This window comes from Castellaniella sp. MT123, from assembly GCF_039614765.1.
Taxonomy (GTDB): Bacteria; Pseudomonadota; Gammaproteobacteria; order Burkholderiales; family Burkholderiaceae_B; genus Castellaniella.
In genome coordinates, this window is record NZ_CP154879.1 from 3076295 (window position 1) to 3133965 (window position 57671).

Sequence of the window (57671 nt, forward strand, 5' to 3'; positions counted from 1 at the left end):
CCTGGTGCTCATCAAGGCGTCGGGGACGGCGGGCAAACCGGCGATCTATGTCCAGACGCTGCCAGCCGATGCGCCAGTCAGATCCGCAGGGGCCTCGTCATCCGCCAACCAAGAGTCCTGACATGAGGTATCGGTCACGGTGCCTGGCCCTCGCGATGGCCATCGGCCCGGCGGCGGTGCTCGCCGCGCCTGCCGAGCCGCCACGCGTCATGGCGTGCGACACGATGTTGGCGCCTCAACCCCTTTTGCGCGTGCAGGATGAGGCCAGCGCGCACGGAGCCATTGTCGAAGATGTGCGGCTGATCACGCTGCCCAATGGCATGCCGTCGGTGCAGTTTTCCATTCGCCATGCGCGCGAGCCTGATCCGTTCGGCACGATCCTGAAGGTCCGTTACACGGTGCAATGGACGGATGACTGCGGGCGTCAGATCACGAACGGTGGTCAAACCGTCGACGGTCTGGCCCTGGATCCGCACCGCCAGCGGATCCTCCAGTCCACCGCGATGGACCCTTATGCCACGCACGCCATCTTGCGTGTGTATGTTGAAAATTGACTCTCTTGGAAATCTCGATGAAGAAGATCTCACTGGCCGTGATCACGGCACTGGCACTGGCAGGCTGCCAGACGATGCCTGTGACCTCCAGCAATCCAAACGCTGAATCTAGCCGCACGGGCAAGCCCGGGCTCGTGTCTTTCGGGCTGCAGAGTACTGACTTTGAATACGCCGCCAACAAAGCCGTCCAGGAATTTCTGGAATCCCCCTATGCGAAGAAGCCGGGCGGAGGGCGCTGGGTGGTGCAATTGGGAGAGGTCGTCAATGACACGACATTTCGCATCGATACAGCCAGCATGACTTCGCGCATGAAAATCGTCATGACCAAGACGGGGCAGTTCATGTTTACTGGCGCGACTGGCGCCGAGCGGACCCGTTTCGTGAAGGATTCGCGGCAGCTGGCCAAGTCGAAAATGTTCAACCAGAAGACGGTGGCGCGCAATGGAACGGTCGTGGCGTCCGATCTGGAAATGTCCGGTGGGATCCGCCAGCGTACGCTGGTCGATGGGGCGCAAAAGCAGCAGCAGCTGGAATATGAATTCGACTTCCGCGTGGTCGAGCGGGATACCGGCCTGGAGATCTTCCAGTCCCTCATCCCCATCGAAAAGCTGGGGTCCAATCAGAAGTTTGCGTGGTAAGGGGTGAGGCTCATGTTCAGGTTCACACCGTTGGCCATGGCCCTGTGTCTGATGATGGCAGGTGCGGCACACGCACAGGATGCGGCGGTCCAGGCGCAGCCGGTCGCGCTGGCGCAGGCGGGGAACGTCGCCGTGCCACCCGTGCAGGCAACCGAGGGGCTGATCGAAAAAGCGACCACGGCGGATGCCATGGCGGGTGGGGCGGCACAAAGCTATGAAGACTGGGTGGCCAGCTTCGAGGAGCAGTTTGGCCAGACCATCGGTACCGCCCAGGGTGGTCGTGTCTATTATTCCGGCATGGCGACGATATCGGGCGATAGTGCGGCCGATCCGCATTACGGCAGCCAACTGGCGCTGGCCTACGAGCGTGCGATGTTCGACATGCAGGCCGACTATATCCTGCAAAACTATGGTCGCCTGAAGGCCAAGACCGTCCGCACCCTGTTCGAGGACCAGTCCAGCAACAAGGACGCCTTTGATCCGGTGGAAATCCAGAAGGCGGCCGAAGCCGGCGGAGGGCGACTGGAAGCCTTGCTGGACAAGGCGTTGGTGCTCGTGGATAAAAAGCTGGATAACGCGCTGGTCGAAGAAGGTGTCCCCGCCGAGGACATCCAGAAAATGTCCGTCGAACAGAAGAAGAACCTGTTCAAGGATAACCTCAACAAGCAGATCCTGAAGTCCGCCTATCAGAACATGCAAGGGCTGGTGCCTGTTCGGACACGCATCTTCCCGGTGGAAGAAAATGGCAAGAAGAGCATGGCTGTGGCGGTCATTGCCGTGCAGTCGGAAAAGACGCGCCAATTTGCCAGGGACATTGCCCGCAAGCGGCCGACCCTGGTCAAGGGCAATCCCAAGTCTCCGAAGGAAATCCTGCCTGCGGATCAGAAGGGTTATCTGAACGAAGTCGGCCTGCGCTTCACCTATGACCAGGCCGGCCGGCCGATGTTGCTGGCCTACGGCCGCACATCCGTCCCGATGGAGCCCGACTGGAGCGCATCGCGCGCAATCCGGGCCAAACAGAACGCGCAGGGCATCGCGCAGTCCATGGCGGAAGCCAATATCGTCGAATTCATGAACACCAACGTGCAGGTATCCAGCTCGGCGGATGTGGGGGTCGTCAGTGAAGACTGGGCCAAGCAGATCACCCAGATCGAGAACGGCAAGCCGGGCGAGGTCCAGCAGATCAAGGAACAGATCCGCGAAACCACGCAGAAATTCTTCAAGTCGGGGACGGCAAACGCCGCAGGGGATCTACGCGGCACCACCATTCTGAAGCGGTGGGATGTGAAGGATGACAACGGCGTCGTACACGTCGGCACCGTGGTGGGCTGGACTTATGGGCAGCTGGAAAATGCCAACGCCATCGATGCCCAGGCACGCGGTGCCAGTGCCCAATCGGGCGCGGTCAAGGGGTCGGCCAGTGATCAGGCGCGAACCTCAAAGGCCATCAACAGCAAGGATGACTTCTAGTCGCCCTGTTCATGTCAGTCGTATCGGATCTGTCCGCCTGTGACCTATGCGGATGGATCCGGGCCCGCTGGCCCCGGCACCCCTTCGGGGGTGACTCCCTACAGGATGTTTTCATGAGAGCATTTTTTTCCTCGTTGGTCTTTGCCTTGGTTCTGGGGCTGGGGTTGCCAACGCTGGTCGCCGCACAGGTTGCCGAGGCCACCGTCACAGCCGACGGCCAGGGCGTGAGTCGTGATGAGGCAATCCAGTCCGCCCTGGTCAATGCGGCCAGCCAGGTTTTTGGCGTGCGCCTGGCTGCGCAGTCCGTGGTGCAGGGCGTGTCGGTTGACAGCTCGGTGGATCATGAGGACCATTCGGTGCTCGTCAGTGCCTTGAACAAGAATATCCAGCAGACGCTCAATACCCCGCGGAATGCCCCGATTCTTGGGTATGACGTGAACCAGGCTTCCGAGACGCCGGGCAATGGCTGGGAAGCGACCGTCACGATGCGTTACGCCAAATTCGAACGTCTGGGCGCCGACAGCAATCGCCGCAGCGTGGTCGTGGTCAGTAACAACAAGCAGTACCGGTCGCTGTTGGTTCAGACCGTGGGCGAATCGCTGGTGGGTTCGCGCCGTTTTGACGTACTCAATCGCGAAAACGATGCGCTCTTCCAGAATGAAAAGGCATTCATTGCCGGTGGCGATGCGGCCGGTGCCGAAATCGCCCGGCTGTCGCAGGCCAGCGGCGCCGATTATCTGATTGTCGCGCAACTGCAGAGCCTGGGAGTCAGCAACAATCAGCGTGAAACGATCGCCATGACCGGGGAAGTCCTGGTCAAGAGCGCAGCCAGCGGGGCGCTCCAGCTGCAGGTGATTGAATTCGCCTCCCGCAAGGTCAAATGGTCCGGATCGCAGAAATTCGGCGGTGTGTATTCCGGTGCCACCAGTGTCGGTGCGGGAACTTTAGGCAAACTGATCAGCGGCGCGGCCGACACGCTGATCGACCGGATGGTGGCCGCTATTTATCCGGTCCGTGTGGTCAAGGTCACGGGCGACACCGCCATCATCAATCGTGGCGAGGGTGGCGTTGCCGTGGGCGAGGTGTATTCGGTATTCCAGATAGGCAAGGACCTGGTCGATCCCCAGAGCGGCGAGTCGCTGGGTTCCATGGAAACCGAGGTCGGATTGGGCCGGATCACCGGCGTCAAACCGAAATTCGCCTTCCTGAAAATGGCCTCGGGGACCCTCACCGAAGGGACGGACTATATCGTGCGCAAGGCGGATAGGAAAAACCCCGCTGCGGCACCAACGGCCAAGGCGAGTACGAAGAAGAAACGGTTGAGCGCAGCAGGCGCGCCAAAGGCGCCGGATCGCGCCGATACGTTTCTGAATCACTGAGACTGTGGCGTGGTGCGTGTCGGATGCCACGGCCTTAATGCTCGGCACGGCTCTCGCGCAGATCCCGGCATATCGCCTCCGCTGCGTCCACCAGCCGCGGTCCTGGTCGGTGCAGCCAGTCCGGGTCGATGGCGTAGATGTGACCGTTGCGGGCGGCCGTCAGGCCGTGCTGTGCCCACCATTGGGTGCGTGCGGCCAGGGTTTCCCGTCCATAGGGCGACATGATCAGCGCCTGGGGGTTCAGATGCAGCACGGATTCCACGCTGACTTGTGGGGCTGCCACCCGCCTGCCGGCATACGGGTTGATGCCGCCGCAGCGAGCCAGCAGGTCGTTGATCAGGGGATCGTGGCCCAGGGTGAACAGGGGATCGGTACTGATTTCGATGAAGACCGTCTGGGGTGGCGGGGGGGCGGGACGCAGCGCTTGGATACGGCGCTTCAGAGCCGTCGCGGTGTCGTCGGCCGTGGATTGCGTGCCCAGGCGTCCGCCCAGTTCCCGGATCAGGGCAGGGATGGCATCCAGGTTTTCGGGATTGGCATAGATCAGCGGGATGCCCAAGGGTAGCAGCCGGCCAGCCAGCGCCCGGGTGGCCTCGGTCGGATACCAGGCGACCACCAGCGTCGGGCGCAGAGCCAGCACGGATTCCTCACTGATCTGGATGCCGTCGCCGATGCGCGGGATGTCGCGGGCGGCGGCGGGGTAATCGCTGTGCAGCACAGTGCCCACGATGTCGGCACCGGCCCCCGCCGCGTAGACCAGTTCGGTGACGCTGGGGGCCAGGGTGATGACGCGCGGACGGGATGCCGGCTGCGAGACAGCGCTGTCAGTTGGTCCGGTTGCCGTGGCTGGCGATGCCCCGAGCAGGCCCACCGTCAGCAGGACTGTCGTGATGCACAGGCGGGCTGCCGTCCAGGCGGCGTGCGCCCAGTGTGCCTGGAGTTGCTTCGCCTTCACCACGATGATGCGCGTCATCATGAGCCCCCGTCCGGCTTACATCCGCCAGGACAGGTTCACGAACACGTTGGAGCCAGGCGTGTTGTAGCCGTCCACCAGCACGTAGTCCTTGTTCAGCACGTTGTTCCAGCGCACCTGCACGCCCAGCGACTTGGTGATGTCGTACGAGGCAGTCAGGTTGAACAGGGAAAAGCCGCCCAGGGTGACCTTGTTGTCCAGGGCGGCATAGCGGTTGCCGGTGTATTGGTATTCCGCGCCCAGCTTCAGGGCCTGGATCCGCTGTTCCACGCCCAGGTGGAAGACCTGGCGGGCACGTAAGGGCAGCTGGGAGCCTTCCTTGGGCTGAGGGTCATCATTGCGCGGGTCCAGAAAGTCTGCGCTGGCGCGCAGGGTGGTATTGCCGAACCGCTGGCTTCCAGTGAGAGTCAGACCGCGCAGGGTGGCCTCAGAGATGTTCTGGGGAGTTGTCATCCAGGTGATCGGGTCGGATACGTTCGCGATCAGGTCGCGGACCCTGTTCTGGTACGCCGTCAGCCTGACCGCGGTACCGCCGTTCTGGTACTGGATATGGGCCTCGACGTTCCTGGACTTCTCCGGTTTCAGATTTGGGTTGCCCTTGTAGAAGGCTGCCGGGTAGTCCTGGTATAAGTCGGCAAAAGTCGGGACACGAAAGCCCGTGCCCCCGGCAACGCCAACCTGCCAGGCATCTGTGATATCCACGTCCAGGCCAAGGCTCCCGGTCACTTGGTTGCCGTGATCTGTGTAGTTGTCGTTACGGATGCTGGCTTGTGTGTGGAACCGATCCAGGCGTCCCTTGTAGATCAGCGCCGCAGTGTTGACGTTGCGTTCGTTCTTGTCGTAAGAAAAATCGCTGTTGACACGTTGTTCCTGGCGTTCAGCCAGGATCGAGATACGGTGATCCGGCAGTATCTGCAGATTGTTCTGCCATGACCAGGATCGCTTCAGGCTCGAGTGCACGAATGAGCCTTCTGTGGGGCGGCGGTAGTCCAATGAGTCGCGCGTCCAGCCGAACTTCAGTACGCTCTCCCAGATCCGGGTGATCTGATCCGTGCTGGTGATGCCATAGGCCTGCTGCCGGACCAGATTACGGACATTATTTTCTGTGGCATAGGGGAAATTATCCGCTGCTCCGTCAGAGTCCGCGTGCAGGTAGCTGTTGTATGCCACCAACCCGATGTGGTGGCCTTGTGCCCATTTGTAGCCTAGCGTGCCCGCCCATCCGTGGCTGTAATAGCCATCCTTGTCGGGAGAATGTCCCCAGCTGTCGGTCGACGTGTTGTTTGCGAAATTACGGCGCATGACGTCGAAGCCCTTGCTATTCGCGGCGCTGGTTGAAAAGCTGTAATCCCAGCCTTCGCTGGCGCCTGACAGACCCATGCTGGATTTGAACGTTTCATAGGTACCGTATCCCACGTTGGCCCAGGCCGACAGGGGGCGATCCTGTTCACCCTTCTTGGTGATGATGTTGATCACACCGCCGATGGCGTCCGAGCCGTACAGGCTGCTGGCGGCGCCGCGCAGGATCTCGATGCGTTCGACCATGGCTGGGTCGATGGCTTCCAGCCGGGTGCCACCGGAGAGCAGCTCTGTAACCCGCATCCCGTCGATCAGCACCAGAGTCTGGCTGGAATTGGCGCCGCGCAGGAACAGGCTGGTCTGGGTCTGGGGCCCGCCTGAGGTCGTGAACTGCACCCCTGGCGCCTGGCCGATGATCTGGGCGATGCTTTCACCGGGTGAATTGGCCAGCTGTGCCGGCCCGATGACTGTGACGTCGCCGACCACGTCGGACAGCGGCTCGGGGCTGCGGCTGGGGGTAACGACGATGTCCTGCAAGGAGGGCACGGCGGCGTTGGAGGAGTGGGATTGGGCCATGACGGCCAGGGGGAACAGAGACAGCGCGGCGGCAAGCGTGCGCCGGGAAAACGGGATAGACATGATTAGCCCTGTGTGGCGTGCGTCCCCGCACGCCGTGACGATCAACACCCGCGGGCGATGCGCTGCCGAACGAAGACGGCAGGCGGACAAACGCAGCGGGCAAGGAAGCAGGAGGTCGAAGCAGGCCGGTATCGGGCTGGCGGCTGTCAGGGCATAAACCTGACAGCCGCGCACCGTTGCGGGGGCAGCACAGCTGGGTTCGAATGCGAACCGACTGTTTCCCGTTTGATGCCCTGGCGTGGATCAAGCCGGGGCATACCTGTTTCGATGAATATTATAAGGACCTCTGGTCAGAGGCCCCTGTCCAACCCCGGTGGGGTTGTGGTCGTGTGGGTGCGGCAGCCGGGTGGGCCGGATCTGGGTCCGGAAGGCCGCCGGTGCCGCCTTACGTGTGCGCGGCGGCGCGGCGGGTCCCGAATACGGCGTTCAGGATGCGTTCCACCAGGGAAATCTTCGGTTGGTTGGCGCGGGCGGCGCGTTCCTCAGCCATCAGGCGTTCGAAGGCTTCATTGACGGGGTAGTTGGAAAATGGCGCCAACATGCTGCTCTCCTTGTCGATGGTTGCTTGTCACGAGCAACTCGTGAAAATACTTATAGGGTTTACCCTAGTATACCGAAGCATTCACGGAATAACCATATTTCTGTTGTAAAACGCAACGTTACACGTGAATTGTTTTGTATCTAAATAACTGTGAAATCACTTGCCGCCCTGCTGTCCGCCACCCTGGCCGGTATGTCCTGCGCCGACGCCTACGAAGTCCACACCATCACCACGCCGTTCGGCCAGCCGATTTTCCAGCTGCGGTACTTCGACCCGGGCGATGGCCCTTACAATCCGAACGATACTCCCCCGCAGATATCGACATGGGCCTGGCAGCCGCACCTGATTACGCAGATCAACCAGGGGGTGCGGTATTGGGCCAGCCTGATTCAGCCGCAAGGCGGGCTGGGGCCTGCCATCATCAATATTGGTACCTCCAACGCGCAGGGCAATGCCTCGGGTGGGTCAGTTCAGGGTGATGGTGGGCAGAATCCGAAGACCTTGCTGCAGATGCAGCTTCAGGGTCTGCCGATCGGTTCCGCTGACATGAAAGCCGGAATGCATGCGGTGTTCGATCTGGGGCCGTCCGACTTTCCGCTTGTCACCCATTTCAGCCAGATTCCCTTGACAGGCAAAGATGACCTCGTTTCGACGGCGATTCACGAGCTGGGGCATGGTTTCGGTATTTCGAGTGCCATTGCGGATGTGGCAGGAGCCTGGACGCCCGCGTTTGAGAGTGTCCTGGGGGGGTGGGCATCGCTGATGGTGGATGATCATGGCCGCCGGGCGCGGCCGGGACAGGCAGTCCTGTGTCAGGGGTGCAGCAATCTCTATGATCCGGACGCCTTCGATGTACGCCAGGACCGGGGCATGCTGGTGGGCACCCATATCAGCGAGGCCCTTGCGGGCGCAATGCCCGGTGTGCCGGTCCGGATGTTGTCGACCGACGTAAACGGCGTGGCATTCGTGGATGACAACTACATGAGCCACATCGAGCTGAAGAACGGCATGATGAGCCATCAGAATTATCGTAATTACACGGGGTTCATGGAAGCGGAACTCGCGGTGCTGCAGGATCTGGGCTACACGATCGACCGGCGCAATTTCTATGGGCGATCGGTTTATGGCAGCGGGCTGGACATCGTCAACACGCAAGGTTATTTTGCCCGGAATTCACAGGGGACAGCCTACGTGCCAGGGCAGTACAACACCGCGCTGCTGGGCTTGGGCCTGCATGTCTACGGCAGTCACAACCGGATCCGCCAGGCGGCAGATCTGCTGACAGCGGGCGAGGGTGGCGCCGGGATCCGGGTGGACGGCGAAGGCAACTCACTGGTGATCGATCCGGGTGTGCGGGTGTATGCCGATGGTTCTACCGGGCAAGGGGTGATGTTCGCCTATGGCCGCAACCATACCTTGGTGCAGCGTGGCGACGTCGAGGCCCTGGGCGAACGGGGCGTCGGCCTACGATTCGACTTTGGCAACAATGCCTTGACGGACGCGGTGGAAGCCAGAGGCTCATACATTCATACCAAAGGAACTGCGGGAGACATCAGTACCCCCCTGCAAGTGCTTCCCCTGTTGCCCGAGCTCGACGGGCCGCTGGTCACCCAAGCGGACATCACGGGCCGGGTGGCGGGGCGTGAGGCGGCCATCTACATGTCTGCCAATGCCTATGTGGGGCGCCTGAACCTGATGCAGGGGGCCCGGATCGAAGGCGACATCGTGTCCCGGTATGACCAGAGGGACGGGTATGGCAACCAGCGCCTGACGACGCTGTCCTTTGGCCAGCGCGCCGATGCGGGCGGGCGTGCGACAGGTCAGGCTGATGCCGGTTTCCGCTTTGTGTACACGGGTAACATCCTGGGCAAGACCAATCTGACCCTGTCTTTTGATGGCGGGCGCACCAGCCTGAACGGGCGCAACGAGGTGCAGGGGGCAGTGATCCGGCCAGGGGCGCGGCTGGGGGGCAACGCGACCTATGACCTTGCGCCCGGTACGCTGTTTCTGAACCAGGGGACGCTTGCGCCGGGCAACTCCATCGGGCGTATCGACATCACCGGCGATTATCAGCAGGCGGCCACCGGCATCTTGCAGGCAGAATTTGACGCCTCGGGCACTTCGGACGTGCTGGCGGTAAGTGGGACGGCGACGTTGGCGGGCACACTGGATCTGGTGCCGGTGCCTGATTGGTACGCCAACAGATGGTTGACCACCGTGGACCCGGTGCGCGCCGGCGTGACGACAGGTGCCTTTGGCGCGGTGACTTCGTCCCGGATCTCGCCCACCTTGCGCTTTACGCCGGTGGTGTTCGGGGGTGGCTACTATGGGCTCAGCGTGGATCGCCCGACTGATGCCTATACGCAGTATGGTATCGATGCCAATGGCCTGCGCGCGGGGCAGGCGCTCACGCGGCTGGCCGCGGGCGGCCTGGCGGCGGTCCGGCCGCTGTTCCGGGGCCTGGATTTTTCCGCGTCGGACGGCCACGAGGTCACGCGCGCACTGGCGCAAGTCTCGCCGGCAAGCTACAGCGCGGGGTTGGCGGCCTCGCTGCGGCGCGATCGCATGGCGATGGATACAGCTCTGCGCGCGTTAGCCCCCGATGCGGTACTCCGGGGGGCGGACTGGGCGGGCTATGCCACGCTCTTTGGTCAGACGGGCCGCCAGGACAGCCGCGACACGATCGTGGGCGGGTATGAGACCTTGTATGGCGTGGCGGCGGGCAGCCGCCGGGCGCTGGCGGGCGCGCCGGGCGTGACAGTGGGCTTTGGCCTGGATCTGTCCGAGCAGACGGTGAACCTGCGCTCGCCGTGGCTGGGCCAGGCCAAGGCCACGGGAGTTGGACTGGGCGCGCAGGCGCGCTTTGAGCCCGGTGCGGGGCACCGGCCCTATGCCCAGGGCGGCGTGCGCCTGGGGGTGGAGCGCGGCTTGATGAACCGCCAAGTGGCGGTGGGTGACTATTCGGCGCGCCACAAGGCGACCTGGACGGGCTATGGCGCTTCGGCGCAGATCGAGGGCGGCTATCAGTTTGCGCTGATCGATGCGGCGTCAGCGGGGCCTTTCGTGTCGCTGGGCTATGCGTGGCTGACGCGCCCGGCGCTCGACGAGTCCGGGCCGCAGGCCACGCAGCTCGCGCTGGATCGTGAGCGCGCCGATGCCTTGCGTTCGCGCCTGGGGGTCGCGGTGCGCACGGCCTGGACGCTGGCGGGCGAGCGGCAGCTGACGGCGCGGGCGCGGGTGAGCTGGGATCGGGAATGGCTGGATCAGGACGTGCGCCAGAGGGCGCGGTTCGCGGCGCAGCCGGACGTCGTGCTCGATAGCGTCAATACTCTGGTGCCGCGCGACACGCTGGGGCTGCGCGCGGGGCTGGACTGGCAGCACAGCGACCGGGTAACCGTGGGGCTGGCGCTGGGTGCGCAGCTGGGTGGCGGCTACCGGGCCGTCGACGGGCAGCTCAACGCGCGCTGGGTGTACTGATGTTGGGTGACTTGCTGTCCGATCTGTGCTGCGAGCCCGTCGGGCAGGTCTGAGTCCCGCTCGATCACCCGTTCACGTCCCCAGAGTGCTTTGAGTCATGCGCCTGCTCAGCCGTCCCTCAAATAGGCGGCGATACAATGAAAGTTTGAACCTTTTTTCCCGGATCCCGCTGTGTCCTATCCCGCCTTGCCCTATCCCATAGAATCCTATACACGTGGCGCCGATTTCGTGCGTCTGCTGGGGCGGCGCATCGTTGTGCTGGACGGGGCCATGGGCACCATGATCCAGCGCTACAAGCTGACCGAAGCCGACTTCCGCGGTGACCGGTTCGCCGACCATGATCGCGACCTGAAGGGCGACAACGAATTGTTGTCCCTGGTGCGCCCGGACGTGATCCGCGAAATTCACCAGGGCTATCTCGAGGCCGGCGCCGACGTCATCGAGACCAATACCTTTGGCGCGACCCGGGTGGCGCAGGGCGACTACGGCCTGCACGAGATCGCCTATGAACTGAACCTGGCCTCGGCCCGCCTGGCCCGCGAAGCCTGCGATGCCGTGTCCACCCCCGATCATCCGCGGTTCGTCGCCGGCGCGCTGGGCCCACAGCCCAAGACCGCATCCCTGTCGCCGGACGTCAACGACCCGGGCGCCCGCAACATCACCTTCGAAGCACTGCGGGTGGCCTACACCGAACAGATCAACGGCTTGATCGACGGCGGCGTGGACATTCTGCTCATCGAAACCATTTTCGATACCCTGAATGCCAAGGCCGCCATCTTCGCCATCGAAACGGTCTTCGAGGAACGCGGCATCCGCCTGCCGGTGATGGTGTCCGGCACGGTCACGGACGCCTCCGGGCGCATTCTGTCGGGCCAGACGGTCGAGGCCTTCTGGAATTCCGTGCGCCATGCGCGTCCGGTGACCATCGGCCTGAACTGCGCCCTGGGGGCGGCCCTGATGCGTCCCTATGTCGCGGAACTATCGAAGATCTGCGACACCTACGTGTGCGTCTACCCTAATGCCGGCCTGCCCAATCCGATGGCGGAAACAGGTTTTGACGAAACCCCGTCGGACACGTCCGGCCTGCTCGAGGAATTCGCCCAGGCGGGCCTGGTGAACGTGGTGGGCGGCTGTTGCGGAACGACGCCGGATCACATCCGCGAGATCGCACGCAAGGTGCGCAACCTGCCGATGCGCCAGCCGCCGGTGATCCCGGTCAAGACCCGGCTGTCCGGGCTGGAACCGCTGAATTTCGATCGGGACACGCTGTTCATCAACGTCGGCGAGCGTACCAACGTGACCGGCAGCAAGATGTTCCTGCGCCTGATCCGCGAGGAAAAATTCGACGAGGCCCTGTCCGTGGCGCGCCAGCAGGTGGAAAACGGCGCCCAGATCATCGATGTCAACATGGACGAGGGCATGCTCGATGCCCTGACCATCATGCCGCGTTTCCTGAATCTGCTGGCATCCGAACCGGATATTTCCCGCGTGCCGGTGATGATCGACAGTTCGAAATGGCCGGTGATCGAGGCGGGCCTGCGTTGCGTGCAGGGCAAATGCGTCGTCAATTCCATCTCGATGAAGGAAGGCGAGGGCCCCTTCATCGAACACGCCAGACTGTGCCGCAAATATGGCGCCGCCGTTGTGGTCATGGCGTTCGACACCGATGGGCAGGCCGATACCTTGCAGCGGCGCATCGACATCTGCTCGAGGGCCTACGACATTCTGGTCAATCAGGTCGGGTTTCCGCCGGAAGACATCATTTTCGATCCCAATGTGTTCGCCATCGCGACGGGGCTCGACGAGCACAACCATTATGCGATGGACTTCATCGACGGCACTCGCTGGATCACGGAAAACCTGCCGCACGCCCGGGTATCGGGCGGCATTTCCAACGTCAGCTTCTCGTTCCGGGGCAACGAGGCGATGCGCGAGGCGATCCATGCGGTCTTCCTCTATTACGCCGTGCAGTGCGGCCTGACCATGGGCATCGTCAATGCTGGCCAGCTGGGGGTGTATTCGGAGCTGGACAAGCAGGTAAGGGATCTGGTCGAGGACGTGGTGCTGGATCGCCAGGATCCAGTCGGAAAGACCGATCCGGCGGACGAGCGGACGTCGACCGAGCGCCTGGTCGAGCTGGCGGAATCCATCAAGGGATCCGGAACCAAGAAGGAAGAAGACCTCACCTGGCGTCAGGGCACGGTGCGCGAACGCCTGACGCATTCGTTGGTGCATGGCATTACGGCCTTCATCGTCGAAGATACAGAGGAAGTCCGCCAGGAAATCGATGCCGGCGGCGGGCGCACCATCGAGGTCATCGAAGGGCCGCTGATGGATGGCATGAACGTGGTGGGCGACCTGTTCGGCGCGGGCAAGATGTTCCTGCCGCAGGTGGTGAAATCCGCCCGCGTGATGAAGCAGGCGGTGGCGCATCTGCTGCCTTTCATCGAAGAGGAAAAGCGCCAGACGGCCGAGGCCGGCGGTGATGTGCGATCCAAGGGCAAGGTGGTGATCGCCACCGTCAAGGGCGACGTGCACGACATCGGCAAGAACATCGTCACGGTGGTCCTGCAGTGCAACAACTTCGAAGTCATCAACATGGGTGTCATGGTGCCCTGCGCCAAAATCCTGGACATGGCCAAGGAAGTCGGTGCCGACATGGTCGGTCTGTCCGGCCTGATCACCCCCAGTCTGGAAGAAATGGCCTACGTGGCGTCGGAAATGCAGCGCGATGATTATTTCCGCAGCCGCAACATTCCGCTGCTGGTGGGTGGCGCCACGACCAGCCGGGTGCATACGGCCGTGAAGATCGCCCCCAACTATGAAGGGCCGGTCATCTACGTGCCCGACGCCAGCCGTTCGGTCGGGGTGGCGACCAGCCTGATGTCCGATCAGGTCAAGACCTATCTGAAGGAAATCGTCGACGAATACGAGCTGGTGCGCGAGCGCCACGCCAACCGCAAGGCCACGCCGATGGTGACCATCGAAGAGGCACGGGCGGCCAAGCCTGCCATCGACTGGGCCCATTACACGCCGCCTCGGCCAAAATTCATCGGCCGGCGCACCTTCCAGCATTACGATCTGCACGAGATCCTGAAATTCCTGGACTGGACGCCGTTTTTCCAGTCCTGGGGCCTGATGGCCCAGTTCCCGGCCATCCTGACCGACGATGTGGTGGGCGAGCAGGCCAGCAAGCTCTACGAAGAAGGCCAGGCGATGATGAAGCGCATCGTCGAGGGCCGCTGGCTGACCGCCAACGGCATCGTGGCGTTCTACCCGGCCAATAGCGTCAACGACGACGACATTGAGATCTATCGCGACGAGACCCGCAGCGAAATCCTGCTGACCTGGCGCGGCGTGCGCCAGCAGACGCAAAAGCGCGAAGGCGTGGACAACAAGTGCCTGGCGGATTTTATCGCGCCCAAGGATTCCGGCGTGACCGATTACATCGGCATGTTCGCGGTCACGGGCGGCATCGGCATCGAGAAGTACGAGCAGCAGTTCCAGGCGGCCGGTGACGACTATGACGTCATCATGCTCAAGGCCCTGGCCGACCGCCTGGCCGAGGGCTTCGCCGAAACCCTGCATGCCCGTGTGCGTCGAGACCTGTGGGGCTATGTGCCCGACGAATCCCTGCCCAACGAGGACATCATCGCCGAAAAATACCAGGGGATCCGCCCGGCGCCAGGCTATCCGGCCTGCCCGGAGCACACCGTCAAGCGCGCCATGTTCGACGTGCTGAATTGCGGCGAGATCGGCATGCAACTGACCGAGGGTTACGCCATGATGCCAGCCTCCAGCGTCTGCGGTTTTTATCTCAGTCATCCCCAGTCCCAGTATTTCAATGTCGGCAACATCGGCGCCGATCAGGTCGCCGACTTCGTCCGCCGCACGGGCCGCGACGAAGAGGACGTCCGCCGCGCGCTGGCCAGCACGTTGCGGTAATCCTCATGTCGCGTGACGATGCCGCGCGCCGCCAGGCACTGGGCGCCTTTCTGCGCAGCGCCCGGGCGCGCGTCAGTCCCGCCGACCATGGCCTGCCCTCGGGGCTGCGCAGGCGCACTCCAGGCCTGCGGCGCGAGGAGGTCGCCCAGTTGTGCGGCATCAGCACGACCTGGTACACCTGGATCGAGCAGGGGCGCGACGTTTCCGTGTCGGTCGAGGTCTGGTGCCGCCTGGCCGAGACCCTGCGCCTGGCGCGCGCGGAACGACACTATCTGTTCAGCCTGGCGGAATGCACCGATCCCCAGACCGGGCACCTGGACGCGGTGGCGCTGCCCGATGGTTTAAGCGATTGCGTGGACAGCATCCGGGGGCCGGCATACATCCTGGACCAGTCCTGGAACGTGCTGGCCTGGAATCCCGCATTGCAGGATCTGTTCGATGGCTGGCCGGGGCGGGGGCGGGCGAATCTGCTGCATTTCATTTTCATGGACCCGGCTGCGCGTACTCTGGTGGTGGACTGGGAAGAGCGCGCCAGCCGCGTGGTGGCCGAATTCCGGGCCGACGTCGCGACGCTGGCTGGCGACCCCGCCATCCAGGCGCTGGTGGCCGAGTTGCAGGCTGGCAGTCCGCTGTTTGCCCGGTGCTGGACGCGTCAGACGGTGGTGGAGCGGGAAGGCGGCGTGCGTGCATTCCAGCATCCCGCCCGGGGGCGCCTGCGTCTGCGCCAATTCACCTTCCGGCTGGCGATCCGGCCGGACTGCAAACTGGTGATGCTGCTGGGGGATCTCTAAACGTCCCCCGGGCCTGCCTGGCGGGCGACTCTTTGATCCCGATGGTGGCGCAGCTGACTGCCGGATCGGTTCGACAGGCGCCGGAAGGACAGGGACGAGGCCGCCACACACAGCGCCGTGACGACAAAGCCCCACATGACGTCGATGCGGTCCGCCTCGATGCCGCCGCGCAGGGTGATGCTCAGGTTCAGCGTGGCGGCCGCGCAGGCGACCCCCAGGCTGATGCCCAGCTGTTGCGCCATGGCGGAAAAGCTGCTCGCGCGGCTCATCTGGGCAGAGTCCAGGTCGGCGTAGGTCAGGGCGTTGACGGCGGTGAACTGCAATGACCGGAAGAAACCCCCGGTCAGCAGGACCGCCACCATCAGCCAGACCGGCGTGTCGGCCTGGAAGGCCGCGCAGGCCGCCGTGAACGAGGCGGCGATCAAGGCATTCCACGTCAGCACGCGGCGAAAGCCGAAGCGATGCACGATAGGAGTGGCGACCAGCTTCATCAGCAGTGCGCCGGCTGCCGAGGTGAAGGTGATCATCCCGGCTGAAAAAGCCGACAGACCGAATCCCACCTGCAGCAGGATGGCGAGCAGAAAGGGCGATGCGCCGCTGCCGAAGCGGCACAGGTTGCCGCCCAGCACCGAGACGGCGAAAGTCTGGGTGCGCAGCAGGCTGAGATCGATGATGGGATAGGTGGCGTGGCGGGCGTGCCGGATGTACAGAACGCCGCAGACCAGCCCCAGCACGATGAGTCCGGCAATGGCGCCGACACCCATGCCGCCGTGGCCGATGGCTTCCAGGCAGGTCATGAGGGCGGCCATGGCGATGCCGCTGAGCAGGAACCCCACCGTGTCCAGTCTGGGCCGGCCGTCGGGAACGTCCCGGGCGATGAAGCGCTGGATCAGCGCCATCCCCAGGATGCCGACCGGAATGTTGATCAGGAAAATCCAGTGCCACGACGCATAGGTGACGAGAAAGCCGCCGACGGGCGGCCCGATGACCGGGCCCAGCAGGGCGGGCAGGGTCAGGAAGGCCATGGCCTGGACCAGTTCGGATTTCGGGATGCGCCGCAGCAGGATGATGCGCCCGACGGGCACCATCATGGCGCCTGCCGCGCCTTGGACGACCCGGGCTGCGACCAGTTGCGCGAGCGAATTCGATGCGGCGCAGGCAGCCGAGCTGAGTACGAACAGAAGGATGGCCGCCTGAAAGACCCGCTGGGCCCCGAATCGGTCGGCCGCCCAGCCGCTGATGGGGACGAACACGGCCGTGGCCAGCAGGTAGGCCGTGATGGTGATGTTCATGTGCACGGCCGTCGTGCCGAGGTCCCGGGCCATCGCCGGCAGCGCGGTCGCCACCACGGTGGAGTCCAGCATCTGCATGAACAGCGCGCAACCGACGATGAAGGGGATCATCCGTTGTTCCAGAGTCCGGGAGGCGGGTACTGCGGCAGGGGCTGGACGGGAATCTGGCATCGGGGCGCGGGGGAGCCCGAGTGCAGTACACTTGGGCGCATTGGTCATGGCTATCGGTAACGACTCTATTATGGCAAACAACTTCACCTCCGAACTGACGCAGTTCATCAACCAGTACAAGACGGATCATCCGGATACCGAAGCCCGCCAGCGCGCCGGGCGGTTCCGTCTGTGGGACAAGGATCTGAACACCGAGCAACAGGACGGCTTCCGGGCAGCCCGTGTTGCCCAGGACCCCTACGTCTACTACCAGAAGGCCTGATCAGCCATTATGTCGCCTGCCGGATCCGAAGACCTGGATGCCCTGATGGCGCCGGCTGTGGACAGCACGCCCGATGTGATCGATCATGTCGCGCTGGCGCGGCTCTACGGCGAGCCGCTGTTTGCCATTCCCCAGGATCTGTACATTCCACCCGATGCGCTGGAAGTCTTCCTGGAAGCCTTCGAGGGGCCGCTGGATCTGCTGCTCTATCTGATCCGCAAACAGAATTTCAACGTGCTCGACATCCCCATGGCGGAAGTCACGGCCCAGTATCTGGCCTATGTCGAGCAGGTGCGGCGCACCAACCTGGAACTGGCGGGGGAATACCTGCTGATGGCGGCCCTGCTGATCGAGATCAAGTCGCGCATGCTGCTGCCCGTGCGGCAGTCCGACTCCGGCGACGAAGTCGATGATCCGCGGGCCGAACTGGTGCGTCGGCTGCTGGAATACGAACGCATGAAGCTCGCGGCCCAGCGCCTGGATGCCATGCCCCGCGTCGGGCGGGATTTTCTGGTGGCCCATGCGCAGGCCGATCTGGCGGTCGAGGCGCTGTTGCCCGAGGTCAGCGCCGACGATCTGCGCGAGGCCTGGACAGCCATTCTGCGGCGTGCGCGCCTGAATGCCAGCCACCATATCGCTCACGAGCAATTATCCGTGCGCGACCACATGAGCCACATCCTGCGGCGGCTGTCCGACGTGCGTTTCATGGAATTCACCGAGCTCTTCATGGAACGCATCCGGATGGGCGACCCGGCGGCCGTGATCGTCGTCCATTTCCTGGCCCTGCTGGAACTCGCCCGCGAATCCCTGCTGGAAATCACCCAGGCGGCGCCCTATGCGCCGCTCTATGTCAGACTGTCCTATACGCGCTCGGCCTGACTGCCGACGCCGGAGCTTGCCTTGAAAGTCGTCCATACCATCGAAGATCTGCGTGACCAGCTGCGAGGGCAGCTGCGTGCAGCCTTTGTGCCCACCATGGGCAATCTTCACGCCGCCCACCTGTCCCTGATGCGGCTGGCGCATCAGCATGGCGATCCGGTGGTGGCCAGCATTTTCGTCAACCGCCTGCAATTCGGTCCCAACGAGGACTTCGACCGTTATCCCCGGACCCTGGCCGAAGACATTGAAAAGCTCGAGCGGGAACGTGACGTCTATGTGCTCTTTGCGCCGGACGAGCGCGAGATGTACCCAGAGCCGCAGAATTTCCGCATCCGGCCCGGCGACGCCTTGGGCAACATCCTGGAGGGCGAATTCCGCCCCGATTTCTTCATGGGCGTCAGCACCGTGGTGCTCAAGCTCTTTTCCTGCGTGCAGCCGCGCGTGGCTGTGTTCGGGAAAAAGGATTATCAGCAGCTGATGGTGGTGCGCGCCATGTGCCGCCAGTTCCAGCTGCCGGTGGAAATCCTCGCGCACGAAACCGTGCGCGACCCGGACGGGCTGGCGCTGTCCTCGCGGAATCGCTTCCTGTCGGCCGCCGAGCGCGCCGAAGCCCCCAATCTGTATGGTCAGCTGCAACAGGTGCGCGATGCCGTCCGGGCCGGTCGTGACGATTGGGCGGGCGTCGAGGCGCAGGCCATGCAGACCCTGCGCAATCGTGGCTGGGATCCGGATTACGTGTCGGTGCGCCGCCAGCGGGACCTGCAGCCGCCGACGCTCCAGGAAATCCACGAGCGCGAGCCCCTGGTGGTGCTGACGGCCGCCCGGCTGGGCAGCACCCGGCTGATCGATAATCTGGAATTCTGACCAGAGCCGGCGAGGGCGGTACGCGCCTTGGCCGGAGTCCGGGTCACCCCCGGCTGTCAGCGCTGACAGCTGCCGGGCGCGGAGCGCCATGACAGAATCCCCCGAGACCAATAAAAGGGGGATTGTCATGTCTGTCTACGGCATGGGTCCTGACGGCGATCAGCCAGGGGACTCACCACTGAATTGTCTGACCGTGCGTGAACGCGAAGTCGCGGATTACATCACACGGGGCCGTTCCAACAAATACATCGCAGCCGAACTCGGCGTCTCGCAGCGCACGATCGAGGCGCACCGGGCGCGCATCTTCACCAAAATCGGGGTGCGCAACGCCGTGGAACTGACCCAGCGCTGCGTGCGCTGGCACATGAAACTGCCGGCCACCGACGATCTCGGCGCAGGAGTGCGGGGCGGGACACCGGCGGGATGCAGGGTGGCATGCGCGCGTCGGCACCCCGCCATCAGGCGGCTGGCCGGGGGCGTCGGCGAGATCAGTTTGCGGGGCAGGCCTGGGCCGGTTTGGCGGACAGCTCTGAAATAGGGTCCAGATCGGCCTGGCGCGTCAGGCGTGACGCCAGCAAGGGCGCCTTCCCGTTCATGCGCACCACCTTCAGCACGCTCGACTGGGTGAACTCCAGACTGGCGTAGGGCTGTTCACCTGTTTGCAGCACGATGCGTACCGGATCCGACCCGGTCAGGAACCAGCAACCCAGGGTGGTCCGGGCGGGGCCGCTGCCATCGACTGGCGTCTGACGGGCGCGCCACTGACCATCCGGCGCCAGAGTCAGCGTCATGCGGCTGGCCGGGCATTGCCCGCCATCGGTGCAGGCGATCGTGCCCAGATAGGTCTTGGTTTCCTTCAGCACCTGGGGAATGTCGCCGCGGGTTTGCGGGGCGGTCCCGGGTGCCGTGGCGCCTGGCGCGGCGACGGCGCCGGGTTCCGCGCCCGCCGCCTGGCTGGCGTTGGAGGAAGACGCATTGGGCGTCTCGGGGGCGGGCTTTTGATTCTGGTTGCCGAACCCCAGCTGCAACTGCGCCGGGGCAACCGTGCTGGCGCCACCCTGGGCGCGGTGCAGGGCGTCGGACCTGGTGTCGCCGCGTGGGGTGTCGTAATAGCCTGGCTCGCGTTGCTGGGCGCAGGCGCCCAGCAGGATCAGCAGGCTCAGGCCCAGCATTCGGGAAATGGGGGTGGGGATGGCGCGCGGCATGACAGTCAGGCTCGGATTGGCGAAAACGCCATTCTACGCATTTGCCGCCGGCTTGGGCAGTTCCCGGCGCATCGTCCGGATTCTTTCAGGCCTCGGTGTGCCGGCACCCGGAGGGGTCGGAAAATGCCGATGACGCCGCCACTGGCGTGGCTGGCCGGGGTCATCGCCGTTCTCGTCTGCCTGTGGGGTGGCGGCGGCCTGGCCCGATGGGCGCAGGTCTATGCTGATCGGTTGGACGCCGGGAACGCACCGGATGCCAGAACCTTATGGGGCGCTGCCCGCAGCGCCAGGCGGCTGCCGCCCAGGGCCTGGCGGGACGGCCTGGGGGCGGCCTGCGCAGGTGCGGCAGCCGCCTGGCTGCTGTTCGATCAGGGGCCGGGTGGCCTGACGTTGCTGCCGCTGTGCCTGGGCCTGGGCGCCCTGGCCTGGATCGACGCGCGCAGCGGCCTGCTGCCGGATGCCTTGACCCTACCCCTGATGCTGGCCGGCTGGTGGGTGGGGCATCAGGGGCTGGTGACGGCCGGCTTCGCGTCGGTGGCGGTCTGGTCCGGGCTGATGGCGCTGGCCTGCCTGTATCGGTGGTGTCGGGGGCGGGACGGGCTGGGTGGCGGCGACGTGAAATGCCTGGCCGCCCTGGCCGGTTGGCTGGGGTTGCCGGCCACCCTGGTGATCCTGTGGGCCGCCAGCGTGCTGGGGCTGCTCTGGTGGGCCTTCGCGGGCAGGCGCCGTCTGCGCGCCTACCCCTTCGGTCCTTGTATTGCGCTGGCGTCCGCGCCGCTGATCCTGTGTGGTCCAGATCGGGCCGATCGCTGGGTTACAGTCATGTTTTCGATGTGAACAGGACGTTCGTCATGTATTCGATCGGTCTGACCGGCGGGATCGGGTCCGGCAAGACCCAGGTGGCGGACTGGCTGGCGCAATGGGGGGCCGCAGTGATCGATACCGACCGGATCGCGCATGAACTGACGGCGCCGGGCGGATCGGCGATCGAACCCCTGCGCCAGGCTTTTGGTCCGGCGGCCATTCTGCCCGACGGCCGCCTTGACCGTGACTGGATGCGGGATCGCGTATTTGCAGATCCGGAAATGCGCCGGCGGCTGGAATCCATCCTGCATCCCTTGATTGGCCAGGCCGTCCAGGCGCAGGCGGCGCGGGCGCAGGGCCCATACCGTGTCTTCGTCGTACCGCTGCTGGTGGAATCCGGGCGCTGGCGGGATCGGGTGGACCGGATCTGTGTGGTGGACTGTGATCCGGAAACGCAGATCCGGCGCGTGCAGGCGCGCAGCGGGCTGACGCGGGAAGCCATTGGGCGTATCATGTCCGCTCAGTCTTCCCGGGAGGATCGCCTGGCTGCGGCCGACGACGTCATCGTGAACGATGGGGTCACCGATCTGGCTGCGCTGCGTGAACGGTCCTGGCATTGTCATCAGACATGGTGCCAGCTGGCTTCACGGTCGCCCGACGGGCCGGCCACTCATGATTAGGGTCTTTTGCGCGTGATTCTGTACGAGTACCCCTGTAATGAACGTGTGCGTACCCTGCTCAGGGTCGAATATCTGTTCGACCGTCTGTTTTTCTTCGTGAAGGGCGAAGACGCTCGTTGCCACCAGATCGCCATGGCCACCCTGTTCGACCTGCTCGACGTCTGCGAGCGTGCCGATGTGCGCACGGCTGTCCTGCAGGATCTGGATCGGCATCGCACGGCACTGTCGGCCTTGCGCGAGCATCCCGGCGTCGATCGCCCCACGCTCGATAGCCTGCTGAAAGAAATGCAGTCCGTGTCGGCGGATTTGTCCGGACAGGGCCGCATCGGCCAGTGCCTGCGGGACAACGAATGGCTTGCCAGCCTGCGCGGGCGCATTACCGCGCCGGGCAGCTCGTCCCCCATCGATCTGCCTTCCTACTACGCCTGGCAGATCAAACCCGTCGAGGCCCGTGTCCGCGACCTGGCAGGCTGGATCGACACGATGATGCCGCTGCATCGGGCGGTGGCGTTGATCCTGCAGATGCTGCGCGACGCGGGCGATGCCCATGACCAGGTGGCCAGCCAGGGGGCATATCAGGAAATGCTGGGGGGCAAGACCTTCCAGCTGCTACGGGTCTGGGTCGATCAGGGGCTGGGGGTTTTCCCCGAAATCAGCGCCAACAAATACGTCATCTGGGTGCGGTTCTCCCTGCAGGACAATACGGCGAAGCCGCAGCCGGCCGGCCGCGACATTGCGTTTCGCCTCGCCCGCTGCAATCTCTAGGACTTTCCATCATGATCGATACCACGACGCGTCCCCTGGGCAGGCGCCGCCGGGTTTGGATGTGGGCGGCGCTGTGCGTGCTTGTCGGTCTGGCCGTCTGGCGATTCTGGCCCCAGGGCGCGGGTCAGCCGTCGGGTCGGGGTGGTGGCGCGGGACTGGCGACGCCCGTGTCTGTCACTCAGGTCGAATCCGGACAGATCGACCGGTCGCTGCGCGCGCTGGGAACGGTCAATGCATTGGCCACGGTCACGATCCGGGCGCGGGTGGACGGGCCGCTGCAGTCCCTGCATTTCACGGATGGCCAGCCGGTGGCGGCGGGCGACCTGCTCGCGGTCATCGATCCCCGGCCCTTCGAGATCCAGCTGCGGCAGGCGCAGGGTCAACAGATCCAGCATGCGGCCCAACTGGACAACGCGCGCCGCGATCTGGCGCGATACGAACAGCTGGCCAAGCAGAATTCCGTGGCGCGCCAGCAGCTGGACACCGCCCGGGCGCAAGTCGGCGAACTGCAGGGGCAGGCGAAGATCGACCAGGCGGCTGTCGACGAGGCGCATCTGCAACTCAGCTATACCCGGATCCTGGCGCCGATGGCCGGTCGTTTGGGGATGCGCAAGGTCGACGTCGGGAACATGGTGCATGCCTCCGATACGGGCGGCCTGGTGGTGTTGACGCAAAGCCGGCCCATCGATGTGGTGTTCTCCATCCCCCAGACCCGGCTGCCGGCGCTGTTGGCTGCCCGCCGTGCCGACAGCGGCCTGCGTACGCAGCTTTTCAGTCAGGCGGGTGGTCCCGTCCTGGCCACCGGCACCCTGATCGCGGTGGACAATCAGATCGACGTCGCCACCGGCACGGTGCAGCTCAAGGCCCGGTTCGACAATGCGGACGAGTCCCTGTTCCCCAACCAGTTCGTGCAGGTGCGCCTGCGCCTGGGGCTGGAATCCGGTCTCGTGCTGCCTCTGCGCGCCGTGCAGCGCGGTTCGGCGGGCGAATACGTCTATCGCGCCGACGCCGATCACAAAGTGCATGTCGTGCCTGTTGTGACTGGCGTGGATGATGGCGAGCGGGTCGTGATCGAATCGGGACTGGCGGCCGGGGATACCGTGGTGGTCGAAGGCACCGATCGCCTGCGTGAAGGCAGCCTGATCGAAGAGGTGGCCCCGGGGCAGTCCCCGTCGACGGGCTCGTCGGGGGCCGTCAAGGGTCACGCTTCGTGAATCTGTCGCGCCCCTTCATCCTGCGGCCGATCGCCACCACGCTGGCGATGATCGCCGTGGTGCTGGCCGGGCTGCTGGGGTATCGCGAACTGCCCGTGTCGGCCCTGCCGCAGGTGGACTTCCCCACCATCCAGGTGACGACGCTATATCCCGGGGCCGGGCCAGATGTCATGACGGCGTTGGTCACCTCGCCGTTGGAACGCCAGTTCGGCCAGATGCCGGGCCTGTCGCAAATGCTGTCCACCAGCTCGGGCGGGTCCTCGCGCATCACCTTGCGCTTCGATCTGGGGCTGCCGCTGGATGTGGCCGAACAGGAAGTCCAGGCCGCCATCAACGCGGCTTCGAACCTGCTGCCCGGCGACATGCCGTCGCCGCCTATCTACCGCAAGGTCAATCCGGCCGACACGCCGGTGATGACGCTGGCGGTGACCTCGCCCACGCTGCCGCTGGATCAGGTGCGCGATCTGATCGAGGTGCGGGTCGCGCAGAAATTGTCCCAGATCAGTGGGGTCGGCCTGGTCAGCGTGACCGGCGGGCAGAGGCCGGCCGTGCGTATCCAGGTGGATCCCCAGGCGCTGGCCGCGCATAAACTCACGCTGGCCGACGTGCGCAAGGCGGTCACCCAGTCTAACGTCAACCAGCCCAAGGGCAATCTGGACGGGCCGCAGCGGTCGTTGACCATCAGCGTCAACGACCAGCTGAAAGACCCGGCCGAATACGAACGCCTGATCCTGGCCTATGAGAACGGCGCGCCCCTGCGCCTGGGCGACGTGGCGCACGTGCGCCGCGCGGCGGAAAATCTGTACCAGGCGGCCTGGTTCGATCACACGCCGGCGGTCTTGCTGAATATCCAGCGTCAGCCGGGCGCCAATGTGATCCAGGTGGTCGACCAGATCCAGACGCTGCTGCCGGGCCTGCGCCAGACTCTGCCGACGGGCGTCGACCTGCGGGTGGCCGCCGATCGCACGCACACGATCCGCGATTCGATCGATCACGTGCAGATCGAGATGTTGCTGGCCATCGCCCTGGTGGTGGCGGTGACCTTCGTGTTTTTGCGGACCTGGCGGGCGACGCTCATTCCGGGTGTGGTCGTGCCGCTGTCGCTGGTGGGCACGTTCGGCCTGATGTATCTGATGGGCTTCAGCATCAACAACCTGACTCTGATGGCGCTGACGATCGCCACCGGCTTCGTGGTGGACGATGCCATCGTCATGATCGAAAACATCGCCCGCCACATCGAGGAAGGCGAAAACGCCCTGACGGCGGCGCTGCGCGGGGCGCGCCAGATCGGCTTCACCCTGGTGTCGTTGACCGTGTCGCTGATCGCGGTGCTGATCCCCCTGCTTTTCATGGCCGACGTGGTCGGGCGGCTGTTTCGCGAGTTCGCGGTGACGCTGGCGGTGGCGATCCTGTTGTCCCTGCTGATTTCCCTGACGCTGACGCCCATGATGTGCGCCCGCATGCTGCGCCCGGAATCCGAAGAGCGACATGGCCGTTTTCTTCGGGGGGCCGGGCGTGCCATGGACCGGCTGGTCACCGCGTACGACCGGGGGCTGACGTGGGTGCTGGCCCATCAGTTGGCCACACTGTGGTTCGCACTGGGGACGCTGGTGGTGACGGTCGGGCTGTATGCCGGCATTCCCAAGGGCTTTTTCCCGCAGCAGGATACCGGCGCGATCCAGGCCATCACCCAGGGCCCGCAGACAGCCTCCTTTCCCGTCATGTCCCGCCTGCAGCAGTCGGCGGTCGAGCGGGTGCTGGCGGATCCGGCGGTCGCGTCGGTGACGTCCTTCATCGGGATCGATGGCGACAATACGACATTGAACACCGGGCGCCTGCAGATCACGCTCAAGCCCCTGACGGAGCGCCGCGTGCGGGCCGATGCGGTCATCGACCGCCTGAACCAGGCTCTGCATGCTGTGGTGGGATTGCAGGTCTGGCTGCAGCCGGTGCAGGAACTCTCAGTCGAGGATCAGATCAGCCGCGCCCAGTTCCAGATGACGGTGTCCAGTCCCAACGATGCCGCGCTGGCCCTGTGGGCGCCGCGTCTGATCGAGACCCTGCAGCGCCTGCCGCAGCTGCGCGCCGTGGCCGGGGATCTGCAGGACCACGGGCTGGCGCTGAACGTGCAGGTGGACCGCGATGCGGCCGCGCGGCTGGGCGTCACTCAGGCGGCGATCGACGACGCGCTGTACGACGCCTTCGGACAGCGGCTGATCTCCACGATCTATACCCAATCGGCGCAGTACCGGGTCGTGCTCGAAGCCGGCGCCGCGCAGCTGGACGGCGGGCCGCAGGCGCTGGCGCACATCCACGTGCCGACTGCCGGCGGCGGCGTGACGCCCTTGTCCACGGTCGCGCGTTTCGTGCCGGGCGTGACCCGCCTGGCTGTCCAGCGCCTGGATCAGTTTCCGGCCACCACGGTGTCCTTCAATCTGGCACCGGGTGTGGCGCTTTCCGACGCCGTGCAGGCGATCGAGGGTGCCCGCGTATCGCTGGGGGTGCCCGATTCCGTCGAGATCCAGTTCCAGGGCGCGGCGCGCGCCTTCCAGGCGTCTCTGTCGAGCACCTTGTTGTTGTTGCTGGCAGCCGTGGTCACCATGTACATCGTGCTGGGTGTGCTGTACGAGAGCCTGATCCATCCGGTGACCATCCTGTCCACGCTGCCGTCGGCGGCCGTCGGTGCCCTGCTGGCGCTGTGGGCGGGCGGGGTGGAACTGGACATGATCGGGGTGATCGGCATCATCCTGCTGATCGGCATCGTCAAGAAAAACGCCATCCTGATGATCGATTTTGCGCTGGATGCCCAGCGCGAGCGCGGGCTGGGACCGCAGGCGGCCATTCATGAAGCGGCGCTGCTGCGCTTTCGGCCGATTCTGATGACGACGCTGGCGGCGTTTTTCAGCGCCATTCCCCTGATGTTCGCTAGCGGATCGGGGGCCGAGCTGCGCCAGCCGCTGGGTCTGGCCATGGTGGGTGGCCTGCTGTGCAGCCAGCTGCTGACCTTGTTTACCACCCCGGTGATCTATCTGATGTTCGAGCGGCTGGCGCATCGGCGGACGGCGCCTGATCGATCATGAGGTTCTTCGCCCTGTTCCTGCGCCGGCCGGTAGGCACATCCCTGTTGTGTCTGGCCATGGTGCTGGCCGGGGTGCTGGCCTTGCGGTTCCTGCCGGTGGCACCCTTGCCGCAGGTGGATTTTCCGATGATCTCGGTGTCGGCATCGCTGCCGGGCGCCAGCCCCGAGACCATGGCATCCAGCGTGGCGATGCCGCTGGAGCAGTCCCTGGGTGCGATCGCGGGGATCAGCAGCATGAGCTCGAGCAGCAGCGAGGGCCAGACCACGATTTCGCTGATGTTCGAACTGGATCGCGACATCAACAGCGCCGCGCGCGACGTGCAGGCGGCCATCAACGCGGCGCGCCCGCAGCTGCCGTCAGGCATGCGCGGCAATCCGGTCTACCGCAAGGTGAATTCCTCGTCCTCGCCGATCATGACCCTGGCGCTGACCTCGGACACGGCCACGCGCGGAGAACTGTACGACCTGGCCTCGACGGTGCTGGCGCAGAAACTGTCCCAGGTCGGCGGGGTGGGGCAGGTGACGGTGGGCGGCAGTTCCCTGCCGGCGGTGCGTGTCCTGCTGAATCCCCGGGCGCTGGAATCCATGGGCGTGTCGCTGGACAAGGTGCGTCAGAAGCTGCAGGACGTCAATTCCCTGCGGCCCGGGGGGCTGGTGCGCCTGGGCGACAACCAGTGGCAGATCCGCTCGGGCCAGCAGCTGCGCAAGGCGGCCGACTACGCCCCGTTGATCGTGGACTGGAAGGACGGGCGCCCGATCCACCTGAGCGATGTGGCGCGTGTCGAGGATTCGGTCGAAGACACAAATCAGGTGGGCTACTTCAACGACAGGCCGGCGGTGCTGTTGATCATCCGCCGTCAGACGGACGCCAACATCATCGATACCGTCGATGCGGTGCGCACGCTGCTGCCGTCGTTCCAGTCCTTGCTGCCCGAACAGGTGAGGCTGACGATCGCTCAGGACCGCACGCCCAGCATCCGGGCTTCTTTGTACGAGGCCGAGCTCACCCTGGTGCTGTCGGTGATCCTGGTGGTTGCCGTCGTCTTCGCCTTTCTGGGCAACTGGCGCGCGGCCCTGATTCCTGCCATCGCGGTGCCGGCCTCGCTCATCAGCACCTTCAGCCTGATGTGGTGGTTCGGCTTCAGCCTGAACACGATATCCCTGATGGCGCTGATCGTCGCCACCGGTTTCGTGGTGGATGACGCGATCGTGGTGCTGGAAAACATCATGCGCCACATCGAGCGCGGCATGCGTCCGGCGCGGGCGGCCTTGCGCGGCGCGACCGAGGTGGGCTTTACCGTCCTGGCCATGAGCGTGTCGCTGATCGCCGTATTCATTCCGCTATGGCTGGTGGGCGGCCTGGTCGGGCGCCTGTTCAAGGAATTCGCCGTCACGCTGTCGGTGGCGATCGGCGTGTCCCTGCTGATCTCGATCACCCTGACCCCGGTCATGGCGTCGCGGCTGCTGCGGGTGGCACCTGTCAATCAGCCGGCGCGCCGCAACCGCCTGGCCCGCCTGTCTCAACGCCTGGGCGATGCCTGTCTGCGGGGCTACGGGAAATCGCTGCGCTGGGCCCTGGACCATTCGCGCATCGTGCTGCTGTTGCTGCTGGCGACGATCGGGCTGAACGTCTATCTGTACATCAGCATTCCCAAAGGCTTCTTTCCCCAGCAGGATACGGGGCAGCTGATGGGATTTTTCCGGGTGGATACGGGGACGTCCTTCGACGAAACGCAGAAGCGGCTGGATGTCTTCCGTCGGATCCTGCTGTCGGACACGGCTGTGGATACGGTGACCGCCTACGCGGGGGGGCGCGGCGGCAGCAATTCCAGCTTCATCCAGATCCAGCTCAAGCCCCTGAACCAACGTGACGCCAGCGCCGCCGAGGTCGTCAACCGCTTGCGGCCGCGATTCGCGCATACGCCGGGCGCGCGCATGTTCCTGGTGCCTCAGCAGGACATTTTCGTCGGGCATTCTTCGCGATCCGGGTCCTATTCCTACCAACTGATGGGCAGCGACCTGCGGCTGCTGAACCTGTGGCTGCCCCGGGTGCGCAACGTGTTGGCCACGATGCCCGAACTGGCTGACGTGGACGACGACGTCGAGGACAAGGGACGTCGCCTGGAACTGGTGGTCGATCGGGATGCCGCGCGCCAGTTGGGCGTGCAGATGGCCGATCTCGCGGGGGTGCTGAACAACGCCTTCAGTCAGCGCCAGGTGGCCGTCCTGTATGGCACACTCAACCAGTATCACGTGGTCATGGGGGTGCAATCGCGCTATGCCCAGGACGTGCATTCCCTGCAGGCGCTGCAGGTCGTCAACGCTCAGGGGCAGCATGTGCCGCTGCTGGCCTTTACCCGGATCACCGAGGGCACCGCGCCACGCGCGGTCAATCATGAAGGTCTGCTGGCAGCCGATTCGGTGTCGTTCGGTCTGGCCCCCGGGGTGTCGCTGGGGCAGGCGCTCACCGCCATCGATCAGGCCGTGGCGCGCATCAACCTGCCCACACAGGAACTGCAAGGCGGACTGGATCAGAGTTCCGGCCTGATGCGCAACGCCGTGGCCCAGCAGCCCTGGATGCTGGTGGCCGCACTGGTGGCCATGTATCTGGTGCTGGGCATGCTCTACGAGAGCACCCTGCATCCGATCACGATCCTGTCCACCCTGCCGTCGGCCGGGGTGGGTGCGCTGCTGGCGCTGCGGCTGGTGGGCATGGAATTCACCCTGATTGCCCTGATCGGCGTATTCCTGCTGATCGGCATCGTCAAGAAAAATGCCATCATGATGGTGGATTTTGCCCTGCAGGCCCAGCGCCGCGAGGGGCTGGACCCGCGCGAAGCCATCTACCGGGCCTGCCTGGCACGGCTGCGACCGATCCTGATGACGACGCTGTCGGCCATGCTGGGGGCCATGCCTCTGTTGCTGGCAACCGGGGCCGGGGTGGAGATGCGTCAGCCTCTGGGCCTGACGATCGTGGGCGGGCTGCTGGTCAGCCAGGTGCTGACGTTGTATACGACCCCGGTGGTGTATCTGAGCCTGGACCGCCTGCGTGGCTCGCGCCGCGCCGCTCAGCGGATCCAGACCGTGGTGCCGCCTGCGTGATAATTCTTTGAATCCCTCATTCATTCATGAACGTGATGCAGCTTCCATGCGCCTGTGAGCGCACCCAGCCTGAAACCGGATGCCGGCCTATCGCGCGGCGGTGCTGGCGCCATGGCGTGGCCTTGGCCGCGTGCCTGCTTCTGAGCGCCTGTGCCGTGGGGCCGGACTACCATCGGCCGGCCCAGGACGTGGGCGCGGTGTACGCGAGCGCGCCGGATGGCCAGTGGCGCCGGGCGCAGCCCGCCGACGGGACGCTGCAGACCGACTGGTGGCGTCTTTTCGGCGATGCGGACCTGAATGGGCTGATGGACCGCATGCCGCAGGGGAATCTGGACATCGCCCAGGCCGAGGCCCAATACCGGCAGGCGCAGGCTGCGCTGGGGACGGCGCGCGCCGGCCTGTTCCCGTCCGTTGGTGTGTCGTCCTCGGTGACCCGGGAGGGGCAGGGCATTTCCGGTGTGGGCAACCCCTCGAACAGCTATTCCCTATCGGGCAGCGTCGGCTGGGAGGTCGATCTCTGGGGGCGGGTGCGGCGCGACGTCGAGGGCGCGCGGGCCGGTGCGCAGGCCAGCGGGGCCGATCTGGCCGCCATGCGCCTGAGCCTGCGGTCGACCCTGGCCCAGGCGTATTTCGGGGTTCGCGCCAGTCAGCTGCAGGATGCGCTGCTGGCCCGCACGCTGGACGAATATGCCCGCGCACTCGAAATGACGCGCAATCGCTATGCCGCCGGTGTGGCGTCTCCCGCCGACGTGGCGGCGGCGTCAGCGCAGCTGGATCAGGCCCGCGTGCAGCGCATCCGGCTGGGGTGGCAGCGGGAACAGCAGATTCATGCCATTGCGATTCTGCTCGGGCTGGTGCCGGCCGGCTTCCAGATGCCGCCGGGCGCCGGCCTGCCGGCCGTTCCCGCCATTCCGGTGGGGGTCCCGTCCGCCTTGCTGCAGCATCGACCCGACGTCGCGGCGGCGGAGCGGCGCGTGGCCCAGGCCAATGCAAAGATCGGTGTGGCGCAGGCCGCCTGGTTTCCCGATCTGACACTGAGCGCGCAGGGCGGCTACCGGGCGGGTGAATTCGCATCCTGGATCATGGCGCCGGCGCGTTTCTGGACGCTGGGCCCGGCGTTGGCGTTGACGCTGTTCGATGGGGGCGCACGCAGCGCCGCCGTGGAATCCGCTCGGGCCGCGTACGACGCCCAGGCCGCAGCCTACCGCAAGACCGTGCTCGACGCCCTGCGCGAGGTCGAGGATGCCTTGGTGCAGTCGCAGGCCCAGGTCGACGAGCAGGCCGCGCAGGACCAGGCACTGGCTGCTGCCCGGGAAACCCTGCGCCAGGTCACCAATCAATATCAGGCAGGCCTGGTGGATTATCTGAATGTGGTGCAGGCGCAGACCAGTGCGCTCAGCGCCGAGCAGAATTCGTTGAACCTGCGGGCCCAGCGCCTGACCGCCGCCGTGCAGTTGGCGGCGGCGCTGGGTGGTGGCTATTCGGAGCCACCCACCAACTGACCCCGCATGGCGGCGATTCCGTGCGCCCCGTGCAGGCGGGCCGCGTCGAGCGTATCGATGGATTGCCCGCCGATGGCGAACACTGGCCGGCCCGCCGCTGTGGCGAGTTCCCGGAACCGCGCCCAGCCCAGCGCGGGACTACCGGGGTGGCTGTCGGTGGGATGGACGTGCCCAAGCACCACGAAGTCGGCCTGCAGCTGGCGGGCGCATTCGATGTCCTGCGCGTCATGCGCCGATACCCCCAGCCAGCCCGGTGGCCGCGTGTCCTGCTGCAGAATGCGGGCGGCGTCGGCTGCGCGTAGCTGAACCCCGTCGGCGTGCGACCACCAGCCGTGCGGATGGCAGCTGTTGATGAAACAGCGGGCGCCATGCTGGCGGCATAGGGCCAGGGTGGCCTGGAAAGCGTCGTGCAGGCTGTCGGTGTCACCCGCCCACGCAGGTTCGCGGAACTGCACCATGCGCAGGCCCTGCAGCAGTTCCTGGCGTAGTTGTGCCAGCCAGCCGGCCAGCCCGTCGGCATGACGGATGTGGCTGACGCGGTACTGCATGGGCAGCCGCAGCCAGCGCAGCGGCGGGGCGGCCGCCGGCAGCAGCGAGCCGCCGCCCGGTGCGATCGGGTGTTCGGATTCGTCCAGGCGGATGTCCCAGGGGTCCACCCAGTCCAGTGCCTGGTTTTCGCGGCCGTGGGGCTCGCCTTCCCAGGCCGTAACCTGGCAGAACGCCAGTTCGACGATGGATTTGGGATATTCGTGCACGTGCACGACCCAGGGGTAGACGCGGGTCGCTCGGATGCCCAGTTCTTCGTCCAGTTCGCGCACAAGCGCCTGTTCGACGGTTTCGCCGGCCTCGATCTTGCCGCCGGGAAATTCCCACCAGCCCGGCCAGGCTTTGCCGTCGGGGCGCTGGCCCAGCAACAGCCGGCCCCGGGCATCCAGGATCAGGCCGGCGGCGACGCGGATGTAGGGTTTAGACATGGCGGGCCGCCCAGTCGCGCGCGAACTGCCGGGCCACCCGGCCCGAGCGGGACCCGCGTTCGAGCGCCCATTGCAGGGCCTCGGTGCGGGCGGCGTGGATCTGGTCCGCATCGCAGCCGTGGAAGGCCAGCCAGTGGTTGACGATGTCCAGGTAGTCGTTCTGTGCGAAGGGGTAGAACGACAGCCACAGCCCGAAGCGTTCGGACAGGGAAATTTTTTCTTCGACGGTCTCGCCGGGGTGGATCTCGCCGTCGGTCTGGTGCTGGGCTTCCAGGTTTTCGTGCATGTATTCCGGCATCAGGTGGCGTCGGTTCGAGGTGGCATAGATCAACAGGTTGTCGCCTGGGGACGCGACGGAACCGTCGAGCGCCGATTTCAGGGCCTTGTAGCTGGCTTCCCCTTCCTCGAAGGACAGATCGTCGCAGAAGACGATATAGCGTTCCGGCCGGCCCTGGATCAGTTCGACGATCTGGCCCAGATCGCTCAGGTCGGACTTGTCGATCTCGATCAGGCGCAGGCCCTGGCAGGCGTAGGCGTCCAGCAGGGCGCGCACCAGCGAGCTCTTTCCGGTGCCGCGGGCGCCGGTCATGAGCACGTTGTTGGCGGGCTTGCCCCGCAGGAATGCCAGCGTGTTGCGTTCGAGAGTCGCCTTTTGCCGATCGACGTGCCGCAGGTCCCCCAGATGGATGGGGGCGACGCGGTGGACCGCATCCAGCCAGCCGCGCGCGCCACGGCGTTGCCAGCGGTAGGCGCTGGCCGTCCAGTCGATCGTTGGGGGGGCGGGGGGCAGCCAGGCTTCGAGCTGAGCCAGCACGTTCAGTGCTCGATCCATGAGTGCCTGCAGTTGGGGGTCGGCCACCGGGTTCTCCTGATTGTGATCTGGAAAGTATAATCTGGGTCTTTGCGGCCGCCACCGGCGGGCGCCCATCAGCATTCGGGTCCGTCTTGAATTTCTCTGAACTGTTTGCCCCCATCGTGTCCGACATGCAGGCGGTCGACGCGGTCATTCGCTCACGCCTGGATTCCGAGGTCGTCCTGATCCGCACGATCGGCGACTACATCGTCGGCGCAGGGGGCAAACGCATGCGCCCGGCCATGATGCTGCTGGTTGCGGGCGCCCTGGGCTACCAGGGCGACAATCACCACCGGCTGGCCGCCGTGGTCGAATTCATCCATACCGCCACGCTGCTGCATGACGACGTGGTCGATGAATCCGACATGCGCCGGGGCCGCGAAACCGCCAACGCCGTCTTTGGCAATGCCGCCAGCGTTCTTGTGGGCGACTACCTGTATTCCCGTTCCTTCGAGATGATGGTTGAATCGGGGTCCATGGCCGCCATGGCCGTGTTGTCCGCGGCCACCACCGTCATCGCCGAGGGCGAGGTCCTGCAGCTCCTGAACGTCCATGATCCGGATGTGTCACTCGATCGCTATCTGCAGGTCGTGCGCTACAAGACAGCAAAACTGTTCGAGGCCTCTGCCCAGGTGGGGGCCATCATTTCAGGTGTGACGCCTGAACAGGAATCGGCCGCCGCCGCTTACGGCCGCCACGTCGGCACCGCCTTCCAGCTGATCGATGACGTGCTGGACTACAGCGGCGATGTGCAGGCGCTGGGAAAGAACGTGGGCGACGACCTGCGCGAGGGCAAGCCCACCCTGCCGCTGATCCGTGTCCTGGAAACCGGCACGGCGGATCAGCGCAGCCTGATCCGCCAGGCGATCGAAACCGGCCATGCGGATTTCGAGGCGGTGGCGCGCGCCATCCATGCCACCGACGCCCTGGACTACACGCGCCAGGCGGCCCGCGCCGAGGCCGATCTGGCCAGGCAGGCGCTGTCCGCCTTCCCGGATTCCGTTTATCGGGAAACTCTGCTAAAATTCTGTGCTTTCGCGGTCGAGCGCGATCGTTGAAAGTTCCCGAGGATGATTGCAGACCCTGCGTTTGCAGCCATCCAAGCATCACCGTCGGGGTGTAGCTCAGCCTGGTAGAGTACTACGTTCGGGACGTAGGAGTCGCATGTTCGAATCATGTCACCCCGACCATATTCCAGAAGCCGGATCAGATGATTATCTGATCCGGCTTTTTCTTTTTTGTTTCCACTTTAAATCGGCATTATGCGGTTCTTCTGATGGAGTCCAGTGGAACCAAGAAAAGTGACTGACAAACCTGGGCATGTCGTCACGGATGGACTCATCCGTGACCTTCATATCCCGTTGCTAGGGACGACGCGTGCCCTCTCGGCTATGGTGGCTCATCTTGAGTTCATCATACGGGGATACGTCTTAGACGTATAATATCGATGTACACCATCATTGAGACGCCGATCTTCACAGCGGATGCAAAGACTATCTGGCACGAAGATGAGCGTGGTGAATTTTCTGCCTGGTTGGCGCGGAATCCGCTGGCGGGAGAAGTGATTCCTGGATCCGGTGGATGTCGCAAGGTGCGTTGGTCCCGTTCAGGGGTGGGAAAGCGGGGCGGCGTCAGGGTCATCTACTACAACCGTCTCGAGAATGGCGTAATTTACCTGCTGGTGATTTACGCCAAGTCGGTACGGGGTAGCATTCCAGCGTACCTGCTCAGGGCAATCAAAGAGGAGCTTGAAAATGACCCCACGTGACAGCATGACAGGGACGGAGTTGGGCGAGAAATTGCTCGCCTCGGTGCGTCAGATGAAGGCTGGCGCCGGCACGGTGGTGCATTCGCCAGTGGCGCAGGCGCGGCTGCGTTCCCAGTTGTCTCAGACGCAATTCGCGGCACTCATGGGAGTGTCGGTACGGACATTGCAGGAATGGGAGCAGGGACGCCGCAAGCCGTCAGGCGCGGCGCAGACGCTGATTACGGTCGCGGAACGTTACCCGGAGGTGCTTCGCGACCTGGTGTCTAGCTCGTGATGCTTACCGGTTAGACTGGCTACGCGGCACCAGCCGCAGCAACGCCGCGTTCGGGCCGTCTTCGATCACCCATACCGTCCCGTCGGGTGCGACGGCCACGTCGCGGATGCGGGCGCCCAGGGGCCAGCGGTCGGCCTGCCGGGCATTGCCATCGGGTTCGAAGGCGATCCTGGCCAAGCCATGGGAAACCAGGCCGCCGATCAGTGCCGAACCCTGCCATGCCGGGAACTGCGGGCCCTGATAGAAGGCCAGTCCGGCGGGCGCGATCACCGGGGTCCAGTAGACACGGGGGGTTTCGAATTCCGGATGGGTGCTGTGCCTGGGAATCGGGGTGCCATCGTATTGGTCGCCATTGGAAACGATGGGCCAGCCGTAGTTCTTGCCGCGAATGATCCGGTTCAATTCGTCGCCGCCCTTGGGGCCCATCTCGGTTTCCCACAATTGCCCGTTCGGGGCGAACGCCAGCCCGTACGGGTTGCGGTGGCCGCTCGTCCAGGTCAGTGCGCGGACGCCCGGTTGCCCGGCCAGCGGATTATCCGCCGGGGCTGAGCCATCCGGGTTCAGGCGCAGGATCTTCCCCCGGGCGGCATCGGGATTTTGCGCCGAATCGGGTTCCATGCGGTCGCCGACGCTCAGGAAAAGATGCCGGCCATCCGGCGGGAAGGCGATGATGCCGCCGGGCTGGCCGCCCCGGCTGGCGGGCTGCTGCCGCCACAGGATGCGCAGATCGTCCAGCGAGGCTTGATGGCCGGATTCCGCCAGCCGTGCGCGCGCCAGGGTCAGGACGCCTCCGTTGTCCTCGGGGGCGACGTAAGTAAAGAATACCGTCGCGTCTTGCGCGAAGCGCGGTGAAACAGCGATGTCCAGCAGGCCGTTCTGGCCGCGGTAGTAAACCCTGGGGACTCCATGCACTTCGGTCTTGGCGCCATCTCGCGTCGTGATGAAGATTTTCCCTGGCTTTTCGGTGATGAGCAGGCGGCCGTCAGGCAGGAAGGCGATCGCCCAGGGGTGGTCGAACGTGGCGATGCGCCGGACCGTGAACGGCCTGCCACCGTCATCTGGCAGGGTGCCCGCGTTGCGCGACACGATGGCGCTCGCAGCGCCAGCAGCGGCACTGGGCAGGGCTGCCGCGCACAGGGCGGCAAGGGCGCAGAGAGCCAATTCTGCGCAATGGATGGCAAATCGCATGGCGGCTCCCGGGAAACGTGCCTGTCTATAGGTCACATGGTGCCTGATGTCCCTGCCTCGTGTCATCCCTGAGTCGCGACTCGCCGGGTCTTCTGTGCCCTGACCATTCACACCCCTGTCACATTGCATCCCTAGAATCCTTCTCGCTCGATCCGGAGCCCAACGAGACAGAAGGATTCCTATGCAGACCCTGACACTCTCCCGCCTCGCCGTCGGCCTCTTCGCCCTGTTTGCCGCGCAGGCCTGGGCCGACACCACGCTGACCGTCTATACCGCGTTGGAAGCCGATCAACTCAAGGCGTACCAGCGGAAATTTGAGGAAGACGTGCCCGGCGTCAAGATCAAGTGGGTCCGGGAATCCACCGGGATCATCACAGCCAAGCTGCTGGCCGAGAAGGCGGCACCGCAGGCTGACGTGGTCCTGGGCGTTGCCGCCTCGTCGCTGCTGGTGCTGGATCGGCAGGGCATGTTGCAGCCCTATGCGCCCAAAGGGGTGGAGAAGCTGAACAAAGCCTATGTCGATGACGCCAATCCGCCGACCTGGGTCGGCATGGATGTCTGGGGGGCGACGATCTGCTTCAACACGGTCGAAGCGGCGAAGCTGGGGCTGAAGAAGCCCGAGACCTGGAAGGATCTGACCAAGCCGGAATATCAGGGCCGGATCGTGATGCCGAATCCGGCGTCCAGCGGTACCGGCTACTTCGACGTCACAGCCTGGCTCAAGCTGTTCGGCGAAGAGGGCGGATGGACCTACATGGATGCCTTGCACCGGAACATTGCCCAGTACACGCATTCGGGCTCAAAGCCGTGCAAACAGGCGGCCACCGGCGAATTCCCCATCGGGATCTCTTTCGAATACCGGGCGGCGCAGAGCAAAGCGCAAGGCGCGCCGATCGATCTGGTGTTCCCCAAGGAAGGCCTGGGCTGGGACGTGGAGGCCACGGCGATCATGAAGGGCACGAAACACCTGGCGGCGGCCAAGAAGCTGGCCGACTGGTCCGCCTCGCGCAATGCCAACGAACTTTACGCGAAGAATTTTGCGGTCGTGGCCTATCCAGGAGTAGCCGCTTCCAACCCCTACATTCCCGCGAACTACGAGTCGCTGCTCGTGAAGCAGGACTTGCGCTGGTCGGCAGCGAACCGCGACCGCATCCTGGCGGCCTGGACGCAGCGCTACGACAGCAAGTCCGAGCCGAAGAAGTGAGTCGGAGCCTCGGAACATGAACTGGAACGCTCCAGCCGGCCGCGACCTGGTCGCGGAACCCGCGCTGAGGGTGCAGGGCCTGCATAAGCGCTTTGGCGACTTCATGGCGATCGAAGGGATCGACTTGTCCGTCGAGAAAGGCGAACTGCTGTGCCTGCTGGGGCCTTCGGGCTGCGGCAAGACGACCTTGCTGCGGATCGTCGCCGGCCTGGAAAGCCCCAGCGCCGGCTGCGTTCTGCTGTCGGGCCGCGACGTCACGCAATTGCCGGCCGCGAAGCGCGACTACGGCATTGTCTTCCAGAGCTATGCGCTGTTTCCCAATCTGACCGTGTCGGACAACATCGCCTACGGCCTGAAGGGCCGGCACGGTGGCAAGGTGCGGCGGGTGGGAGAATTGCTGGATCTGATCGGCCTGCAGGGTATCGGGCACAAATACCCGGCTCAGTTGTCCGGCGGTCAGCAGCAGCGCGTGGCGCTGGCGCGTGCGTTGGCAACCAATCCCGGCCTGTTGTTGCTGGATGAACCGCTGTCGGCGCTCGATGCCCGCGTGCGGGAACACTTGCGCCGCGAGATCAAGGCCTTGCAGGGCCGGCTGGGGATCACGACGCTGATGGTCACGCACGACCAGGAGGAAGCGCTCACCATGGCCGATCGCGTCGTGGTGATGAACCAGGGCCGCATCGAACAGATCGACACCCCCGCGGAAATCTATCGCACGCCGCGCACGGCGTTCGTGGCGGATTTTGTCGGGCGGGCCAACTGGTTCGATGCCACGGTGTGCGGCGTCGGACAGATCGCCCTGCGGGATGTGATCCTGGCGATGACGCATGCCCTGCCCACGACCGGACAAAGAGGGCGGGTGTTCCTGCGTCCGGAGGATGTGCGCCTGCATCCCACTTGGTGCGGGGGGGTCAACAGCGCGCTGGCGCGTCCGGAGAAAATCGAGCAGATGGGCGGATTCTGCCGGGTCAGTCTGATCGTTCCGGTCTGGGGGCACCTGTCCCTGCAGGCCGACATCTCGCATGACGAGCTGGCTGTGCTGCGGCTCGTGCCGGGTCGCCTGGTGCCGATCACCCTGCCGGCGGACAAGCTGCGCATGTTCGCGTCGGTGGCGGCATGATATCCGCGGTTCTGACGCTGCGGACGCCGCCCCGGGATGCCTCCCAGCGCTGGGCCGGCGGTCTGGCCTGGGTGGTTGTCGGGCTGTTGCTGCTTGGCCTGGTGCTGCCGCTGGCGGCCATCCTGGGCAAGGCGCTGGCGGGCGCCGACGGCAGTTTTGTGGGCCTGGCGCATTTCGTCGGCATTGTGGCCGCTCCTGGCTTCCCCCACATCGTGGGCAATAGCGCCGTCGTGGCGCTGTCGACGACGGCCATCGTCATGCCGCTGGCGTTCGGCTTTGCGGCAGCGCTGACCCGTACTCGCATGCCGGGCAAGCCGCTCTTCCGCTATCTGGCCCTGATACCGCTATTGGCGCCGTCCTTGCTGCCGGCGATTTCCCTGGTCTATCTGTTCGGCAACCAGGGGCTGCTCAAGAGCTGGTTTCCCGACGGCAGCATCTACGGGCTGCCGGGGATCGTGATCGGCGAGGTGTTCTATACCTTTCCGCATGCGCTGATGATCCTGGTCACGGCGCTGTCGGTGACTGATGCCCGTCTCTACGAGGCGGCCAGCGCCCTGGGGGCGGGCCGCGTGCGTCAGTGGCTGACCATCACGCTGCCCTCGGCGCGCTACGGCCTGGTGTCGGCGGCGATGGTGGTGTTCACGCTGGTCATCACGGACTTTGGCGTCCCCAAGGTGATCGGGGGACAGTATCCCGTGCTGGCGGTCGAGGCTTACAAGCAGGTGATCGGCCAGCAGAATTTCCCCAAAGGCGCGGTGATCGGCCTGCTGCTGCTCCTGCCGGCGGTCTTCAGCTTCTGGGTCGATCACGCTTTGCAAAAGCGCCAAAAAGCGCTGCTGACGGCCCAGGCGCGGCCACTGCGGCCGACCGACTCGCGGATGGCCAGCACAGCTGGGCTGCTGGTCTGCGTGGCCGTCGGAGGCAGCTTGCTCGTCATGCTGGGCATGGCGGTGGCGGCGGCCTTCATCCATCTGTGGCCGTATCGCCTGGACCTGACCCTGGCCCACTTCGATTTCGACGATATGGATGGCGGTGGCTGGCTGGCCTACCGCAACAGTCTGCGGCTGGCTGCGTTGACGGCCCTGGCCGGCACCGCGCTCGTGTTCACGGGGGCCTGGCTGCAGGAAAAGCTGACCGGCGCGGCCCTGGCGCGAACCCTGATCCGGCTGTTCGCCATGCTGCCGATGGCGGTGCCCGGACTGGTGCTGGGCCTGGGTTATGTGTTCTTTTTCAATGGCAATGCGTGGCTGCCGCTGTACGGCACGATGAGTCTGCTGGTGCTGTGCACGGTCGCGCACTTCTACACCACGGCCCATCTGACGGCTGTGACGGCGCTCGCGCAAATGGATCGTGAGTTCGAGGCGGTGGCGGCGTCGCTGAAAGTGCCACTGTGGACGACATTCCGGCGCGTTACGGTGCCGGTCTGCCTGCCGGCCATCCTGGAGATCGCCCGATTCCTGTTCGTGTCGGCCATGACGACCGTGTCGGCCGTGATCTTCCTCTACACCCCCGACACCGTGCTGGCCTCGGTGGCCGTGCTCAATATGGACGATGCGGGCGACACCGCCGCCGCGGCTGCCATGGCGACGTTGATCGTCGCGTCCTCGGCTGTCGTATCGCTGCTGTTTGCCCTCCTGTCAGGCTGGCTGACCCGGCGCACGCAGCGGTGGCGCCAGCCATGAAACCGCCGATGATCGGTAGCCCCGTTTCTTTGGCGGCCTGTTCCTGTTTCCGGATCGAATCCCATGCGTGAACCTATTTTGCTGACTCCAGGACCGTTGACGACCAGTCTGGCCACCAAGGCTGCCATGCTGAGCGACTGGGGCTCGTGGGACAGTGCCTTCAGTGCCATGACCGCCAGCGTCTGCCGCCAGTTGGTGGCGATCGCCGGCGCGCAGGCGACCCATGTGTGCGTTCCCCTGCAGGGTTCAGGGACGTTCGCCGTCGAGGCGGCCGTCGGCAATCTGGTGCCGCGCGGCGGAAAGCTGCTGGTGCTGGTCAATGGCGTCTATGGCAAACGCATGGCGCGGATCGCCGGGGCGATCGGCCGGCAGGTTGCGGTCTATGAGGTCGTGGACGATGCCTGGCACGAGCCCGCCGAGGTGGCGGCCCGGCTGGAGGCCGATCCGACCATCAGCCACGTCGGCGTGATCCAGTGCGAGACCAGCACCGGCATCCTCAATCCGGTGGCTGCGATCGCCAACGTAGTGGCGATCGCCGGACGGCGCCTGATCGTCGATGCGATGAGCGCCTTTGGCGCCTTGACGCTGGACGCGCGGGCGGTACCCTACGATGCGCTGATCGCATCCAGCAACAAGTGCCTGGAAGGCGTGCCGGGCGTCAGTTTCGTGATCGTGCGCCAGGAAGCGCTGGCCGCCGCCGATGGCAACAGCCACTCCCTGGCCCTGGATCTCGTCGATCAGCATGACTATATGCGGCGGACCGGGCAGTGGCGCTTCACGCCGCCGACGCATGTCGTGGCGGCCTTCGCCAGCGCGCTGGACCAGTACCGGGACGAGGGCGGGCAGCCCGCCCGGCTGGCCCGCTACACCGCCAATTGCGCGGCCTTGTGCGCGGGGCTCGAAGGCCTGGGTCTGCGCCGTTTCCTGCCGGACGATCTGCAAGCGCCCATCATCGTGACCTGGCATGCCCCTGATCATCCGGACTATGACTTCGGACGTTTCTACGATGCCGTGCGCGCGCGTGGCTTCCTGCTGTATCCGGGCAAGCTGACGCGGGTGGAGACTTTTCGTGTCGGCTGCATCGGCGCGATCGATCAGGGCGAGATCCGGCAGGCCGTGACCGCCGTGCAGGCGGCGTTGATGGAGCTGGGCTGGTTGCCGCAACCGGAAGCCGGCCGTACCGCCGACATCCCCCTTCATCACATGGAATGAGATCATGCGCTCGCATGCGACCCGCGATATCCCCCTGTCGATCGATACGGTCATCTTCGACTGGGCCGGCACCATCGTCGATTTTGGTTCTTTCGCACCGACGCAGGTGTTGGTGGACGCATTTGCCGAACTGGGCGTTGCCATCACGCTGGAAGAAGCGCGCGGTCCGATGGGCCTGGCGAAATGGGATCACATCCGGATGTTGGGCCAGGTGCCGGAGATCGATGCGCGCTGGCGAGCCAGGTATGGTCATGCGATGAGCCGCGCGGATGTGGATGCGGTCTATGCCGCCTTCATGCCCCTGCAGGTTGCCCGGGTAGGGCAGTATTCGGCGCCGATTCCGGGTGCCTTGCAGACCGTGGCGGAACTGCGCGGACGCGGCATCCGCATCGGTTCCTGCTCGGGGTATCCACGCCAGATCATGGAAGTCCTGGTCGGAATCGCCGCGCAGGCCGGTTATGCGCCCGATCATGTGGTCGCCAGCGACGATCTGAAGGTGGGCGGGCGCCCCGGCCCCTGGATGGCGTTGGCGAACATGATCGAGCTGGGCAGCCGCGACGTGGTGGCCTGCGTCAAGGTGGACGATACCGTGCCCGGCATTGCGGAAGGACTGGCCGCCGGGATGTGGACTGTGGGTCTGTCCGCATCCGGCAATGAGGTCGGCCTGACCTGGGATGGCTGGTCGGCGTTGTCATCCGACCAACAATCGGCCCATTGCCGCCCCGCGGAAGAAAAATTATGGGGGGCCGGCGCACATTACGTCATCCGGACGGTCGCTGAACTGCCACCCGTGATCGCCGCCATCGAGGCCCGCCTGGCGCGCGGCGAGCGCCCCTGACCTTTGGCGTGGCCAACATCGGCGCATCCGGCGTGCATGCGGACGGGGATTCGCTCAATCCGGCCGGCGCATGCTAAAAATTGTCATTTTGGCGGTCACGTCATGCGCACATTCAAAATCGCCGTAATTCCGGGCGACGGAATCGGCAAGGAAGTCATGCCCGAAGCCTTGCGGGCTCTGGAAGTCCTGCAGCGCCGTCACGGCCTGTCCCTGCGGTACGAACATCTGGACTGGGCCTGCGCCGAATACTGGCAGCGTCATGGCGACATGCTGCCTGCGGACTGGTTCGAGCACCTGCGGGACTTCGACGCGATCCTCTTCGGGGCGGTCGGCTGGCCCGACGTGCTGCCGGACCACGTGTCCCTGTGGGGGTCGCTCTTGAAGTTCCGCCGCGGATTCGACCAATACATCAATCTGCGGCCGGTCCGCCAGATGCCGGGCGTGGCGGCGCCGTTGGCGGGCCGCAAACCGGGCGACATCGATTTTTGGGTGGTGCGCGAGAATACCGAAGGCGAATACACCAATCTGGGCGGCCGGATCTACGAGGGCACCGATCGCGAAGTCGTGATCCAGGAATCGGTCTTTTCCCGCCACGGGACCGACCGGGTATTGAAATACGCCTTCGAACTGGCGCAACGGCGGCCCCGGCGCCAGCTGACATCCGCCACCAAATCCAACGGCATCGCGATCAGCATGCCGTACTGGGATGAACGGCTGCAGGCCATGGCCGCGCACTATCCCGACGTCGCCTGGGACAAACATCACATCGACATTCTGTGCGCCCGGTTCGTGCTGCAGCCGCAGCGCTTCGACGTCGTGGTGGCGTCCAACCTGTTTGGCGACATCCTGTCCGATCTGGGGCCCGCCTGCACCGGCACGATCGGCATCGCGCCGTCGGCCAACCTGAATCCGGAACGCGCCTTCCCGTCGCTCTTCGAGCCTGTGCATGGGTCCGCGCCGGACATCTATGGACAGAACATCGCCAACCCGGTCGGCATGATCTGGTCGGCGGTCATGATGCTGGAATTCCTGGGGCAGCAGGAACCGGCCTGCCAGACCGCCGCCGCTGAACTCATGACCGCGATCGAGCAGGTCCTGGAACACGGGCCGCGCACTCGCGACCTGGGCGGTACGGCCAGTACGACTGAAATGGGGCAGGCGATCGCTAAGCGGATCGATGCCCCATGAACACCCGGCACAGCGCTTCCATGCCGTGCCGGTCTTCCTCGTCGAAACGCCCTATGACCGGGCTGTCCACGTCCCAGACGCCCAGCAGGGAACCGTCGGCGTGCACCAGCGGAACCACGATTTCCGACTGCGAGGCCGAATCGCAGGGGATGTGGCCGGCGAATGCGTTCACGTCCTGCACGACCTGGGTCTGCCGGGTTTGCGCCGCCGTTCCGCAGACGCCCTTGCCCAGCGCGATGCGGATGCAGGCCGGCTTGCCCTGGAAGGGGCCGACCACCAGTTCGGTGCCGTCGAACAGATAGAAGCCCGCCCAATTCAGCTGCGGTAGGCTGTGAAAGACCAGGGCGCTGAAATTCGCCGCATTGGCGATCAGATCGGGCTCGCCTGAGATCAGGCCGTGCGCCTGCTCGGCCAGGTCGGCGTAGTGCGCGGCCTTGCTCGCGTGGGTTCGGGGTGACAGAGTAAACATGAGGGCTCCGCAGTCTTAGTGACCGGAATCGACGGGGTCCGCCATCCGCGCCGTAGACGAGGCGGCGGGCGGTCCGTCCAGTGTGATCTGGTCGAAATCGTCCACCAGCACGTCCAGCGTCACCTGCCACTGACCGGTATCGGGTAGCGGCGGCAGGCCGACGAGCCAGTCGCTGTCCTTGCGTCGGTTGGCCTGACGGGACAGCGGCTCGATGCCTTCGGACGGGTTGCTCAGATTCAGCGTGACCGCCTGGGCCTTGAATGGTTTGCCCGCCGGCGTTTCCAGCCGGATCGACCAGACGTTGCCGTGGCGCCCGGCAGGCGCGAGCAGCGCGCGGACCTGGGAATTTTCCAGCGACTTCGGGAAGTTCAGATGCTGCATTCGGCCCTGGTAGGCGCCAGCGGCGGCATCCAGGCTGCGGGGTGGCGGTGTGAAGCGCCAGAGCGAAACCGCAACCAGGATCAGCACGCCTACGACGACTTCCAGCCAGATGCCGCGCTGCAGCCGTTGTTGTGCGACGGCGGAGCCGGCCAATGCCGGCCGCGTCAGCCGCCAGCGGTTGCCGGTGGCCAGCAGCAGCAACAGGACGACCAGCGCCAGCTTGGCGAGCAGCAGCTGGCCATAGTCGGTTTGCCACAGATCGCTCAGGCGATCCACCTGCAGCCCCGTCAGCACCAACCCCGTGCCGGCCAGCAGCAGGACCGCGGAGACGATCCAGGCCGAAAAGCGGGCCAGCGGCTCGGCGGTTGACAGGCTGGCGGCAGAGGTCTGGGCGCGACTGCCCGAGGGCGTGGATGTGGATCGCGCGGCGGAGGCGCCACCGGCGGAGTGCGCGGTGCGATGCCGGTTCAGGGAACGTGCCAGCGGGATCAGGGCGCCGATCCAGAAGATGGCCATCATGACGTGCAGGGTCACGGCCGGCCGTGCCAGCCATTGGGGATCGGCCGTGCCCGCGTGGCCGCTGGCGGCCAGGGCCAGTCCCGCCAGGATGAGACTGGTCAGCGCGGCGATACGGGTCGCCCCCGCGCCTTGGGTATTCATCGCCCGGCTGGCGGCCAGCAGTGCCAGGACCATCAGGCCCAGGGTCCAGGCGTATCGGCTGGCCAGAGCGGCCCCCCAGACTGAAGGGGCGATCAGTCCGGCCCATCCGGCATCCTGCAGGTCGAGCCCCTGCAGCACAAGATCGACCGGGATCAATGCCAGCCCCGTGATCAGAAACGGCCGTGCCCAGCCCTGTCGGTCGGTCGGGTTCAGGGTCCGGAACAGGGCGCCTCCCACGGTGGCGAACAGGCACAGATAGCCGAGCCAGCGTGCCAGCCAGATAAGGCCGTTGCGCAGGCCCTGGGAGGGAGGCTCTGTGGCGCTGTTCTGTGCGTTGGGCGCGCCTACCGCGTAGTCCAGGGTGCCGCCCACCGGCTGGCCGTCCGCTGAGACCACACGCCAGCTCAGCAGATAGGTGCCCTGTGTGGTGTCCACCGGCACCGGGATGTGGATTTCGGTCGCCCCGTCGCGCACCGCGTGCGCGGGCAGCTTGCGGCCCTGCGGGTCGATCAGCTGGACGAGCGTGACGCTGACGGGTTCATTGAAGGCCAGCGTGATCCTGGCGGGCGGCTGGGCCAGGACCGTGCCGGGCGACAGGGATGTTGCGATCAGGGAGGCCTGTCCCCAGACGATCTGGGGGCAGAGCAGCAGCCCCCAGACAAGCAGCAGGAATTTCTTCAAGACGGGACAGCCTTCAGTGGTGATGGCCGGTTCCGGCGGCGGAAGACAGCTTCATGAAAGGGACTCTGGGTGAAAAACTAAAGCAAGTATAGGCGCTTCCTGGTGCTTGTTTCGATGGCTGGGGCGTCTTGCGATGCGTGTATATTTGTTATCCTTTTTGGCCCGCCGGCATCCGCAACCATTCAGGACCCCCATGTCCGACGCTTCCGATCCCCATCTGCGCGAAACCCTGCTTCGCAGCGAATCCCTGTGTGAGGGCAGCTTTTTAAAGGCGCGTCGCGATACCGTCCGCATGCCCGATGGGGCCACGTCCACACGGGAATACATCGTGCACCCAGGAGCCGTGGTCATTATTCCGCTGCTGGATGCGGATCATGTGCTGCTGGAGCGCCAGTTCCGCTACCCGGTGGGGCGGGTCATGACGGAATTTCCGGCGGGCAAGCTGGATCCCGGCGAAGATTCGTTGCGCTGCGCGCAGCGGGAACTGCAAGAGGAAACCGGCTATACGGCAGGGCAGTGGGCGCATGCCGGCGACCTGCATCTGGCGATCGCGTATTCCACCGAGGTCATCCATATCTTCTTTGCGCGGGACCTGCGGGCGGGGGCCCGGCATCTGGACGAAGACGAATTCCTGGACGTTCGAACGATGTCGGATGACGCGTTCTTCGAGGCCTGCCGCACCGGTGGTGTCACCGATGCCAAGACGCTCAGCTGCGCCTTGTGGCTGCAGAACGCACGCCGTGGCGACTGGCCGCTGGACTGGCGGCCCGCCTGAAGATGCCCCTGGCGCCGGGGCAATCCTGTGGCGGCCCGCCCCTGCGTTCATTCCTGATAGGGCTCGAACTTTCCGGTTTTTGGGTTGCGGATGAACAGCACGCCGGTCGCCACGCCGAAATAGGCGCCGTGGATGGTCAGCAGGCCGGCTTCGACGCGTTCGCGCACCGCCGGAAATGTCATCAGGTTGTTCATGCTGTATTCCACCACACCCCATTCCATGTTGCGGATCCACTCGGCGTGGTCGCCGGTCTGGGGCCCGACCTTGTCGGCCACCGGCTGGATCTGCGACATCCATTTACCGATGAAATCGCGCTTGGACAAAGGGGCTGCCTTGTTGGCGTAAGCCGCCACGCCGCCGCAGCTGGCATGGCCCATGATGACGATGTGGCTGACCTCTAGAGCGTTGACGCCAAATTCCACGCAGGCGCTGGTGCCGTGATAGGCAGTTTCCGGGTCTGTGTCGCAAGGCGGGACGATGCCCGCGATGTTGCGCACCACGAACATCTCGCCGGGCCCCGCATCGAAGATCGTTTCCGGAGCCACTCGTGAATCTCCGCAACTGATCAGCATGATGTCCGGATGCTGGCCTTTTTCCGCCAGTTCCTGATAGCGCGCGTGTTCTGTCGCCAGGCGCCCGTGCAGGAAGGATGCGTAGCCGTCGGTCAGTCGTTGAGGAAACACGGTGATGTCCTTGTTGGGTTGTCAGGTTTTCGATTTTACGCCCGTGTCCTAGCTGGTCTTTCAGGCTTCGATTGTCATGCGGGCGGCTCCGTGGACGTCTGATGACCTGGGTGGCCTGCAGGGCGTGTGGCGGAAGGGAGAACAGGTCTGTCGTCATACGGATGATCCCCAGAATTCAGGGATTTCCCTAGATATCTCTGCTGTCATGCCTGGTTTTTTGGTCGTATGATGACGGACGATATATCCTGGGATTGAGCAGAATCCGGGTGTCCTAAAAATTAAGACTTTCACAACGGATGGAGACTTGCCATGAAATTACTTTCTCGCATCAGCCTGAGTGTGACCGTCTGTGCCGCAGCCGCTGCGTTCAGCGGCGCCGCGACGGCCCAGGAAGCCCACGAGATCATGATCACCAAGCAACCCAGCATTCTCTACCTGCCGGCCCTGGTCATGGAAAAGCAGGGGCTGATCGAAAAGGCAGCCGCCAAGGAAGGCGTAACGGGTCTGAAGGTCAACTGGCGGTCGTTCAGCGGCGGCGGCGCGGCGACCGATGCGCTCTTGTCCGGAAACGTCCAGATCGTCAATAGCGGCCTGGGGAACATGTTGCTGCTGTGGGATCGCACGAAGGGGCAGGTCAAGGGGATCGCGACGAATTCCGCGCTGCCGGAAGATCTGGTGACGCGCAACCCGAAGATCCATTCGCTCAAGGACTACGGCCCGAAGGACAAGATCGCCGTGCCGACGGTCCGGGTCTCCACCCAGGCGCTGCTGCTGCAGATGGCGGCCGCACAGCTCTTCGGACCCGACCAATGGTCCAGGCTGGATGCCAATACCGTCCAGATGGGACACCCGGATGCGGCGGCCATGCTGGCCAACCCCAGTGGCGAAGTCGGTTCGCATTTCGGCGCGCCGCCGTACTCGTACCGTGAGCTCAAGACCGTGCCCAACGCCCATGTCGTGATCCGCTCGACGGACATCGTCAAGGGTGGCCTGTCGCAGTCCACGCTGTTTACTACGACCAAGTTTGCGGATGCCAACCCGAAGATCATCCAGGCGGTGCTGATGGCTTCGCAACAGGCCATCGACTACATCAAGGCTCACACGCGAGAATCCGTCGACATCTACCGCGAGCTCAGCGGTGACAAGACGAGCCCTGAAGAGCTGATGGATCTTCTGGCCCAGCCCGGCATGATGGATTACACCACTCAGCCGCTGGGATCCATGAAGTTTGCCGAGCACATGCACAAAGTCGGCATCCTGAAGACCATGCCCACGAAGTGGACGGATTATTTCCTGCCCGCGTCGGCTTCCCTGAACGGTAACTAACTGAGGGTCACGGAGTTTCATCATGCCGCATCTGCTTGAGGTCGATTCCGTCACGTTGCGCTACAAGACGTCGGAAAGCATTGTCACTGCAACCTCCAAGGTCAGTTTCGACGTGGACAGCGGTGATCGTTTTGTGTTGCTGGGCCCGTCAGGTTGCGGAAAATCCACTCTCCTGAAGGCCGTCGGGGGCTACCTCGCCCCCGACGAAGGAGAGATCCGCATCAAGGGGCAGGCGGTCAAGCGGCCGGGTGCCGACCGGATGATGGTCTTCCAGGAGTTCGATCAGCTGCTGCCCTGGAAGACCGTGCTGGAAAACGTCATGTTCCCGTTGATCGTGGCCCGCAAAATGCACCGGTCCGAGGCGCGCGACAAGGCCATGGCCTTTGTCAAAAAGGTCCAGCTGGAAAAGTTCGCCAATAGCTACACGCATACCCTGTCGGGCGGCATGAAGCAGCGCGTGGCCATCGCGCGTGGGATGTGCATGGAGCCGGACATCCTGTTGATGGACGAACCTTTCGCCGCCCTGGATGCGCTGACCCGTCAGCAGATGCAGGACGAACTGCTGCAGCTCTGGGAAGGCACTCACTTCACCGTGATGTTCGTCACGCACTCGATTGCCGAGGCCATTCGCATCGGCAACCGGATCCTGCTGCTGTCGCCGCACCCGGGCGAGGTCAAGGCGGAAATCAGCGACGTGAGCGCGGTGGCACGGGAAGACGGCTCGGCGGCGGCACTCGAGCGCGAGATACACGACATGCTTTTTGCTGAAGCGATGACGGAGCATTCATGATGGGTCAGGCAACGATTACCTTGAGACAACGGGAACAGGACGGCCAGCGCAAGACCGTCGTGCTCGAACGCCAGCTTTCCGTCTGGCACCGGCTCTGGAACCAGACGTTCCTGCGCAAGACGGCGATCATCGTCGTTCTGGCGATCGCCTGGCAGGTCTATGGCAGCGTGGTAAACAACACCCTGCTGTTTCCCACGCTGTCGGATACGGTCAGCTCTTTCGTCAGCAGCATCCAGAGCGGTGTGCTGGTCGATCGCGCGTGGACGTCATTGCGGATTCTGGTCCTCGGGTATGTCACCGGCATCGTGATCGCCGCCGCGCTGACGATCCTGGCGATCAGTACGCGCATCGGGACGGACTTCCTGGAAGTCATGACGGCGATGTTCAATCCGCTGCCCGCGATCGCGCTCCTGCCGCTTGCGCTGCTGTGGTTTGGTCTGGGCACGACCAGCATTGTCTTCGTGCTGCTGCATTCGGTCGTCTGGGTTGTCGCGCTGAACACACAAGGCGGTTTCCTGTCGGTGTCGCAGACTTTGCGCATGGTGGGCCGAAATTATGAACTGACCGGTTTGCGCTACGTGTCCCTGATCCTGATCCCGGCGGCGTTTCCCGCGATTTTGACGGGCCTGAAGATCGCCTGGGCCTTCGCCTGGCGCACTTTGATCGCCGCCGAACTGGTCTTCGGCGTGTCTTCGGGCAAGGGTGGTCTGGGGTGGTACATCTTCGAGAACCGCAATCTGCTGGACATCCCGGCGGTGTTCGCCGGACTGCTGACGGTGATCGTGATCGGCTTGATCGTGGAAAACTTCGTCTTCCGCCTGGTGGAAAAACGGACCGTCCGGCGCTGGGGCATGCAGAGCTGATCCGGCTTCAGGACACCCCCATGGGGTGCCTTTTTTTTAGACTCGTCATATGATGACGTACCACATAAAAGTCCGTTGGAGGTTGGAATGAATGAGAACAGGTTGGGTCGGCTGCTGCTGACGGGTGCCGCCGGGGGATTGGGACGTGTCCTGCGGGATACGCTCAAGCCAATGGCCCGGATCCTGCGCGTGTCGGACGTACAGGCGCTGGGGGACGCGCAGGCCGACGAGGAAGTCCGGCCCTGCGATCTGTCCGACAAGCAGGCCGTCGATGCCCTGGTCCAGGGCTGCGATGCCATCGTGCATCTGGGGGGGGTATCGGTCGAGCGGCCGTTCGAGGAAATCCTGGAAGCCAACATCAAGGGGGTCTTCCACATCTACGAAGGCGCCCGCCGGCATGGGGCGCGCCGCGTGATCTTCGCCAGCTCCAACCACACGGTCGGTTTCTACCGGCAGACGGATCGCCTGGATGCGCGCTCGCCGACGCGCCCCGACGGCTACTACGGCCTGTCCAAGGTCTATGGCGAGCAGATGGCCAGCTTCTACCACGACCGTTACGGGATCGAAACGGTCAGTATCCGCATCGGCACTTCGGTGGCCGAGCCGACCGACCGTCGCATGATGCACACCTGGCTCAGTTTCAGGGATCTGACCGAACTGATCCGGCGCGGCCTGTTCACCCCGAACGTCGGGCACACGGTGGTGTTCGGCATGTCGGCCAACCGCGAGGTCTGGTGGGACAACAGCCAGGCGGCCCATCTGGGCTACGCGCCGGCCGATTCGTCCGAGCCCTTCCGGCAGCGGGTCGAAGCCACGCCCGAACCCGCCGCCGATGATCCCGTCCGGATCTATCAGGGCGGCGTGTTCACGGCCAGGGGGCCGTTCGGCGACGATTGACGGGTGCCGGGATTCGCGTCCCGCTGGCCCTGGCCCGAAGCCGGCCGACGGATTCTGCCGTCAGCGTCGGCGCGGCCGCAGTCGCCACATCGATGCCCCGATCTGGCGCACCTGCGGCACCGACAGCAGGATGCCGCCCAGTGCGATGACCAGGATGCCAAGCCACGCCATGGCGTCGGGTATCGCTTGAAACGCGGCCCAGCCCAGCAATGTGGCCCACAGGATCTGCGAATAGCTGTAGGCGCCCAGCGCCGCCGCCGGGGCGTGCAGCAGGGCATAGGTAATGGTCAAATGGCCGATGGCGGCGATGCCGCCGATCCCCAGTAGCAGCAGGAAGTCGCCCGCCGGCATTGGCATCCAGTCGCTGGCCCCCCACGGCGCCAGTGCCAGCACCCCCACCAGTCCGGTATAGAAATTGCTGGTGGCCGCGTGTTCGGAGCTGCGTGTCGAGCGCGTGACGATCTGGTAGAAGGCGTTGCACATCGCCGAACCCATGGGAAACAGGATGGCCCAGGTCAGCAGGCCGCCGCCGGGGCGGGCGATGATCAGGACGCCCGCAAAGCCGCTGGCCACCGCGACCCAGTCCATGGTGCGGGCCTTTTCCTTGAGCAGCAGGCCCGAGAGCATCGTCACGATCACGGGTGCCAGAAAGACGATGGCCGTGGCCTCGGCCAGCGGCAGCCTGGCCAGGCCGTGGATGACGAAGACGCTGCTGCTGCACAGGCACAATCCGCGAAAGAGCTGGATCGGGTAGCGGTGTGCGACGAACAGCTGGCGCCCTATGCGGGGCATGAAGATCAGCACGATGGCGACCGTCTGCGCCATGTAACGCACCCAGACGATCTGCAGCAGCGGGTAGTGCCCGGCAAGATATTTGGTGCCGGTGTCCAGGATGGCGAAAAACAGGCTGGCCACGCACATGAGTACGGGCCCCAGCCAGGGTTTCTGCGCGCGAAGGTTCGTGTCCATGAGGGAAGGAAAAGAAAGCGCCAGGCGCTGATCATCAGCGGCCTGGCAGCGGAATCATAATTCTTTTTTTCTCAGGACCGGACCAGGCTGGGCTGTTTATTGTCGAAACGCCAGCCGGGGATCAGGAACTGCATGCCCACGGAATCGTCCCGGCTGCCCAGGCCTTTTTCCTGGTACAGCGCATGCGCCCTGGCCAGGCGGTCGGAGTCGATGCGGATGCCGAGGCCGGGCACCTGCGGGACAGCGATCGCGCCATCGATGATGCGCAGCGGATCCGCCGTCAGGTGCTGGCCGTCCTGCCAGATCCAGTGCGTGTCGATGGCTGTGATGTCGCCGGGCGCCGCAGCCGCGACGTGGGTGAACATGGCCAGCGAAATGTCGAAGTGGTTGTTGGAATGAGAGCCCCAGGTCAGGCCCCATTCGTGGCACATCTGGGCCACCCGGACGGAGCCCCGCATCGTCCAGAAGTGCGGGTCGGCCAGGGGGATGTCCACGGACTGCAGCTGAATCGCATGCATCATCTCGCGCCAGTCGGTCGCGATCATGTTGGTGGCGGTGCGCAGACCGGTCGCACGGCGGAATTCCGCCATGACCTCCCGGCCCGAATACCCGGATTCCGCGCCGCAGGGGTCTTCCGCGTAGGCCAGGACGTGGTGTTGATCCCGGCACAGGCGGATGGCTTCCCGCAGGGACCAGGCGCCGTTCGGATCCAGCGTGATGTGCGCATCCGGGAAGTGTTCGGCCAGGGCGGTGACGGCCTCGATTTCGGCGTCGCCCGCCAGGACGCCGCCCTTCAGTTTGAAATGGCGGAAGCCGTAGCGCGCCCGGGCGGCCTGGGCCAGGCGGACCACGGCGTCGGGGGTCAGGGCTTCCTGGTTGCGCAGGCGGAACCATTCATCGTCCGCGGCGTCTTCCTGGCGGTAACCCAGCGTCGTCTTGCCCGCGTCACCGATGTAGAACAGATACCCCAGTGCCTCGACCTTGTCGCGCTGGCGGCCATCGGCCAGCAGCGCGGCCACAGGCACGCCCAGATGCTGGCCGAGCAGATCCAGCAGCGCGGATTCGAGTGCGGTGACGACGTGGACGCCGGTGCGCAGATCGAAGGTCTGGGTCCCGCGCCGGTCTTCCGTGCCGCCCTGGGTGGCCTTGCGGCAGCGTTCCAGCAGTTCGTTGATCTGGCCGATCGGTTGTCCGATCAGCTGCCGGCCCAGCCGCTCGATCTCGGCACGGATCTTCTCGCCGCCGGGAACTTCACCCAGGCCCTGGTGGCCGGCGCTATCGTCGATCAGGACGATGTTGCGGGTGAAGTAGGGGCCATGCGCGCCGCTGAGGTTCAGCAGCATGCTGTCCTGGCCGGCGACGGGCACGACCGTGACTTTGGTGACCTGAGGTGTCTGCTGTGTCATGGGGATTCCTGCGGAGCTCGTGTTCAACGTTCGGATCGGTTGATGTGCCAGGGATTGGTCGCCTGAAGGGCGGCGGGCAGTAGCGCGTCGGGAATGTCCTGATAGCACACGGGACGCAGGAACCGGCGAATGGCCAGGGTGCCGACCGAGGTCGTACGGCTGTCGGACGTGGCGGGGTAGGGGCCGCCATGCACCATTGCATCGCAGACCTCGACCCCCGTCGGGAAGCCGTTGGCCAGGATGCGGCCCGCCTTCAGTTCCAGGATCGGGATCAGGGCGGCCGCGAGCGCGTCGTCCGGACCGGATTCCAGGTGGATCGTCGCCGTCAGCTGGCCTTCCAGTGCCTGCGCCAGGGCCGTGAATTCCGCCGCGTCCGCGCAGCGCACGATCAGAGAACTGGCGCCGAAGACTTCCGCGCCCAGGCCCTCCGGGTCGGCCAGAAAGGCCTGTGCCGTCGTCACCGCGAGATTGGCCTGGCAGTGAGCGGGCGTCTCGTCGGAAGTGCCTCGCGCCAGGCCGTCGACAGCCGGGTGCGCCAGCAGGCGCTCGACACCGGTACGGTAGGCGCGGGCGATGCCTGGGGTGAGCATGGTGGCAGCCGGTGCCGCCCGGACGTTACCGCTGACCTGTGCGATGAAACGGTCCAGATCCGGGCCGTTCAGGGCGATGACCAGGCCGGGGTTCGTGCACAGCTGTCCGGCGCTGCCCAGCAGCGAGACCGAAAACTGGTCGGCCAGCGTCGTGGTGCGCGCGGCCAGGGCGCCGGGCAGCAGGTAGACCGGGTTGGTGCTGCTCATTTCCGCGTAGACGGGGATCGGCACGGGGCGCTGGGCGGCGGCGTGCATCAGGGCAATGCCGCCCTGGCGCGAACCGGTGAACCCCACCGCCTGAATACCGGGATGGCGCACCAGCGACAGGCCCAGTTCGATGCCTGGGCCGGCGAGCAAGGAGAACACGCCTTCATGGAGCTGGCACTGCTGGACAGCGGCGCGGATCGCCTGACCGACGAGTTCCGACGTGCCGGGGTGGGCCGGGTGCGCCTTGACGACGACCGGTGCGCCCGCAGCCAGAGCCGAGGCGGTATCGCCGCCCGCCACCGAGAACGCCAGCGGGAAATTGCTGGAACCGAAAACGGCGACGGGGCCCAGTGGAATGTGCCGCGTGCGCAGGTCGCTGCGCGGCGCGGGCTTGCGGTCGGGCAAGGCATGATCGATGCGGGCATCGATCCAGTCGCCGTCGCGCACTACCCGGGCGAACAGACGCAATTGGTTGACTGTGCGGCCGCGTTCGCCTTCCAGGCGGGGGCGGGGCAGACCCGTTTCCAGCATGGCGCGTTCGATCAATTCGTCGCCCAGATCCAGGATGGCTTGTGCGATCGCCTCCAGGAAGGTCGCCCGATGTTCGAGCGTGGTTTCCCGATAGCTGGCGAATGCCTGGGTGGCCAGGCCGACGGCCTGGTCGACCTGGCGGGCGTCGGCGCCTTTCCAGGCGGGAGACAGGGTCTGGCCGGTGGCCGGATTGACCGCCTGGAAAGCCTCGCCGGCGCCAGGGATGTTTTGTTTGCCGATGAGTTGCATGCCGATGATGGGCATAGGGAAATCTCCGTGGAGTTCAATTTCACAGGTAAGTTATCATACAACGTATGTGGTGCCGCGTGAGGATTTCCTGGGCGCCACGATCGTCAGGCGTCAGCCAGGTGGCGTTTCATCCAGCCGTTTTCAGTGTCGACAAACAGTAGAGAAAACCCTTAATGGAAATCCCTAGGTTTGGAGGAGTAGCGGTTAAATATCTTCATTTCCTAGTCATCTAGCATGATCTGCAGGCGTGTTCCTGCGGTCTCGAGTGGTGATGGCAATCCCTGGCTTGTGCAGGCTTCCATAATACTTATATGATGACTTATGAGTAATGACGAGCCGTCAGCGCCACCCACTCTGGAAGTGTTCAGTACGTCGCATTTTCGTCGGGATGCGATTTTTCATTTGGTTCTGTTCGATGTCTTATCAATTCGATTTCCTGGCAGTGCTGCAGCACTGGCCCATGTTACTGCAGGGCATGAAAACCACACTCGATCCGTACCAATTTGAAAAACGGAAAACTGAACGGATTCTACAAACAATACAACGGTGTCGATCTGCCCAAAAAAATCACAGGTGAATGAAACATGTGGGAAGAAAGCGAACGGTATCCAGACCCTCGTATCGAGATCATCCATCCCGATTTTGAAAAATATCGTCTGTTCAACGCCGCCGTGGAACGCCTGGCGACCGGAACCCGCTGGGGGGAAGGGCCGGTCTGGTTTCCCGCAGGGCGCTATCTGTTATGGAGCGATCTTCCCAACGAGCGGATCCTGAAGTGGGAAGAAAGCGACGGCCATGTGTCGATCTTTCGGTCGCCCAGCAACATTGCCAATGGCAATACGCGTGATCGTCAGGGGCGGCTGGTCAGTTGCGAACATCTCGGGCGCCGTGTCACGCGCACGGAACACGATGGTTCCATCACGGTTCTGGCGGACTCGTTCGAAGGACGGCCCCTGAATTCCCCCAACGACGTGGTCGTCAGTTCGGATGGTTCGGTCTGGTTCAGCGATCCGCCGTTTGGTCTGCATGGACGCTACGAGGGAACCGTCGAGACGCCGCAGCTTCCCCCCAGCCTGTACCGGATTGACGGACAGACCGGCGTGCTGCACCTGGTGTTCGCCGACATGGCGGGCCCCAATGGCCTCTGTTTTTCTCCTGACGAGTCCAAACTGTATGTGGTTGACTCCAGGGCCAGGCCCCATCGCCTGATTTACGCGTTCGATGTCGGCCCGGATTGGCAGCTGTCCGGCCGCCAGGCCCTGATCGATTGCGGGCCGGGGACGTCGGACGGTATCCGTTGCGATGAGGATGGGAACCTCTGGTGCGGCTGGGGCATGGGTTCGGATTCCCTGGATGGGGTGCGGATATTCAATCCGGCCGGGGAACCGATCGGGCATATCCATTTGCCGGAACGATGCGCCAATATCTGCTTTGGCGGATCAAAAGGCAATCGCCTCTTCATGGCGGCCGGGAAGAACTTGTATGGCCTCTTCGTCAACACCCGTGGGGCCGTCTGAATTGCTTGCGGCAGTGATTCTGCCGTAGTTCGTGTTGGTTTTGATAATCTGCCTCGGAGAGTAACTCATCATGTCTACCCCTGAATCCGCCTCGTTCGCCGCTCCTGCCGGTGCCGCCTCGGCCGCCGACGGAAGCGGTGACCGTGTTGTCTGGATCAAGCTGTCGCTGGCCTTTCTGCCGCTGCCGACACCCATCAGCGACGCCAAAGTCTTCACCGGTCGCCAGAAGCCGCTGACCGAAGTCGCCATGATTTTCTGCGAGATCCGCACCCGCGATGGCCACGAAGGCCTCGGGTTCGCGTATTCGAAGCGGGCGGGCGGCCCGGGTATGTATGCCCATGCCAAAGAGATCGCGCCGACCCTGCTGGGCGAGGATCCCAGCGATATCCAGCGGCTCTGGGAACGGCTGTCCTGGGCCGGCGCGTCCGTGGGCCGCAGCGGCCTGACCGTGCAGGCCATCGCCCCGTTCGACATCGCCTTGTGGGACATGAAGGCCAAGCGCGCCGGCCTGCCGCTGGCGAAATTGCTGGGCGCACATCGGGATTCGGTGCGCCTGTACAACACCTCGGGAGGCTTCCTGTCCACGCCGCTGGATCAGGTGCTGGACAATGTGGATGCTTCGCGGGCCCGTGGCATCGGCGGCATCAAGATCAAGGTCGGCCATCCGGACCATGCGGTCGATCTGCAGCGTGTCGATGCGGTGCGCAAGAAGCTGGGCGACAGCTTCCCGCTGATGGTCGATGCCAATCAGCAATGGGACCGGATGACGGCGGCCCGCATGTGCCGGGTGCTGGAACAGTACGGCCTGACCTGGATCGAGGAACCGCTGGACGCCTATGACGTCCAGGGCC

Annotated in this window: 49 protein-coding genes, 1 tRNA gene and 1 riboswitch (2 of these 51 running past the window's edge); of the genes, 36 read left to right on the plus strand and 14 right to left on the minus strand. The window is 64.7% G+C overall.

Annotated elements, in window-relative coordinates; translation table 11 throughout:
* The 5 genes from ABCV34_RS14515 to ABCV34_RS14535 form a co-directional block, all read left to right on the plus strand.
* Positions 1–121, plus strand: the 3' portion of a protein-coding gene (locus ABCV34_RS14515; protein WP_345796921.1) for a hypothetical protein. The gene continues 1373 nt to the left of window position 1, outside the view; 121 of the gene's 1494 nt are visible here — the last part of the coding sequence; its start codon lies off the left edge, out of view; it ends in the stop codon at positions 119–121.
* A 34-nt stretch (positions 122–155) separates the two neighbouring features.
* Positions 156–554 carry a hypothetical protein gene (locus ABCV34_RS14520; protein WP_345796922.1) on the plus strand — a complete coding sequence of 133 codons (399 nt, stop codon included), beginning with the start codon at positions 156–158 and terminating at the stop codon, positions 552–554.
* A gap of 17 nt (positions 555–571) precedes the next feature.
* Positions 572–1192 carry a hypothetical protein gene (locus ABCV34_RS14525; RefSeq protein ID WP_345796923.1) on the plus strand — a complete coding sequence of 207 codons (621 nt, stop codon included), beginning with the start codon at positions 572–574 and terminating at the stop codon, positions 1190–1192.
* A 12-nt stretch (positions 1193–1204) separates the two neighbouring features.
* Entirely contained in the window at positions 1205–2662 is a 1458-nt protein-coding gene (locus ABCV34_RS14530; RefSeq protein ID WP_345796924.1) for a DUF6844 domain-containing protein, read from the plus strand.
* 113 nt (positions 2663–2775) lie between these two features.
* Positions 2776–4041 (plus strand): hypothetical protein, encoded by a 1266-nt coding sequence (locus ABCV34_RS14535; protein ID WP_345796925.1) that lies wholly within the window; start codon positions 2776–2778, stop codon positions 4039–4041.
* A gap of 34 nt (positions 4042–4075) precedes the next feature.
* On the opposite strand, the gene ABCV34_RS14540 is transcribed toward ABCV34_RS14535, so the two are convergent.
* The 3 genes from ABCV34_RS14540 to ABCV34_RS14550 all read right to left on the minus strand — a co-directional run bounded on the left by ABCV34_RS14540 (position 4076) and on the right by ABCV34_RS14550 (position 7493).
* Positions 4076–5017: a cobalamin-binding protein gene (locus ABCV34_RS14540; protein ID WP_345796926.1), complete on the minus strand. Its 942-nt coding sequence runs from the start codon at positions 5015–5017 to the stop codon at positions 4076–4078.
* 15 nt (positions 5018–5032) lie between these two features.
* Positions 5033–6952, minus strand: a complete 1920-nt coding sequence (locus ABCV34_RS14545) for a TonB-dependent receptor (RefSeq protein ID WP_345796927.1) — start codon at positions 6950–6952, stop codon at positions 5033–5035.
* A 105-nt stretch (positions 6953–7057) separates the two neighbouring features.
* Positions 7058–7230: riboswitch (cobalamin riboswitch) on the minus strand.
* Positions 7231–7337: 107 nt separating this feature from the next.
* A complete protein-coding gene (locus ABCV34_RS14550) occupies positions 7338–7493 on the minus strand; it encodes a hypothetical protein (protein WP_345796928.1) in 156 nt (51 codons plus the stop codon).
* Positions 7494–7643: 150 nt separating this feature from the next.
* Between ABCV34_RS14550 and ABCV34_RS14555 the strand changes: the two genes are divergently transcribed.
* The 3 genes from ABCV34_RS14555 (at position 7644) to ABCV34_RS14565 (ending at position 15706) form a co-directional block, all read left to right on the plus strand.
* Positions 7644–10970, plus strand: coding sequence for an autotransporter domain-containing protein (locus ABCV34_RS14555; protein ID WP_345796929.1), 3327 nt, complete (start codon positions 7644–7646; stop codon positions 10968–10970).
* A gap of 171 nt (positions 10971–11141) precedes the next feature.
* Positions 11142–14915: a methionine synthase gene (metH, locus tag ABCV34_RS14560; RefSeq protein ID WP_345796930.1), complete on the plus strand. Its 3774-nt coding sequence runs from the start codon at positions 11142–11144 to the stop codon at positions 14913–14915.
* A 5-nt stretch (positions 14916–14920) separates the two neighbouring features.
* Positions 14921–15706: a helix-turn-helix transcriptional regulator gene (locus ABCV34_RS14565; RefSeq protein WP_345796931.1), complete on the plus strand. Its 786-nt coding sequence runs from the start codon at positions 14921–14923 to the stop codon at positions 15704–15706.
* On the opposite strand, the gene ABCV34_RS14570 is transcribed toward ABCV34_RS14565, so the two are convergent.
* A complete protein-coding gene (locus ABCV34_RS14570; protein ID WP_345796932.1) occupies positions 15703–17169 on the minus strand; it encodes a DHA2 family efflux MFS transporter permease subunit in 1467 nt (488 codons plus the stop codon). The two genes, ABCV34_RS14565 and ABCV34_RS14570, sit on opposite strands and share 4 nt — an antisense overlap.
* A 70-nt stretch (positions 17170–17239) precedes the next feature.
* Here ABCV34_RS14570 and ABCV34_RS14575 point away from each other — a divergent pair, with 70 nt between their 5' ends.
* The 4 genes from ABCV34_RS14575 to ABCV34_RS14590 all read left to right on the plus strand — a co-directional run bounded on the left by ABCV34_RS14575 (position 17240) and on the right by ABCV34_RS14590 (position 19712).
* Positions 17240–17431 (plus strand): DUF3460 family protein, encoded by a 192-nt coding sequence (locus ABCV34_RS14575; protein ID WP_345796933.1) that lies wholly within the window; start codon positions 17240–17242, stop codon positions 17429–17431.
* Between the two features lie 9 nt (positions 17432–17440).
* Positions 17441–18310: a ScpA family protein gene (locus tag ABCV34_RS14580; RefSeq protein ID WP_345796934.1), complete on the plus strand. Its 870-nt coding sequence runs from the start codon at positions 17441–17443 to the stop codon at positions 18308–18310.
* A gap of 21 nt (positions 18311–18331) precedes the next feature.
* On the plus strand, positions 18332–19174 hold the full coding sequence (gene panC, locus ABCV34_RS14585; protein ID WP_345796935.1) for a pantoate--beta-alanine ligase: 843 nt from the start codon (positions 18332–18334) through the stop codon (positions 19172–19174).
* A gap of 127 nt (positions 19175–19301) precedes the next feature.
* A complete protein-coding gene (locus ABCV34_RS14590) occupies positions 19302–19712 on the plus strand; it encodes a helix-turn-helix transcriptional regulator (protein ID WP_345796936.1) in 411 nt (136 codons plus the stop codon).
* Here the strand turns inward: ABCV34_RS14590 and ABCV34_RS14595 are convergent.
* The gene (locus tag ABCV34_RS14595) at positions 19663–20379 is read right to left on the minus strand and encodes a hypothetical protein (protein WP_345796937.1); all 717 of its coding nucleotides are present in this window, start codon (positions 20377–20379) and stop codon (positions 19663–19665) included. The genes ABCV34_RS14590 and ABCV34_RS14595 overlap by 50 nt on opposite strands.
* Before the next feature lie 129 nt (positions 20380–20508).
* On the opposite strand from ABCV34_RS14595, the gene ABCV34_RS14600 reads away from it, so the two are divergent.
* The 7 genes from ABCV34_RS14600 to ABCV34_RS14630 all read left to right on the plus strand — a co-directional run bounded on the left by ABCV34_RS14600 (position 20509) and on the right by ABCV34_RS14630 (position 31525).
* Entirely contained in the window at positions 20509–21216 is a 708-nt protein-coding gene (locus tag ABCV34_RS14600) for an A24 family peptidase (RefSeq protein ID WP_345796938.1), read from the plus strand.
* A gap of 14 nt (positions 21217–21230) precedes the next feature.
* Complete coding sequence (gene coaE, locus ABCV34_RS14605) at positions 21231–21863, plus strand: dephospho-CoA kinase (RefSeq protein WP_345796939.1); 633 nt, start codon at positions 21231–21233, stop codon at positions 21861–21863.
* A 12-nt stretch (positions 21864–21875) separates the two neighbouring features.
* Complete coding sequence (gene zapD, locus ABCV34_RS14610; RefSeq protein ID WP_345796940.1) at positions 21876–22628, plus strand: cell division protein ZapD; 753 nt, start codon at positions 21876–21878, stop codon at positions 22626–22628.
* An 11-nt stretch (positions 22629–22639) separates the two neighbouring features.
* The gene (locus tag ABCV34_RS14615; RefSeq protein WP_345796941.1) at positions 22640–23842 is read left to right on the plus strand and encodes an efflux RND transporter periplasmic adaptor subunit; all 1203 of its coding nucleotides are present in this window, start codon (positions 22640–22642) and stop codon (positions 23840–23842) included.
* Complete coding sequence (locus ABCV34_RS14620) at positions 23839–26922, plus strand: multidrug efflux RND transporter permease subunit (protein ID WP_345796942.1); 3084 nt, start codon at positions 23839–23841, stop codon at positions 26920–26922. The genes ABCV34_RS14615 and ABCV34_RS14620 overlap by 4 nt, the downstream gene beginning before the upstream one ends.
* On the plus strand, positions 26919–30023 hold the full coding sequence (locus ABCV34_RS14625; protein WP_345796944.1) for an efflux RND transporter permease subunit: 3105 nt from the start codon (positions 26919–26921) through the stop codon (positions 30021–30023). Before ABCV34_RS14620 ends, ABCV34_RS14625 begins: the two co-directional genes overlap by 4 nt.
* A gap of 116 nt (positions 30024–30139) precedes the next feature.
* Entirely contained in the window at positions 30140–31525 is a 1386-nt protein-coding gene (locus ABCV34_RS14630; RefSeq protein ID WP_345796945.1) for an efflux transporter outer membrane subunit, read from the plus strand.
* On the opposite strand, the gene ABCV34_RS14635 is transcribed toward ABCV34_RS14630, so the two are convergent.
* Together ABCV34_RS14635 and ABCV34_RS14640 are read right to left on the minus strand one after the other, a co-directional pair.
* Positions 31501–32499, minus strand: coding sequence for a Nudix family hydrolase (locus ABCV34_RS14635; protein ID WP_345796946.1), 999 nt, complete (start codon positions 32497–32499; stop codon positions 31501–31503). The genes ABCV34_RS14630 and ABCV34_RS14635 overlap by 25 nt on opposite strands.
* On the minus strand, positions 32492–33331 hold the full coding sequence (locus tag ABCV34_RS14640) for an ATP-binding protein (protein ID WP_345798798.1): 840 nt from the start codon (positions 33329–33331) through the stop codon (positions 32492–32494). The genes ABCV34_RS14635 and ABCV34_RS14640 overlap by 8 nt, the downstream gene beginning before the upstream one ends.
* 113 nt (positions 33332–33444) lie before the next feature.
* Between ABCV34_RS14640 and ispB the strand changes: the two genes are divergently transcribed.
* The 4 genes from ispB to ABCV34_RS14660 all read left to right on the plus strand — a co-directional run bounded on the left by ispB (position 33445) and on the right by ABCV34_RS14660 (position 35394).
* Complete coding sequence (gene ispB / locus ABCV34_RS14645; RefSeq protein ID WP_345796948.1) at positions 33445–34410, plus strand: octaprenyl diphosphate synthase; 966 nt, start codon at positions 33445–33447, stop codon at positions 34408–34410.
* A gap of 55 nt (positions 34411–34465) precedes the next feature.
* A tRNA-Pro gene (locus tag ABCV34_RS14650) sits at positions 34466–34542 on the plus strand.
* Between the two features lie 257 nt (positions 34543–34799).
* Positions 34800–35120 carry a transcriptional regulator gene (locus ABCV34_RS14655; RefSeq protein ID WP_345796949.1) on the plus strand — a complete coding sequence of 107 codons (321 nt, stop codon included), beginning with the start codon at positions 34800–34802 and terminating at the stop codon, positions 35118–35120.
* Positions 35107–35394, plus strand: a complete 288-nt coding sequence (locus ABCV34_RS14660; protein WP_345796951.1) for a helix-turn-helix domain-containing protein — start codon at positions 35107–35109, stop codon at positions 35392–35394. Before ABCV34_RS14655 ends, ABCV34_RS14660 begins: the two co-directional genes overlap by 14 nt.
* A 3-nt stretch (positions 35395–35397) precedes the next feature.
* Here the strand turns inward: ABCV34_RS14660 and ABCV34_RS14665 are convergent, their stop codons facing one another.
* Entirely contained in the window at positions 35398–36582 is a 1185-nt protein-coding gene (locus ABCV34_RS14665; RefSeq protein ID WP_345796952.1) for a PQQ-dependent sugar dehydrogenase, read from the minus strand.
* 181 nt (positions 36583–36763) lie between these two features.
* Between ABCV34_RS14665 and ABCV34_RS14670 the strand changes: the two genes are divergently transcribed.
* The 6 genes from ABCV34_RS14670 to ABCV34_RS14695 all read left to right on the plus strand — a co-directional run bounded on the left by ABCV34_RS14670 (position 36764) and on the right by ABCV34_RS14695 (position 43826).
* Entirely contained in the window at positions 36764–37786 is a 1023-nt protein-coding gene (locus ABCV34_RS14670; RefSeq protein WP_345796953.1) for a putative 2-aminoethylphosphonate ABC transporter substrate-binding protein, read from the plus strand.
* 16 nt (positions 37787–37802) lie between these two features.
* Positions 37803–38906: a putative 2-aminoethylphosphonate ABC transporter ATP-binding protein gene (locus ABCV34_RS14675; RefSeq protein WP_345796955.1), complete on the plus strand. Its 1104-nt coding sequence runs from the start codon at positions 37803–37805 to the stop codon at positions 38904–38906.
* On the plus strand, positions 38903–40588 hold the full coding sequence (locus ABCV34_RS14680) for a putative 2-aminoethylphosphonate ABC transporter permease subunit (RefSeq protein ID WP_345796957.1): 1686 nt from the start codon (positions 38903–38905) through the stop codon (positions 40586–40588). Before ABCV34_RS14675 ends, ABCV34_RS14680 begins: the two co-directional genes overlap by 4 nt.
* Positions 40589–40651: 63 nt before the next feature.
* The gene (locus tag ABCV34_RS14685; RefSeq protein WP_345796958.1) at positions 40652–41800 is read left to right on the plus strand and encodes a 2-aminoethylphosphonate--pyruvate transaminase; all 1149 of its coding nucleotides are present in this window, start codon (positions 40652–40654) and stop codon (positions 41798–41800) included.
* 4 nt (positions 41801–41804) lie between these two features.
* Positions 41805–42638, plus strand: coding sequence for a phosphonoacetaldehyde hydrolase (gene phnX, locus ABCV34_RS14690; RefSeq protein ID WP_345796960.1), 834 nt, complete (start codon positions 41805–41807; stop codon positions 42636–42638).
* A gap of 102 nt (positions 42639–42740) precedes the next feature.
* Complete coding sequence (locus ABCV34_RS14695; protein ID WP_345796961.1) at positions 42741–43826, plus strand: tartrate dehydrogenase; 1086 nt, start codon at positions 42741–42743, stop codon at positions 43824–43826.
* On the opposite strand, the gene ABCV34_RS14700 is transcribed toward ABCV34_RS14695, so the two are convergent.
* Together ABCV34_RS14700 and ABCV34_RS14705 are read right to left on the minus strand one after the other, a co-directional pair.
* Positions 43804–44295, minus strand: coding sequence for a GAF domain-containing protein (locus ABCV34_RS14700; protein WP_345796962.1), 492 nt, complete (start codon positions 44293–44295; stop codon positions 43804–43806). The two genes, ABCV34_RS14695 and ABCV34_RS14700, sit on opposite strands and share 23 nt — an antisense overlap.
* 15 nt (positions 44296–44310) lie before the next feature.
* Positions 44311–46017 (minus strand): CopD family protein, encoded by a 1707-nt coding sequence (locus tag ABCV34_RS14705; protein ID WP_345796963.1) that lies wholly within the window; start codon positions 46015–46017, stop codon positions 44311–44313.
* Between the two features lie 193 nt (positions 46018–46210).
* On the opposite strand from ABCV34_RS14705, the gene ABCV34_RS14710 reads away from it, so the two are divergent.
* Entirely contained in the window at positions 46211–46792 is a 582-nt protein-coding gene (locus tag ABCV34_RS14710) for an NUDIX hydrolase (protein ID WP_345796964.1), read from the plus strand.
* A gap of 47 nt (positions 46793–46839) precedes the next feature.
* Here the strand turns inward: ABCV34_RS14710 and ABCV34_RS14715 are convergent, their stop codons facing one another.
* On the minus strand, positions 46840–47475 hold the full coding sequence (locus tag ABCV34_RS14715; protein ID WP_345796965.1) for a carbonic anhydrase: 636 nt from the start codon (positions 47473–47475) through the stop codon (positions 46840–46842).
* 309 nt (positions 47476–47784) lie between these two features.
* On the opposite strand from ABCV34_RS14715, the gene ABCV34_RS14720 reads away from it, so the two are divergent.
* The 4 genes from ABCV34_RS14720 to ABCV34_RS14735 all read left to right on the plus strand — a co-directional run bounded on the left by ABCV34_RS14720 (position 47785) and on the right by ABCV34_RS14735 (position 51351).
* Positions 47785–48801: an ABC transporter substrate-binding protein gene (locus tag ABCV34_RS14720; RefSeq protein ID WP_345796966.1), complete on the plus strand. Its 1017-nt coding sequence runs from the start codon at positions 47785–47787 to the stop codon at positions 48799–48801.
* A 22-nt stretch (positions 48802–48823) separates the two neighbouring features.
* On the plus strand, positions 48824–49591 hold the full coding sequence (locus tag ABCV34_RS14725) for an ABC transporter ATP-binding protein (RefSeq protein ID WP_345796967.1): 768 nt from the start codon (positions 48824–48826) through the stop codon (positions 49589–49591).
* Complete coding sequence (locus ABCV34_RS14730) at positions 49591–50454, plus strand: ABC transporter permease (protein ID WP_345798799.1); 864 nt, start codon at positions 49591–49593, stop codon at positions 50452–50454. Before ABCV34_RS14725 ends, ABCV34_RS14730 begins: the two co-directional genes overlap by 1 nt.
* Before the next feature lie 87 nt (positions 50455–50541).
* A complete protein-coding gene (locus ABCV34_RS14735) occupies positions 50542–51351 on the plus strand; it encodes an NAD(P)-dependent oxidoreductase (protein WP_345796968.1) in 810 nt (269 codons plus the stop codon).
* Positions 51352–51411: 60 nt separating this feature from the next.
* Here ABCV34_RS14735 and ABCV34_RS14740 read toward each other — a convergent pair whose 3' ends face one another.
* From ABCV34_RS14740 to ABCV34_RS14750, 3 genes are all read right to left on the minus strand, one after another.
* Positions 51412–52320 (minus strand): DMT family transporter, encoded by a 909-nt coding sequence (locus ABCV34_RS14740; protein WP_345796969.1) that lies wholly within the window; start codon positions 52318–52320, stop codon positions 51412–51414.
* A gap of 71 nt (positions 52321–52391) precedes the next feature.
* The gene (locus tag ABCV34_RS14745; RefSeq protein ID WP_345796970.1) at positions 52392–53726 is read right to left on the minus strand and encodes an enolase C-terminal domain-like protein; all 1335 of its coding nucleotides are present in this window, start codon (positions 53724–53726) and stop codon (positions 52392–52394) included.
* A 23-nt stretch (positions 53727–53749) separates the two neighbouring features.
* Entirely contained in the window at positions 53750–55303 is a 1554-nt protein-coding gene (locus ABCV34_RS14750) for an aldehyde dehydrogenase (NADP(+)) (RefSeq protein ID WP_345798800.1), read from the minus strand.
* A 584-nt stretch (positions 55304–55887) separates the two neighbouring features.
* Between ABCV34_RS14750 and ABCV34_RS14755 the strand changes: the two genes are divergently transcribed.
* On the plus strand, positions 55888–56820 hold the full coding sequence (locus tag ABCV34_RS14755; RefSeq protein WP_345796971.1) for an SMP-30/gluconolactonase/LRE family protein: 933 nt from the start codon (positions 55888–55890) through the stop codon (positions 56818–56820).
* Positions 56821–56890: 70 nt separating this feature from the next.
* Positions 56891–57671, plus strand: the 5' portion of a protein-coding gene (locus ABCV34_RS14760; protein ID WP_345796972.1) for a mandelate racemase/muconate lactonizing enzyme family protein. The gene runs 410 nt beyond the window's last position; only the first 781 of its 1191 coding nucleotides appear in the window; its start codon is at positions 56891–56893; its stop codon lies off the right edge, out of view.

Excerpts from the sequence above, each read along its gene's own strand:
- ABCV34_RS14520 (WP_345796922.1), top strand. The coding sequence starts at position 156 with ATGGCCATCGGCCCGGCGGCGGTGCTCGCCGCGCCTGCCGAGCCGCCA.
- ABCV34_RS14525 (WP_345796923.1), top strand. The coding sequence starts at position 572 with ATGAAGAAGATCTCACTGGCCGTGATCACGGCACTGGCACTGGCAGGC.
- ABCV34_RS14530 (WP_345796924.1), top strand. The coding sequence starts at position 1,205 with ATGTTCAGGTTCACACCGTTGGCCATGGCCCTGTGTCTGATGATGGCA.
- ABCV34_RS14535 (WP_345796925.1), top strand. The coding sequence starts at position 2,776 with ATGAGAGCATTTTTTTCCTCGTTGGTCTTTGCCTTGGTTCTGGGGCTG.
- ABCV34_RS14540 (WP_345796926.1), bottom strand. The coding sequence starts at position 5,017 with ATGATGACGCGCATCATCGTGGTGAAGGCGAAGCAACTCCAGGCACAC.
- ABCV34_RS14545 (WP_345796927.1), bottom strand. The coding sequence starts at position 6,952 with ATGTCTATCCCGTTTTCCCGGCGCACGCTTGCCGCCGCGCTGTCTCTG.
- ABCV34_RS14550 (WP_345796928.1), bottom strand. The coding sequence starts at position 7,493 with ATGTTGGCGCCATTTTCCAACTACCCCGTCAATGAAGCCTTCGAACGC.
- ABCV34_RS14565 (WP_345796931.1), top strand. The coding sequence starts at position 14,921 with ATGTCGCGTGACGATGCCGCGCGCCGCCAGGCACTGGGCGCCTTTCTG.
- ABCV34_RS14570 (WP_345796932.1), bottom strand. The coding sequence starts at position 17,169 with ATGCCAGATTCCCGTCCAGCCCCTGCCGCAGTACCCGCCTCCCGGACT.
- ABCV34_RS14575 (WP_345796933.1), top strand. The coding sequence starts at position 17,240 with ATGGCAAACAACTTCACCTCCGAACTGACGCAGTTCATCAACCAGTAC.
- ABCV34_RS14580 (WP_345796934.1), top strand. The coding sequence starts at position 17,441 with ATGTCGCCTGCCGGATCCGAAGACCTGGATGCCCTGATGGCGCCGGCT.
- ABCV34_RS14590 (WP_345796936.1), top strand. The coding sequence starts at position 19,302 with ATGTCTGTCTACGGCATGGGTCCTGACGGCGATCAGCCAGGGGACTCA.
- ABCV34_RS14595 (WP_345796937.1), bottom strand. The coding sequence starts at position 20,379 with ATGCCGCGCGCCATCCCCACCCCCATTTCCCGAATGCTGGGCCTGAGC.
- ABCV34_RS14600 (WP_345796938.1), top strand. The coding sequence starts at position 20,509 with ATGACGCCGCCACTGGCGTGGCTGGCCGGGGTCATCGCCGTTCTCGTC.
- coaE (WP_345796939.1), top strand. The coding sequence starts at position 21,231 with ATGTATTCGATCGGTCTGACCGGCGGGATCGGGTCCGGCAAGACCCAG.
- ABCV34_RS14615 (WP_345796941.1), top strand. The coding sequence starts at position 22,640 with ATGATCGATACCACGACGCGTCCCCTGGGCAGGCGCCGCCGGGTTTGG.
- ABCV34_RS14625 (WP_345796944.1), top strand. The coding sequence starts at position 26,919 with ATGAGGTTCTTCGCCCTGTTCCTGCGCCGGCCGGTAGGCACATCCCTG.
- ABCV34_RS14635 (WP_345796946.1), bottom strand. The coding sequence starts at position 32,499 with ATGTCTAAACCCTACATCCGCGTCGCCGCCGGCCTGATCCTGGATGCC.
- ABCV34_RS14640 (WP_345798798.1), bottom strand. The coding sequence starts at position 33,331 with ATGGATCGAGCACTGAACGTGCTGGCTCAGCTCGAAGCCTGGCTGCCC.
- ABCV34_RS14655 (WP_345796949.1), top strand. The coding sequence starts at position 34,800 with ATGTACACCATCATTGAGACGCCGATCTTCACAGCGGATGCAAAGACT.
- ABCV34_RS14660 (WP_345796951.1), top strand. The coding sequence starts at position 35,107 with ATGACCCCACGTGACAGCATGACAGGGACGGAGTTGGGCGAGAAATTG.
- ABCV34_RS14665 (WP_345796952.1), bottom strand. The coding sequence starts at position 36,582 with ATGCGATTTGCCATCCATTGCGCAGAATTGGCTCTCTGCGCCCTTGCC.
- ABCV34_RS14670 (WP_345796953.1), top strand. The coding sequence starts at position 36,764 with ATGCAGACCCTGACACTCTCCCGCCTCGCCGTCGGCCTCTTCGCCCTG.
- ABCV34_RS14675 (WP_345796955.1), top strand. The coding sequence starts at position 37,803 with ATGAACTGGAACGCTCCAGCCGGCCGCGACCTGGTCGCGGAACCCGCG.
- ABCV34_RS14680 (WP_345796957.1), top strand. The coding sequence starts at position 38,903 with ATGATATCCGCGGTTCTGACGCTGCGGACGCCGCCCCGGGATGCCTCC.
- ABCV34_RS14685 (WP_345796958.1), top strand. The coding sequence starts at position 40,652 with ATGCGTGAACCTATTTTGCTGACTCCAGGACCGTTGACGACCAGTCTG.
- phnX (WP_345796960.1), top strand. The coding sequence starts at position 41,805 with ATGCGCTCGCATGCGACCCGCGATATCCCCCTGTCGATCGATACGGTC.
- ABCV34_RS14695 (WP_345796961.1), top strand. The coding sequence starts at position 42,741 with ATGCGCACATTCAAAATCGCCGTAATTCCGGGCGACGGAATCGGCAAG.
- ABCV34_RS14700 (WP_345796962.1), bottom strand. The coding sequence starts at position 44,295 with ATGTTTACTCTGTCACCCCGAACCCACGCGAGCAAGGCCGCGCACTAC.
- ABCV34_RS14710 (WP_345796964.1), top strand. The coding sequence starts at position 46,211 with ATGTCCGACGCTTCCGATCCCCATCTGCGCGAAACCCTGCTTCGCAGC.
- ABCV34_RS14720 (WP_345796966.1), top strand. The coding sequence starts at position 47,785 with ATGAAATTACTTTCTCGCATCAGCCTGAGTGTGACCGTCTGTGCCGCA.
- ABCV34_RS14725 (WP_345796967.1), top strand. The coding sequence starts at position 48,824 with ATGCCGCATCTGCTTGAGGTCGATTCCGTCACGTTGCGCTACAAGACG.
- ABCV34_RS14730 (WP_345798799.1), top strand. The coding sequence starts at position 49,591 with ATGGGTCAGGCAACGATTACCTTGAGACAACGGGAACAGGACGGCCAG.
- ABCV34_RS14735 (WP_345796968.1), top strand. The coding sequence starts at position 50,542 with ATGAATGAGAACAGGTTGGGTCGGCTGCTGCTGACGGGTGCCGCCGGG.
- ABCV34_RS14740 (WP_345796969.1), bottom strand. The coding sequence starts at position 52,320 with ATGGACACGAACCTTCGCGCGCAGAAACCCTGGCTGGGGCCCGTACTC.
- ABCV34_RS14745 (WP_345796970.1), bottom strand. The coding sequence starts at position 53,726 with ATGACACAGCAGACACCTCAGGTCACCAAAGTCACGGTCGTGCCCGTC.
- ABCV34_RS14750 (WP_345798800.1), bottom strand. The coding sequence starts at position 55,303 with ATGCAACTCATCGGCAAACAAAACATCCCTGGCGCCGGCGAGGCTTTC.
- ABCV34_RS14755 (WP_345796971.1), top strand. The coding sequence starts at position 55,888 with ATGTGGGAAGAAAGCGAACGGTATCCAGACCCTCGTATCGAGATCATC.